57 protein-coding genes, 1 tRNA gene, 1 pseudogene and 1 riboswitch are annotated in these 55,536 nt (G+C 68.8%); of the genes and pseudogenes, 39 read left to right on the forward strand and 20 right to left on the reverse strand.

Annotation, left to right across the window (positions count from 1 at the left end; all coding sequences use genetic code 11):
- The coding region (locus tag VM306_RS17880; RefSeq protein WP_325516219.1) for a tyrosine-type recombinase/integrase at window positions 1-248 on the forward strand (248 nt) is incomplete at its 5' end.
- Window positions 249-269: 21 nt separating this feature from the next.
- On the opposite strand, the gene VM306_RS17885 is transcribed toward VM306_RS17880, so the two are convergent.
- A complete protein-coding gene (locus tag VM306_RS17885) occupies window positions 270-1,484 on the reverse strand; it encodes an acyl-CoA dehydrogenase family protein (protein WP_325516222.1) in 1,215 nt (404 codons plus the stop codon).
- Between the two features lie 21 nt (window positions 1,485-1,505).
- On the reverse strand, window positions 1,506-2,135 hold the full coding sequence (locus VM306_RS17890; protein ID WP_325516225.1) for an SCP2 sterol-binding domain-containing protein: 630 nt from the start codon (window positions 2,133-2,135) through the stop codon (window positions 1,506-1,508).
- A gap of 100 nt (window positions 2,136-2,235) precedes the next feature.
- Between VM306_RS17890 and VM306_RS17895 the strand changes: the two genes are divergently transcribed.
- Window positions 2,236-2,871 (forward strand): TetR/AcrR family transcriptional regulator, encoded by a 636-nt coding sequence (locus tag VM306_RS17895; protein WP_325516229.1) that lies wholly within the window; start codon window positions 2,236-2,238, stop codon window positions 2,869-2,871.
- Here the strand turns inward: VM306_RS17895 and VM306_RS17900 are convergent.
- Complete coding sequence (locus VM306_RS17900) at window positions 2,860-3,621, reverse strand: MaoC family dehydratase (RefSeq protein ID WP_325516351.1); 762 nt, start codon at window positions 3,619-3,621, stop codon at window positions 2,860-2,862. The genes VM306_RS17895 and VM306_RS17900 overlap by 12 nt on opposite strands.
- Window positions 3,621-4,856 carry a 3-oxoacyl-ACP reductase gene (locus VM306_RS17905; protein WP_325516231.1) on the reverse strand — a complete coding sequence of 412 codons (1,236 nt, stop codon included), beginning with the start codon at window positions 4,854-4,856 and terminating at the stop codon, window positions 3,621-3,623. Before VM306_RS17905 ends, VM306_RS17900 begins: the two co-directional genes overlap by 1 nt.
- 53 nt (window positions 4,857-4,909) lie before the next feature.
- Here VM306_RS17905 and VM306_RS17910 point away from each other — a divergent pair, with 53 nt between their 5' ends.
- From VM306_RS17910 to VM306_RS17920, 3 genes are all read left to right on the forward strand, one after another.
- A complete protein-coding gene (locus VM306_RS17910; RefSeq protein WP_325516233.1) occupies window positions 4,910-6,115 on the forward strand; it encodes an acetyl-CoA C-acetyltransferase in 1,206 nt (401 codons plus the stop codon).
- Window positions 6,116-6,250: 135 nt separating this feature from the next.
- On the forward strand, window positions 6,251-7,150 hold the full coding sequence (locus VM306_RS17915) for a serine hydrolase domain-containing protein (protein WP_325516236.1): 900 nt from the start codon (window positions 6,251-6,253) through the stop codon (window positions 7,148-7,150).
- A gap of 32 nt (window positions 7,151-7,182) precedes the next feature.
- The gene (locus VM306_RS17920; RefSeq protein ID WP_325516240.1) at window positions 7,183-7,437 is read left to right on the forward strand and encodes a hypothetical protein; all 255 of its coding nucleotides are present in this window, start codon (window positions 7,183-7,185) and stop codon (window positions 7,435-7,437) included.
- 1 nt (window position 7,438) lies between these two features.
- On the opposite strand, the gene VM306_RS17925 is transcribed toward VM306_RS17920, so the two are convergent.
- Entirely contained in the window at window positions 7,439-8,053 is a 615-nt protein-coding gene (locus tag VM306_RS17925; protein ID WP_325516242.1) for an SIMPL domain-containing protein, read from the reverse strand.
- 144 nt (window positions 8,054-8,197) lie between these two features.
- On the opposite strand from VM306_RS17925, the gene VM306_RS17930 reads away from it, so the two are divergent.
- From VM306_RS17930 to VM306_RS17950, 5 genes are all read left to right on the forward strand, one after another.
- Window positions 8,198-9,391, forward strand: a complete 1,194-nt coding sequence (locus VM306_RS17930) for an ATP-binding protein (RefSeq protein ID WP_325516244.1) — start codon at window positions 8,198-8,200, stop codon at window positions 9,389-9,391.
- Between the two features lie 158 nt (window positions 9,392-9,549).
- A complete protein-coding gene (locus VM306_RS17935) occupies window positions 9,550-9,696 on the forward strand; it encodes a hypothetical protein (RefSeq protein ID WP_167969512.1) in 147 nt (48 codons plus the stop codon).
- Window positions 9,697-9,925: 229 nt separating this feature from the next.
- A complete protein-coding gene (locus tag VM306_RS17940; protein WP_325516246.1) occupies window positions 9,926-10,780 on the forward strand; it encodes an NAD(P)-dependent oxidoreductase in 855 nt (284 codons plus the stop codon).
- Window positions 10,781-10,832: 52 nt separating this feature from the next.
- Window positions 10,833-12,197, forward strand: a complete 1,365-nt coding sequence (locus VM306_RS17945) for a S28 family serine protease (RefSeq protein WP_325516248.1) — start codon at window positions 10,833-10,835, stop codon at window positions 12,195-12,197.
- Between the two features lie 15 nt (window positions 12,198-12,212).
- Complete coding sequence (locus tag VM306_RS17950; RefSeq protein ID WP_325516250.1) at window positions 12,213-12,557, forward strand: NTP pyrophosphohydrolase; 345 nt, start codon at window positions 12,213-12,215, stop codon at window positions 12,555-12,557.
- Here VM306_RS17950 and VM306_RS17955 read toward each other — a convergent pair.
- Window positions 12,554-13,327 carry a Cof-type HAD-IIB family hydrolase gene (locus VM306_RS17955; RefSeq protein WP_325516252.1) on the reverse strand — a complete coding sequence of 258 codons (774 nt, stop codon included), beginning with the start codon at window positions 13,325-13,327 and terminating at the stop codon, window positions 12,554-12,556. The two genes, VM306_RS17950 and VM306_RS17955, sit on opposite strands and share 4 nt — an antisense overlap.
- Before the next feature lie 483 nt (window positions 13,328-13,810).
- Here VM306_RS17955 and VM306_RS17960 point away from each other — a divergent pair, with 483 nt between their 5' ends.
- Complete coding sequence (locus VM306_RS17960; RefSeq protein WP_325516255.1) at window positions 13,811-13,987, forward strand: hypothetical protein; 177 nt, start codon at window positions 13,811-13,813, stop codon at window positions 13,985-13,987.
- A 361-nt stretch (window positions 13,988-14,348) separates the two neighbouring features.
- Here the strand turns inward: VM306_RS17960 and VM306_RS17965 are convergent, their stop codons facing one another.
- The gene (locus tag VM306_RS17965) at window positions 14,349-15,038 is read right to left on the reverse strand and encodes a TetR/AcrR family transcriptional regulator (protein ID WP_325516257.1); all 690 of its coding nucleotides are present in this window, start codon (window positions 15,036-15,038) and stop codon (window positions 14,349-14,351) included.
- Window positions 15,039-15,135: 97 nt separating this feature from the next.
- On the opposite strand from VM306_RS17965, the gene VM306_RS17970 reads away from it, so the two are divergent.
- Window positions 15,136-16,053, forward strand: a complete 918-nt coding sequence (locus tag VM306_RS17970; protein WP_325516259.1) for an SDR family oxidoreductase — start codon at window positions 15,136-15,138, stop codon at window positions 16,051-16,053.
- A 27-nt stretch (window positions 16,054-16,080) separates the two neighbouring features.
- Entirely contained in the window at window positions 16,081-16,749 is a 669-nt protein-coding gene (locus tag VM306_RS17975) for a dienelactone hydrolase family protein (RefSeq protein ID WP_325516261.1), read from the forward strand.
- Here VM306_RS17975 and VM306_RS17980 read toward each other — a convergent pair.
- Window positions 16,746-17,762: an NAD(P)-binding domain-containing protein gene (locus VM306_RS17980; protein WP_325516263.1), complete on the reverse strand. Its 1,017-nt coding sequence runs from the start codon at window positions 17,760-17,762 to the stop codon at window positions 16,746-16,748. The two genes, VM306_RS17975 and VM306_RS17980, sit on opposite strands and share 4 nt — an antisense overlap.
- A 122-nt stretch (window positions 17,763-17,884) precedes the next feature.
- Here VM306_RS17980 and VM306_RS17985 point away from each other — a divergent pair, with 122 nt between their 5' ends.
- The 7 genes and pseudogenes from VM306_RS17985 to VM306_RS18015 all read left to right on the forward strand — a co-directional run.
- Entirely contained in the window at window positions 17,885-18,775 is an 891-nt protein-coding gene (locus VM306_RS17985) for a pentapeptide repeat-containing protein (RefSeq protein WP_325516266.1), read from the forward strand.
- Window positions 18,765-19,208, forward strand: a complete 444-nt coding sequence (locus tag VM306_RS17990; RefSeq protein ID WP_325516268.1) for an LppU/SCO3897 family protein — start codon at window positions 18,765-18,767, stop codon at window positions 19,206-19,208. Before VM306_RS17985 ends, VM306_RS17990 begins: the two co-directional genes overlap by 11 nt.
- Before the next feature lie 53 nt (window positions 19,209-19,261).
- Window positions 19,262-21,073, forward strand: coding sequence for an NHL domain-containing thioredoxin family protein (locus VM306_RS17995; RefSeq protein ID WP_325516270.1), 1,812 nt, complete (start codon window positions 19,262-19,264; stop codon window positions 21,071-21,073).
- Window positions 21,074-21,118: 45 nt separating this feature from the next.
- Complete coding sequence (locus tag VM306_RS18000) at window positions 21,119-21,412, forward strand: co-chaperone GroES (RefSeq protein ID WP_325516354.1); 294 nt, start codon at window positions 21,119-21,121, stop codon at window positions 21,410-21,412.
- Between the two features lie 282 nt (window positions 21,413-21,694).
- Entirely contained in the window at window positions 21,695-23,488 is a 1,794-nt protein-coding gene (locus VM306_RS18005) for a VanW family protein (protein ID WP_414672409.1), read from the forward strand.
- Between the two features lie 111 nt (window positions 23,489-23,599).
- Complete coding sequence (locus tag VM306_RS18010) at window positions 23,600-24,328, forward strand: DUF1206 domain-containing protein (RefSeq protein WP_325516356.1); 729 nt, start codon at window positions 23,600-23,602, stop codon at window positions 24,326-24,328.
- 128 nt (window positions 24,329-24,456) lie between these two features.
- Window positions 24,457-25,485: pseudogene (locus VM306_RS18015) on the forward strand (Cmx/CmrA family chloramphenicol efflux MFS transporter); the annotation flags it as partial.
- A gap of 77 nt (window positions 25,486-25,562) precedes the next feature.
- Here the strand turns inward: VM306_RS18015 and VM306_RS18020 are convergent.
- Both VM306_RS18020 and VM306_RS18025 read right to left on the reverse strand, forming a co-directional pair.
- A complete protein-coding gene (locus VM306_RS18020) occupies window positions 25,563-27,398 on the reverse strand; it encodes an acyl-CoA dehydrogenase (RefSeq protein WP_325516276.1) in 1,836 nt (611 codons plus the stop codon).
- Window positions 27,399-27,550: 152 nt separating this feature from the next.
- Entirely contained in the window at window positions 27,551-28,588 is a 1,038-nt protein-coding gene (locus tag VM306_RS18025; RefSeq protein ID WP_325516278.1) for an FAD-dependent oxidoreductase, read from the reverse strand.
- 81 nt (window positions 28,589-28,669) lie between these two features.
- Between VM306_RS18025 and VM306_RS18030 the strand changes: the two genes are divergently transcribed.
- Window positions 28,670-29,245 (forward strand): TetR/AcrR family transcriptional regulator, encoded by a 576-nt coding sequence (locus tag VM306_RS18030; protein ID WP_325516280.1) that lies wholly within the window; start codon window positions 28,670-28,672, stop codon window positions 29,243-29,245.
- Here VM306_RS18030 and VM306_RS18035 read toward each other — a convergent pair.
- Entirely contained in the window at window positions 29,207-29,845 is a 639-nt protein-coding gene (locus tag VM306_RS18035; RefSeq protein ID WP_325516282.1) for a response regulator transcription factor, read from the reverse strand. The genes VM306_RS18030 and VM306_RS18035 overlap by 39 nt on opposite strands.
- Before the next feature lie 245 nt (window positions 29,846-30,090).
- Here VM306_RS18035 and VM306_RS18040 point away from each other — a divergent pair, with 245 nt between their 5' ends.
- Window positions 30,091-31,605: a sodium:solute symporter family protein gene (locus tag VM306_RS18040; protein WP_325516284.1), complete on the forward strand. Its 1,515-nt coding sequence runs from the start codon at window positions 30,091-30,093 to the stop codon at window positions 31,603-31,605.
- On the opposite strand, the gene VM306_RS18045 is transcribed toward VM306_RS18040, so the two are convergent.
- Complete coding sequence (locus VM306_RS18045) at window positions 31,595-31,936, reverse strand: hypothetical protein (protein WP_325516286.1); 342 nt, start codon at window positions 31,934-31,936, stop codon at window positions 31,595-31,597. The two genes, VM306_RS18040 and VM306_RS18045, sit on opposite strands and share 11 nt — an antisense overlap.
- A gap of 117 nt (window positions 31,937-32,053) precedes the next feature.
- Here VM306_RS18045 and VM306_RS18050 point away from each other — a divergent pair, with 117 nt between their 5' ends.
- Window positions 32,054-32,470, forward strand: a complete 417-nt coding sequence (locus VM306_RS18050; RefSeq protein WP_325516288.1) for a hypothetical protein — start codon at window positions 32,054-32,056, stop codon at window positions 32,468-32,470.
- On the opposite strand, the gene VM306_RS18055 is transcribed toward VM306_RS18050, so the two are convergent.
- Window positions 32,467-32,898 carry a PH domain-containing protein gene (locus VM306_RS18055; RefSeq protein WP_325516290.1) on the reverse strand — a complete coding sequence of 144 codons (432 nt, stop codon included), beginning with the start codon at window positions 32,896-32,898 and terminating at the stop codon, window positions 32,467-32,469. The two genes, VM306_RS18050 and VM306_RS18055, sit on opposite strands and share 4 nt — an antisense overlap.
- Window positions 32,899-33,019: 121 nt before the next feature.
- Between VM306_RS18055 and VM306_RS18060 the strand changes: the two genes are divergently transcribed.
- The gene (locus VM306_RS18060) at window positions 33,020-34,213 is read left to right on the forward strand and encodes a helix-turn-helix transcriptional regulator (RefSeq protein WP_325516292.1); all 1,194 of its coding nucleotides are present in this window, start codon (window positions 33,020-33,022) and stop codon (window positions 34,211-34,213) included.
- A 500-nt stretch (window positions 34,214-34,713) separates the two neighbouring features.
- Here VM306_RS18060 and VM306_RS18065 read toward each other — a convergent pair.
- A tRNA-Gly gene (locus VM306_RS18065) sits at window positions 34,714-34,787 on the reverse strand.
- A 48-nt stretch (window positions 34,788-34,835) separates the two neighbouring features.
- On the opposite strand from VM306_RS18065, the gene dcd reads away from it, so the two are divergent.
- A complete protein-coding gene (gene dcd / locus VM306_RS18070; RefSeq protein ID WP_325516295.1) occupies window positions 34,836-35,417 on the forward strand; it encodes a dCTP deaminase in 582 nt (193 codons plus the stop codon).
- A 4-nt stretch (window positions 35,418-35,421) separates the two neighbouring features.
- Here dcd and VM306_RS18075 read toward each other — a convergent pair whose 3' ends face one another.
- Window positions 35,422-36,396, reverse strand: a complete 975-nt coding sequence (locus VM306_RS18075; protein WP_325516297.1) for a cation diffusion facilitator family transporter — start codon at window positions 36,394-36,396, stop codon at window positions 35,422-35,424.
- Between the two features lie 322 nt (window positions 36,397-36,718).
- Here VM306_RS18075 and VM306_RS18080 point away from each other — a divergent pair, with 322 nt between their 5' ends.
- Window positions 36,719-36,862 (forward strand): hypothetical protein, encoded by a 144-nt coding sequence (locus VM306_RS18080; protein WP_325516300.1) that lies wholly within the window; start codon window positions 36,719-36,721, stop codon window positions 36,860-36,862.
- Window positions 36,863-36,896: 34 nt separating this feature from the next.
- Window positions 36,897-37,277, forward strand: coding sequence for a phage holin family protein (locus VM306_RS18085; protein ID WP_325516303.1), 381 nt, complete (start codon window positions 36,897-36,899; stop codon window positions 37,275-37,277).
- A 62-nt stretch (window positions 37,278-37,339) separates the two neighbouring features.
- On the opposite strand, the gene VM306_RS18090 is transcribed toward VM306_RS18085, so the two are convergent.
- Window positions 37,340-39,601, reverse strand: coding sequence for a (Fe-S)-binding protein (locus VM306_RS18090; protein ID WP_325516305.1), 2,262 nt, complete (start codon window positions 39,599-39,601; stop codon window positions 37,340-37,342).
- Between the two features lie 144 nt (window positions 39,602-39,745).
- Between VM306_RS18090 and VM306_RS18095 the strand changes: the two genes are divergently transcribed.
- The 8 genes from VM306_RS18095 (at window position 39,746) to VM306_RS18130 (ending at window position 46,440) form a co-directional block, all read left to right on the forward strand.
- A complete protein-coding gene (locus VM306_RS18095) occupies window positions 39,746-40,069 on the forward strand; it encodes a multidrug efflux SMR transporter (RefSeq protein WP_325516309.1) in 324 nt (107 codons plus the stop codon).
- Between the two features lie 8 nt (window positions 40,070-40,077).
- Window positions 40,078-40,671, forward strand: a complete 594-nt coding sequence (locus tag VM306_RS18100) for a TetR family transcriptional regulator (protein WP_325516311.1) — start codon at window positions 40,078-40,080, stop codon at window positions 40,669-40,671.
- Window positions 40,672-40,675: 4 nt separating this feature from the next.
- Window positions 40,676-41,230 carry a hypothetical protein gene (locus VM306_RS18105; RefSeq protein WP_325516314.1) on the forward strand — a complete coding sequence of 185 codons (555 nt, stop codon included), beginning with the start codon at window positions 40,676-40,678 and terminating at the stop codon, window positions 41,228-41,230.
- Window positions 41,231-41,310: 80 nt separating this feature from the next.
- Window positions 41,311-42,147 carry a DUF4097 family beta strand repeat-containing protein gene (locus tag VM306_RS18110; RefSeq protein ID WP_325516318.1) on the forward strand — a complete coding sequence of 279 codons (837 nt, stop codon included), beginning with the start codon at window positions 41,311-41,313 and terminating at the stop codon, window positions 42,145-42,147.
- A gap of 180 nt (window positions 42,148-42,327) precedes the next feature.
- The gene (dnaK, locus tag VM306_RS18115; protein WP_325516320.1) at window positions 42,328-44,193 is read left to right on the forward strand and encodes a molecular chaperone DnaK; all 1,866 of its coding nucleotides are present in this window, start codon (window positions 42,328-42,330) and stop codon (window positions 44,191-44,193) included.
- Window positions 44,190-44,825, forward strand: coding sequence for a nucleotide exchange factor GrpE (gene grpE, locus VM306_RS18120; RefSeq protein WP_325516323.1), 636 nt, complete (start codon window positions 44,190-44,192; stop codon window positions 44,823-44,825). The genes dnaK and grpE overlap by 4 nt, the downstream gene beginning before the upstream one ends.
- Window positions 44,826-44,842: 17 nt before the next feature.
- Window positions 44,843-46,006: a molecular chaperone DnaJ gene (gene dnaJ, locus VM306_RS18125; protein ID WP_325516327.1), complete on the forward strand. Its 1,164-nt coding sequence runs from the start codon at window positions 44,843-44,845 to the stop codon at window positions 46,004-46,006.
- 5 nt (window positions 46,007-46,011) lie between these two features.
- Entirely contained in the window at window positions 46,012-46,440 is a 429-nt protein-coding gene (locus VM306_RS18130) for a heat shock protein transcriptional repressor HspR (RefSeq protein ID WP_325516329.1), read from the forward strand.
- Between the two features lies 1 nt (window position 46,441).
- On the opposite strand, the gene VM306_RS18135 is transcribed toward VM306_RS18130, so the two are convergent.
- Window positions 46,442-47,341, reverse strand: a complete 900-nt coding sequence (locus VM306_RS18135) for an SDR family oxidoreductase (protein ID WP_325516331.1) — start codon at window positions 47,339-47,341, stop codon at window positions 46,442-46,444.
- Window positions 47,342-47,423: 82 nt separating this feature from the next.
- Here VM306_RS18135 and VM306_RS18140 point away from each other — a divergent pair, with 82 nt between their 5' ends.
- Window positions 47,424-48,002, forward strand: coding sequence for a helix-turn-helix domain-containing protein (locus VM306_RS18140; protein ID WP_325516334.1), 579 nt, complete (start codon window positions 47,424-47,426; stop codon window positions 48,000-48,002).
- Here VM306_RS18140 and glyA read toward each other — a convergent pair.
- Window positions 47,985-49,202, reverse strand: a complete 1,218-nt coding sequence (gene glyA, locus VM306_RS18145) for a serine hydroxymethyltransferase (protein WP_325516336.1) — start codon at window positions 49,200-49,202, stop codon at window positions 47,985-47,987. The genes VM306_RS18140 and glyA overlap by 18 nt on opposite strands.
- Window positions 49,203-49,215: 13 nt before the next feature.
- Window positions 49,216-49,300: riboswitch (ZMP/ZTP riboswitch) on the reverse strand.
- Between the two features lie 3 nt (window positions 49,301-49,303).
- Window positions 49,304-50,407, reverse strand: a complete 1,104-nt coding sequence (locus VM306_RS18150; RefSeq protein WP_325516338.1) for an FAD-binding oxidoreductase — start codon at window positions 50,405-50,407, stop codon at window positions 49,304-49,306.
- A 335-nt stretch (window positions 50,408-50,742) separates the two neighbouring features.
- On the opposite strand from VM306_RS18150, the gene VM306_RS18155 reads away from it, so the two are divergent.
- Both VM306_RS18155 and VM306_RS18160 read left to right on the forward strand, forming a co-directional pair.
- A complete protein-coding gene (locus VM306_RS18155; protein ID WP_325516340.1) occupies window positions 50,743-51,363 on the forward strand; it encodes a pyridoxamine 5'-phosphate oxidase family protein in 621 nt (206 codons plus the stop codon).
- Between the two features lie 149 nt (window positions 51,364-51,512).
- Complete coding sequence (locus tag VM306_RS18160; RefSeq protein ID WP_325516342.1) at window positions 51,513-53,171, forward strand: MDR family MFS transporter; 1,659 nt, start codon at window positions 51,513-51,515, stop codon at window positions 53,169-53,171.
- On the opposite strand, the gene VM306_RS18165 is transcribed toward VM306_RS18160, so the two are convergent.
- The gene (locus VM306_RS18165; RefSeq protein WP_325516346.1) at window positions 53,069-53,458 is read right to left on the reverse strand and encodes a VOC family protein; all 390 of its coding nucleotides are present in this window, start codon (window positions 53,456-53,458) and stop codon (window positions 53,069-53,071) included. The two genes, VM306_RS18160 and VM306_RS18165, sit on opposite strands and share 103 nt — an antisense overlap.
- A 146-nt stretch (window positions 53,459-53,604) precedes the next feature.
- Between VM306_RS18165 and VM306_RS18170 the strand changes: the two genes are divergently transcribed.
- Window positions 53,605-55,536, forward strand: a 1,932-nt coding sequence (locus tag VM306_RS18170) for an ATP-dependent Clp protease ATP-binding subunit (protein WP_325516349.1), incomplete at its 3' end; no start/stop codon positions are given.

Below are 55,536 nucleotides of genomic sequence, written 5' to 3' on the forward strand. Positions count from 1 at the left end.
TCAAGCGCGCGGGGCTGACGTACACGAACCGGCAGGACGGCATGCACGCGATGAGGCACCTCTACGCCTCGATCTTGCTCGCGCGCGGAGTGTCCATTAAGGAGCTTGCGGAGTTCCTGGGTCACGAGGACCCGGGCTTCACGCTCCGGACGTATACGCACCTGATGCCGTCCAGTCACCAGAGGGCGCGGCTCGCGGTGGACGGGGTCTTCAAGCCTCGCAAGACCCCGTCCCCTCAGACGGCCTGAGGACGGCCTGGAGTGATCAACTCACTTGATCTGCATCCCGGAAATGGCCCTGGACACCACAAGTCGCTGGATCTCCGAGGTCCCCTCGAAGATGGTGAAGATCTTCGAGTCCCGGTGCATCCGCTCCACCGGGTGCTCCCGCGTGTACCCGGCCCCACCCAGGATGTGGATGGCCCGCTCGGTCGCCCACACCGACACCTCGGAAGCCTTGAGCTTCGACATCGACCCCTCACCCGCGGTGAACGGCACGTTGTTGCGGCCCATCCACGCCGCGCGCCACACCAGCAGCCGCGCCGCGTCGATTTCCATCTTCATGTTGGCCAGGTCGAACGCGATCGACTGGTTCTCGATGATCTTCCGGCCGAACGCCTCGCGGTCCTTCGCGTAGTCCAGCGCGTACTCGTAGGCGGCCCGTGCGACACCGACGGCCATGGCGCCGACGGTTGGGCGCGTGGTCTCGAACGTCGCCATGGCGGCCTGTCCGCCCGCACGTTGTCCCTCGCGTGCACGGGCCAGACGGGCCTCGACGCGCTCGCGGCCGCCCAGCACGCAACGGCCGGGCACGCGGACGTCGTCGAAGAACACGTCGGCCGTGTGGGAGGCGCGCATGCCGTGCTTCTTGATCTTGCCGGGGGACGACACGCCGGGGGTGCCGGGCGGGATGATGAAGCCGGCCTGGCCTCGGGAGCCCAGGGACGCGTCCAGCACCGCGGTCACGACGTGGACGTTCGCGATGCCGCCGTTGGTGGCCCAGGCCTTCTGGCCGTTGATCACCCACTCGTCGGTGGCCTCGTCGTACCGGGCTCGGGTGCGGTAGCCGGCGACGTCGGAGCCCGCCTGGGGTTCGGAGGCGCAGAACGCGGCCAGCTTCGGGTCCGACTCGTCGCCGAAGCACTCCGGCACCCACTCGGCCAGCTGTTCGGGCTCGCCGGACGCGAAGATGCCCGCCACGGCCAGGCCGGTGCCCATCAGGGCCAGCGCGATTCCCGCGTCACCCCAGAAGAGCTCCTCGGTGGCGATCGGCAGCGACAGGCCGATCGGGTCCGCGAACCAGGTCGCGAGGGCCTCGAAGCCGTAGAGGCCGATCTTCGCCGCCTCCTGGATCACCGGCCACGGCGTCTCCTCGCGCTCGTCCCACTCCGAGGCCGCCGGCCTGATCACGTCGCGTGCGAAGCCGTGCACCCAGTCGCGCAGGTCGGTCTGGTCTTCGTTCAGCTCGAGCGAGAAGCCACCCACAGCAAGTCTCCCAAGAAATCGTCAGGCCTTCGGGATGTTGAACAGGCTCATGAACCCGGCCGCGAACCCCAGGTCGCCCTTCACCTTCAGCTTGCCCGTCATGAACAGCACGGGCGCGGAGGCGTTGCCGGTCGCGAGCTTCAGGAAGTCGGCGGGCGTCAGCGTCACGACGGCACGGGCCTCGCGCGTCACGCCCTTGTTGATCGTGCACTCCGCGTTCTCGATGATGGCCTCGTACACGTCCTCGAGCACGTGGAAGTGCACGACGGCGCGAGTGGCGCCGGCCCGGTCCGCGCGGAAGTGGACCTCCATGCGGCGGAACACCTCGTCCAGCACGCGTTCCCGCAGTGACGCGTCGGCGACGACGGCCTCGATCTGGTCCTTCGAGGCGCGCGAGATGATGCGGGCGAAGTTGGACGGGTCCATCTTCGACAGGTCGAGGTCCGCGCCGCCGTCCGCCAGCGCGCCCAGCGCCCTCAGCAGTGCCGCGAAGTCGTCCTTGCCCAGCTTCTTCGGGTCGATGCCGCGGGCGATGACGTCGATGTCCACGCCATCGAGGGCGGGATCGTCCGGCGAGACCTGCTCCAGCGTGCTGATCAGCTCGGCCGGGCTGAGCTTGGCGATCGCCTCGGTCGTGAGGTCGAGCGTCATGGGACACCTCCTGGTACCTACTCGCGAGTAAGACTACTGATGAGTAGATATGGCGGCAAGCCGATCGGATAATCTTGCTGATCCGAACTGAGGGGTAGTGATGCGCACAGAAGGTCGAGCCAAGCGCTTGCCACGCGCGGTGCGTGAGCGGCAGATCATGGACGCCGCCATCGACGTGTTCTCACGGCTCGGCTTCCACGCGGCTTCGATGGACGAGATCTCGGACGTCGCCGGCATCTCGAAGCCGATGCTCTACGCCTACCTGGGGTCGAAGGAGGAGCTGTTCGCGACGTGCATCCGGCGTGAGGCCACGCGGATGATGGAGGCCATCGCGACGGGGGTCGAGCCCGACCAGGAACCCGACGTGCAGCTGTGGAGCGGCCTGCGGGCGTTCTTCGGGTTCGTCGGCGAGAACCGGTCGAGCTGGCAGGTGCTGCACCGGCAGGCGTCCACCCAGGGCGGGCCGTTCGCCGTCGAGTTGGCGGACATGCGCGGTCGCGCGGTGTCGCTGGTCGCGGCGCTGCTCACCCAGTCGACGAAGGCGCCCGCGACCAAGCTGGAGGCCGAGTCGCTGGCCGCCGCGCTGGTCGGGGCCGGCGAGTCGCTCGCGGAGTGGTGGCTCGACCACCCGGAGGAACCCGCCGGCGTCGTCGCCGCCCGCCTCATGAACCTCGTGTGGATGGGCTTCGGCGACCTGGTCGACGGCAACGTCTGGCATCCGCCGTCACGACGCTGACCCCAGCAGGTGGGGTCCCCTGCCCCACACGCCGAACTCCCAGCCGTCGGTGTTCTCGCGCGCCGAGAACTCGACACGGCCGGGGATGAGCAGCGGCTTCTTGAACCGGACGTCGACCGTCACGGCCTCCGGCAGCCTGCCTTCCAACGCCGCCAGGCAGCGCGCCTTCGTCCACATCCCGTGGGCGATCGCGCGCTGGAAGCCGAACAGCTTGGCGCTCAACGGGTGCAGGTGGATCGGGTTGCGGTCGCCGGACACCGCGCCGTAGCGCCGTCCGATGTCCGCGGGCACCCGCCACACCGCCGATCCGGCCGGCCGCCGCAGTTCCTCGCCGGACCCGGACGAGCCGCCCGTCCGCCGCAGGTAGGTCGAGACCCCTTCCCAGACACCGGAAACCGACGTCACGACGTCGACCTGCGTGCCCTGCGGGTGGGGACGGAGATCGCGCGCGGACACCGTGATCTCCAGCGGTTCGCCCGACGTCAGGGGCCGTGACTGCGTGATCCGGTTCGCGACGTGCACGAGACCGGGCAACGGGAACGGGAACCCGGAGCCCGTCATCAGCTTCATCTGCAACGGGAAGCCGAGCACGTGCGGGTAGGTCAACGGCAACGCGTCGCGCAGCCCGAAGCCGCACACCGAGTTGTACGCCGCGAGGTGCTCCAGCGAGACGTCGACGGTGCTCGAGACGGGATGCGCGGCAAGGACTTCCCCGCGCCGGAACGACGTGAGGGCGGCACGCAGCAGCATCACGCCCCCAGCAGCATCTGGCCGCACACCCGCACGACGTTGCCGTTCACGCCACCGGATCCCGGCGACGCGAACCACGCCACGGTCTCGGCGACGTCGGACGGCAGCCCGCCCTGCGAGAGGCTGTTCATCCGCCGCCCGACCTCGCGCGTCGCGAACGGCACGGCCGCGGTCATCTTCGTCTCGATGAAACCGGGCGCCACGGCGTTGATCGTGGCCCCGCGCGCGGCCAGGACGGGTGCCAGCGTCTGGACCATCCCGATCACGCCCGCCTTGGAGGTGGCGTAGTTGGTCTGGCCGACGTTGCCCGCGATGCCCGCGATCGACGACACCCCGATGATCCGCCCGCCGGTCCGCAGCACGTCGCCGTCGAGCAGCGCGTCGTTGATCCGCTCCTGGCAGGCGAGGTTGACCTCCAGCACCGCGTCCCACTTGTCGGCGTCCATGCGCGCCAGCGTCTTGTCCCGCGTGATGCCCGCGTTGTGCACGACGACGTCCACGCCGCCGTGCCGCTCCATCAGGTACGAGGTCAGCCGCGCCGGGTCGCCGGTGATGTCGAGCTGCAACGCCGACCCGCCGATGGCGTTCGCGACCTTCGAGAGGTCCTCGCCGGCGGCCGGGACGTCCAGGCAGACCACGTGCGCGCCGTCGCGGGCCAGGGTGGCCGCGATCGCCTCGCCGATGCCCCGCGAAGCACCAGTGACCAGCGCGACCTTGCCCTCCAGCGTGCCGGGCGAAGCACCACCGGCAACGCGGATCACCTGCCCGGACACGTACGCCGACCGGCCGGACAGCAGGAACCCCAGCGTCGACTCCGCGTCGTCCTCGGCGCCGTCGGCCACGTAGACCAGGTTGGCCGTGCCGCCCCGCCGCAGCTCCTTGCCGACGGACCGCACGAAGCCTTCGAGAGCCCGCTGCGCCACGGAGTCCGGCGACCGGCCGATCACGACCACGCGTCCGCACGCGCCGAGCTGCGTGATCGTCGGGTGGAAGAAGTCGTGCAGCTGCCGCAGGTCGCTCACCGACGCGATGTCCGACGCGTCGAACACCAGCGCGCCGTGGGGAGCGGGACCTGTCTCGAGCTGCTTCAGGAAGGGCAGCCGGGTGGCGCCACCGACGAGCACCGGCGTGGCCAGCGCGGCGTCCCGGCGCAGCGGGTGCGGGTTCGGCAGGCCGAGCCTGCGCACGAGCTGACGGCCGAGCCCCGAGGTCGCGAACTTCTGGTACCTGTCCACGTCACACAACCTACTCGCTAGTAAGTATACCCGCTAGTAGGTAGTATGGCGGCATGCGAGTAGCGATCATCGGCGGCAACCGCATCCCGTTCGCCCGCTCGAACGGCCCGTACGCCACCGCGTCGAACCAGGACATGTTCACGGCGGTGCTGGACGGCCTCGTGAGCCGCTTCGGCCTGCAGGGCGAACGCCTCGGCGAGGTGGTCGCGGGCGCCGTGCTCAAGCACTCGCGCGACTTCAACCTCGTCCGCGAGTCGGTGCTGGGCAGCAGGCTCAGCCCGGAGACGCCCGCGTACGACGTGCAGCAGGCCTGCGGAACGGGCCTGCAGGCCGTCATCGCCGTCGCCAACAAGATCGCGCTCGGCCAGATCGAGGCCGGCATCGCGGGCGGCGTCGACACCACGAGCGACGCGCCGATCGGCGTCAACGAGAACTTCCGCAAGCTCCTGCTGGAGTTCAACCGCACCCGCAAGATCAGCCTGCTCACCAGGCTCCGCCCCAGCCACGTCGTGCCGCACCTGCCGCGCAACGGCGAACCGCGCACCGGCATGTCGATGGGCGAGCACGCGGCCATCACCGCCGCCCAGTACGGCATCACGCGCGAGGACCAGGACGAACTGACGGCGCGCAGCCACCGCAACCTCGCCCGCGCCTACGACGAGGGCTTCTTCGACGACCTCGTCACGCCGTACCTCGGCCTGACCCGCGACCAGAACCTCCGCCCGGACAGCACCGCCGAGAAGCTCGCCAGGCTCAAGCCGGTCTTCGGCGACACGATGACGGCCGGCAACTCGACCCCGCTCTCCGACGGCGCCTCCGCCGTTTTGCTCGCGACCGAGGAGTGGGCCCGGGCCAGGAACCTGCCGGTGCTCGCCTACCTGACCTTCGCCGAGACCGCCGCCGTCGACTACGTGCACGGCGACGAGGGCCTGCTCATGGCGCCGGTGCACGCCGCGCCGCGCATGCTCGCCAAGGCGGGCCTGACGTTGCAGGACTTCGACTTCTACGAGGTGCACGAGGCGTTCGCGTCCCAGGTGCTCGCGACCTTGAAGGCGTGGGAGAAGGAGCTCGGCGAGCTCGACAGGTCCAAGCTGAACGTCAACGGCTCGTCGCTCGCGGCAGGCCACCCGTTCGCGGCGACCGGCGCCCGGATCGTGGCGACCCTGGCGAAGCTGCTGCACCAGAGGGGGAGCGGGCGCGGGTTCGTGTCGATCTGCGCGGCAGGTGGTCAGGGCATCACGGCGATCCTGGAGCGATGAGTTCTCCGGTTCGCTGAAGTCCGCCCGTCCAGACCCCACCAGGAGAAGGATGGCGACCATGACCTTGCGGGAAGTGCTGGAGTCCCACCGCGACGACGTGCCGACCGCGTCGCGCTGATCGCCCGCGGCGACGACGTGGAGGTCGCGGCGATCGGCGAGGACACCCGCGAGTCGGTCTCCCCGATCGCCTCGGTGACCAAGCCGATCATCGCCACCGCGGCGGTGCAGCTGGTGAGGGACGGCCGGATCGGACTCGACGACCCGATCTCGACCTGGCTGCCGGAGCTCGCGAACCCGGTGGTCGTCCGCACGCAGGACAGCGAGGTCGACGACGTCGTCCCCGCGACGAGCCCGATCACCGTCCGGCACCTGCTGGCGTCCCGTTCGGGCTGGGGCTTCACGGCGGACTTCTCCTTGCCCGCCACGCGGAAGCTTCTCGACGAGGCGCACCTGCACGGCCGCGAGGACCTGCCCACCCTCGACGAGTGGCTCAAGCACCTGGCGTTGGTGCCGTTGCTGCACGAGCCCGGCGAAGGCTGGACCTGCAACACCTCCTACGACGTGCTCGGCGTGCTGATCGAGCGCGTCACCGGCTCGCATTCCCGCTATCTCGAAGAACGCTTCTTCGCGCCACTCGGCATGAAGAACACCGGCTTTCTCAGCGCGGCCCTGCCATCCGGCGCCGGCGGACTCAAATCCACTGTGGACGATCTGCTGGCGTTCGGCCGATTCTTGTTGTCAGGTGACTTGCTTCCGGAGCTCGCGGTCGACACCACGACGGCCGCGGAACGCGAGGCGGGCCGGATCTTCCTGGAGGGACAGGGCTGGGGCTTCGGCGGCAGCGTCGACATCGCCGAGATCGACCCGTGGAACGTCCGGGGCCGCTACGGCTGGGTCGGTGGTTCCGGCACCGCATTCCACGTCGTGCCGACACAAAGCACTGTCACGATTCTGTTGACACGAACGGCAATGACGAGTCCGGCCCCCTTGCCCGTGATGCGTGATTTCTGGCGGAGCGCCGTGCACACTTCATGAACCGCCATGTGCGGACCTGGGGGGTGGGGCTCATGCGGGTGGATCCGGAACAAGACCCGGTACTGGCGCGCGCACTGGTCGGCACGCTGCGCGACGAGTGGCGGCCGGCGGCCGACGCGATGGCCTCGGCCCGACAGTGGGAACGCCGCGCGTACGTGCTGCTGACCTTGGCTTTGGACGCCGCACGCCGCCTCGACTGGCTGAGGAACTGGCTGCGTGCCCGGCCAGACGACCGCGACGCCAAGGCCGTGCAGTTCTCCATCGAGTCGTTGCGCGGCACCGGTTGAGCTAGTCGAGCAACGACCAGGCCGCCGTGCACACCGCGGACACCGTGATCTGCTGAGCCTTGAGGTTCAGCTGGTCCACCATCCCGGCAGGCCCGGCCATCTCGAACGAAGCCCCGCCGCGCATCATCTTGGGCGAGTACCCGCCCCCACCCTCGGTGTCGCCGATCCGCAGCAACGGCCCGAGCCGCCGCCCCAGAGCCGACGCGTACCCCTCGGCCCGTCGCAGTGCGTCGGCCACGGCGGCCTTCTGCGCTTCACGGACCGCGTCGCCGTCGTCGACGAGCGTCCACGACGGGCCGTTGATCCAGGACGGCTCGGCCTGGACCAGTTCTGCCAGCAGGCCGTCGAGCCCGTCCAGGTCGGACACCCAGATCACGTACTGCTGCTGCGCGCGGCTGCCGACGCGCTGGTTGTTGTCCCAGTTGTCGTGCACGGACAGCTGCCGCGAGCGCACCTCGAAGGTCTCCAGCAGCGGTTCCACGGCGGAAATGCGCTGGTTGAGCGTGCTCACCGCCTCGGAGCGATCGGCTCCGACGGCCTCGAACGTCACGTCCACCTGTGCGCGGTCTGCGGTGCGCTCGACCTCGCCCGTCCCCTTTGTCACGACTTCAGCCACGCACCCCAGCCAACCGGGCGCCCGGTCCATCCGCAAGTATCACGCAATCTAGTAAAGACACTAGAAAGCCGGATACACATGCATCCGGAGCTTCGTCTGCGCGTTTCTAAGGTCCGGCCTAGAAACGCCGATACGGTGCGAGCCATGGACCCGGTGCGCAACCCGTTCGCCCCCGGTGCAGGCCAGCGGCCTCCTGAGCTCGCCGGCCGGGACAAGGAAGTCGGAGCGTTCGAGGTCGTGCTCGAACGCGTGGCGCGGGGCCGTCCCGAGCGCAGCCTCGTGCTGACGGGGCTGCGGGGCGTCGGCAAGACGGTGCTGCTCGGCGAGCTGCGGTCCATGGCGGTCAAGCGCGGCTGGGGTGCGGGCAAGGTCGAGGCGCGGCCCGACGCCGACCTCCGCAGGCCTCTGTCCGCCGCGTTGCACCGCGCGATCCGCGACATCGCGGTCCGGCACCGCGCGCCGGACCGGGTCGAGGCGATCCTCGGCATCCTCAAGGCGTTCGCGCTCAGGGCGGCTCCGGACGGCGCCAAGCTCCGCGACCGCTGGCAGCCCGGCATCGACGTCCCGGCGGCGAGCGGCAGGGCGGACTCCGGCGACATCGAGATCGACCTGGTCGAGCTGTTCACCGACGTCGCCGAGCTCGCGCAGGACGTCGGCACGGGCGTCGCGCTGCTCATCGACGAGATGCAGGACCTCAGGCCCGACGACATCAGCGCGTTGTGCGCCGCGTGCCACGAGCTGTCGCAGCTCGGCGCGCCCCTGGTGGTCGTCGGCGCCGGCCTGCCGCACCTGCCCGCGGTCCTCAGCGCCAGCAAGTCGTACTCGGAGCGCCTCTTCCGCTACGTCCGCATCGACCGGCTCGGTCGCGAGGACGCCGACCGCGCCGTGCTCGCGCCGGTCGAACGGGAGGACGCCGGCATCACCGACGAGGCGTTGGACGCGCTGTTCGACGCCTCCGGCGGCTACCCCTACTTCATCCAGGCCTACGGCAAGGCCGCCTGGGACGCCGCTCCGGCCGACCCGATCACCGCGACGGACGTCTCCGTGGCCGCTCCCGAGGCTGACGCGGAGCTGGCGGTGGGCTTCTTCGGCTCACGATACGAGCGTGCGACGCCCGCTGAACGCGAGTATCTCCGGTCGATGGCCGAGTTGACCGACGGAAAGGATGCGGGCGTCAACACCGCCCAGGTGGCCGACCACCTCGGTCGCAAGCCGTCGTCGCTGTCGCCCGCGCGGGACTCGCTCATCAAGAAAGGCCTGGTCTACAGCGCGGAACGAGGTCAGATCGCCTTCACCGTGCCGCACTTCGGGAGGTTCCTGCTCGGCCGCGAGGAGTGACCGAGGTACCCCGGCGTTGTCCGGCCGTTCACGTTGTCAGCCGACGATTCATCGGCATGTGCGCCACCTCACCGGATAATCACGTGCTTTCGCGCGCGCGAAGGTGCATACTTGGGTTACCAACCGAACAGATCTCCGAGAGGGAAGTGCTGACCGAGATGAACTTCGCAGCGAAGCTCCGCGCCCGTCGTGCCGAGGCGCGTAACCGGAAGGCCGTGGCTCGCGCGATCGACATGGCCACCACCCCGGCCATGCGTCACGAGCTGATGGCCATCGCCCAGGCTCAGGTCACCACCCTGCGCTGACTTCACGAACCCGGCACTCGCACGGCGCCCCCGTCGCGAGTGCCTCCCCAACGCAAGCCCTTGGAGCACCTCCCGCGCTCCAAGGGCTTCGCTCTGTCAAACGTGATCCAGGCCACAGTAGGATGGCGTTGTAACAGTGCACGTCGGTCCGCCGATGTCACGATTGACCTCGCGGTGCTGTCGGACCCCCGACCTGGCAGCACCGCGAGGTTTCTTGTTTGCTGGGGACATGAAGATCGCCGTGCTCGGCACCGGCCTCATGGGTGCCCCCATCGCAGCCAACCTCGCCGCGGCAGGACACGATGTCCGGGTCTGGAACCGCACGCGCGCCAAGGCTGAACCGCTCGCCGCGAAGGGCGCCACCGTCACCGGCTCGCCGGCCGCCGCCGTCGAAGGCGTCGACGTCGTGCTGACGGTGCTCAACGACGGTGTCGCGGTCACCTCCGCCATCCAGGCAGCCGCCGATTCGCTGCCGCACGACGCCGTGTGGATCCAGGCGTCCACCGTCGGCATCGGAGCCACCGAGGACCACATCGCGCTCGCCCGGTCGCTCGGTCTGGAGTTCGTCGACGCCCCCGTGCTCGGCAGCACGAAGCCCGCGGCGGAGGGCAATCTCGTCGTGCTCGCGTCGGGCGCCGAGGAACTGCGTGGGCGCGTGCAGCCCGTGTTCGACGTGATCGGCGCCCGCACGATGTGGGTCGGTGACGCCGGTGCGTCGACGAAGCTGAAGCTCGTCGCGAACAGCTGGGTGCTCGCGCTGACCGCGGCCGTCGGCGAGGCCGTGTCGCTCGCGGAGGCGTCCGGGCTCGACCCGAAGCTGTTCCTGGAGGCCATGTCCGGCAGTGCGATCGACACCCCGTACCTGCACATGAAGGGCAACGCGATCATCGAGCGGTCGTTCGAGCCCGCCTTCACCGTGCGGAACGCGCTGAAAGACGCCCTGCTGGTCAACGAGGCCGCGGTGCGCGGTGGCGTCCAGCTCGACGTGGCCCAGGCGGCGAGCGCGCGGCTGAACCGCGCCGTGACGAAGGGCCACGGCGACGAGGACATGGCCGCGTCGTACTACGCGAGCCGCGACGAATAAGCCCGACGATTGGCCGGTCCGGCGGGGCGTGCGGGCTCACTAACGTGGGCGGGTGAACAGACTCGTACGCTCCCTGCTGGCGTTCGGCCTGGTATCGGCGCAGGTCATGGCCACGGCCTCGGCGGTCTCCGCCGCGGAGGACATCAAGGACCGCATCGCCGCCATCCCCGGTGTGCGGATCATCAGCGAGGGGACGTCCGGCACCGCCCGGACGTTCGTCCTCGGCATCCAGCAGCCCGCGGACCACCGCAGGCCGCGCGGCGTGAAGTTCGAGCAGCGCTTCTCGTTGCTGCACAAGGCGGAGTCCAAGCCGATGGTGCTGCACACCTCCGGCTACCACCTGTCCGGATCCGGCGCGTCCGAGCCCGCCCGGCTCGTCGACGGCAACCAGATCAGCGTGGAGCAGCGGTTCTTCGCGCCGTCCCGCCCGTCGCCCGCCGACTGGGACGACCTGACCATCTGGCAGGCGGCCAACGACCACCACCGGATCGTCACGGCGTTCAAGAAGATCTACGGCGCTCGCTGGCTCTCCACGGGCGCCAGCAAGGGCGGAATGACGTCGATCTACCACCGCAGGTTCTTCCCTCGCGACGTCGACGCCACCATCGCCTACGTCGCGCCCAACGACGTGGTGAACGACCGCGACACCTACGGCGAGTTCATCCGCGAGGTCGGCGACGACCCGACGTGCAACCGTCGGCTCGAGGGCGTGCAGCGGCAGATCCTGCAGAACCGCGACGAGCTGGTGCGACGCCTGGAAGCCAAGGGCTACACCTACAAGCAGTTCGGCGGCGCGCAACGGTCGTTGGAAGTCCTCGTCCTGGACACGCCGTTCACGTTCTGGCAGTACGGAACCCAGGAGCAGTGCGCTCTCGTGCCCGGTGACGGCGCGTCGGTGGACGCCCTCTGGAGCTTCATCGACGAGACCGTCGGCTGGGACTTCTACACCGACGCCGGCGTGGCGCCCTACGAGACGTACTACTACCAGGCGGGCACGCAGCTCGGCTGGCCGGCGGCCGACGAGTCCGCCGTGCGGGACCTGTTGCGCCACCCCGGTTCCAGCGTCCCGCGCACGATGGTGCCCGCGTCGATCGAGTTCCCGCGCTTCGACCGCCACGCGATGGCCGACGTGGACCGCTGGGTGCGCCACCAGGGCTCGCGCCTGCTGTTCGTGTACGGCGAGAACGACCCGTGGAGCGCGGAACCGTTCCACCTGGGCCGGGGCACGCGCGACTCGCTGTCGTTCGTCGTCCCCGACGGCAACCACGGCTCCAACATCGCCAAGTTGCCGGAGAGGGAACGGGCTGCCGCGACGGCCGCGGTGCTGCGCTGGGCGAACGTGTCCGCGCCCGTGTCGGCGCTGTCGGCCGACGAGGGCCCCGACTCGCTGGACGCGCTGCGGGCCCGCCGGGGCTGAGGCACGCTGGGAGGCGTGAAGCCGTTGCTCGTGGTCGACGCAGCCAACGTCGTGGGATCGGTGCCCGACGGGTGGTGGCGCGACAGGGCGGCAGCGGCCGAACGCCTCCGCGACGCGTTGCGCGGCCGTGACGAGGAGGTGGTGCTCGTCGTGGAAGGCAAGGCGCGCACCGTGTCCAGCGTCGACGACGTCCGTGTCGTCGCCGCGCCCGGTGAAGGCGACGACACGATCGTCGAGGTGGTGCGGACCGAGGGCGCCGGTCGAACGGTGACCGTGGTGACCGCCGACCGCGCTTTGCGGCAACGGGTGGTGGCGCTGGGCGCCGGGGTGGCAGGTCCCACCTCGGTGCCACGTCGCTAGAGCCGGAAGAGACTTTCGAGGACCTGGGCGACGCCGTCCTCGGTGTTCGGCGGCGCGTGGTTGGTGCAGGCCTGCTTCACGAGCGGGTGCGCGTTGCCCATCGCGTACGCGGTGCCGGCCCACCCGAGCACCGACAGGTCGTTCGGCATGTCACCGAACGCGATGACCTCCTCCTTGGCGATCCCCCTCGCGGTGCAGAGGGTTTCGAGGGTCACCGCCTTCGAGATGCCGGGCGGGCTGATCTCCAGGAGTCCCAGCCCACCGGAGTGCGTGACGGTCACGTGCTGCCCGACCGCCTCCCTGGCGATCTCCATCATGTGGTCGCTCTCGGCGTCCGGCGCCCACGCCAGCATCTGCACGACCTGGTGCGCCTCGTCGAAGACGTGGTCGAGCAGCTCCAGCGTCCGGTGCGGGTTGTTCGGCCCGAAGCCCCGGAAAGCGGGCTCGCACAACACTTCCAGCCCTGTCTCGACGGCCATGCCGACGTTCGGGATCACCTCCGCCAACGCCTCGCAGACCTTCCGCACGACGTCGAACGGCAACGTCCTGGCGTGGGTGACCTCCTTGGTCGTGAGGTCGTAGACGATCGCGCCGTTGGCGCAGATCGCGGTGCCGGCCAGGCCGAGATCCCGCACGAACCGCGGCGGCCTCGCCGTGACGATCACGACGTCCGCGCCGACGGCGTTCAGGGTGGCGCGGGTGCGGTCGCTGAGGACCCCGCCCGGCTGCAGCAGGGTGCCGTCGAGGTCGGTCGCGATCAACCTGATCATCGGCCGATTATCGGGTCTGGCCTTCCCGCGCGGAAACGCAGACCTTCGGCCGGAGCGGTAGCGTTCCGATTCGCGACCCGCCGGATCAGTAGCTGTGATCCTCTTTTGGGTGATTCTCAAACGAAGGCCGCACCTCCCCATGGTAGGCCTTTTGGTCTAGAGAAAAAAGTTGATCATAGACCGATCGGCCTAATTTCCAAGTGAGCGGCGAATCTGCAACCCGCTGCGTTCATGGCATTTTCGCAGGTCGGAGCACTGTGTCGACTCCGGCCATTTGGTGCTCCTTGTTGATCACACTGATCGGATCTGCGCTGGTCGGTGCGCAAGTGAAGGCTTTGAACGAGATAGAGTCGGCTCTCTCCAATGCTCCAACCGAGTTTCCGGAGAAATGATCCGGAAGCGGCTCGAGCGGTCGGTCGATTGCCGAGCCGCAACCCGTGGGTGCTCGCGCCCACTGCGAAGTGAGCAAAGGAGAACGACACGGTGGCAATCGTTCGCAGGCGCAAGTCAGCCAGTGCAAAGCTGACAGGCGTCAAGGATGAACCGTCGTGGCCGCGCAAGGCCCAGGAACTCCTCACCAAAGGCACGGTGTTCCTGGTGGCCTTGCACGTGGTGCTCGTCGAGGTTCGCACCCTCTTGAGCGCCATGGGGCTGGTCTAGCAGCTCCATGCCCTCCGGCGGGGTCTCTCTTCGGAGGGGCCCCGCCTTCCTGTGTCAATCACTGAGCGAGGCTCGTTGGCTGACGGGAGCAGCATAGCTGTCACTCGAACGGACGCACGTTGTGTCGTGGAAGGCAGGTTGAGCAGTGGGTTTTGGCACAATTTCGTCGTCTGTCCAAGCTGAAGGGTGACGCCTATTCACTGTATCGAGTGAAACGCCGAAACGAATAGATAGGCCATGTGGGTGTTCGCAGGCTGTTCTCGGTCGCTCCCTGACAGGCCGCGCAATGGGTGAAATGACACTGAGTTAACCAACTGCACCCGAATGGCAGAGCACTCTGCTCGTGTCTGGTGCAAGCCGGTTATCGGGTCTGGCCTTCCCGCGCGGAAACGTCTTTCGCCCGGGCCAGCAGACCGGAGGTGGTCACCTCGACGGTGCGGCGCACGACGTCGGTGAAGTCGACGCACATCACGGCCAGGGACGGGTCGGCGGCGTAGGCGTCGAGGACCGCCTGCGGAGGGCGGCTGGCCGGCCAGGCGGCGACCGCCATCAGCATGACGGTCTGCAGCAGCGTGCCGGCGCCCTCGTCGCCCAGTTCGGGCAGGTGCCGTCCGGTGAACCGGACGAGCGTCTCCAGGTGCTCCCGGACGGCGTGCTTGTGCCCGAGGGCGGTCTCGGCGGAGATGTTGCGCTCCAGCACGGTGGACTGCGCGCTCATCAGGTCGCACAGCACGGGACGGCGTGCCAGCGAGGTGGCCAGGAGCTCGGCCAGCCGGTCTCCGCGTTTCCCTGCGGGACCGCCGCCGGGCGCCGCGCTCTCCAGCTCGGTGATCCAGTCCGTGATCTCCGCCTTCAGCAACGCCAGCAGCACGGCCTCGCGCGACTCGAAGTAGCGCAGGACGTTGGCCTTGGCCAGGCAGACCCGGCGGCTCAGGGCGGTGAGGGTCAGCTCGGCCACCGGCATCTCGGTGAGCATCGCCGCCGCCGCGTCGAGGATCTGCCGCCGCCGCTCGTTGCGCTGCTCCTCGGTGCGCGCCCGCTGGAAACCCATGCCGGACATGTTACAGACCAGCGGTACTTTACTAAGATACCGTTGGTCCGTTATGTTGTGTGAATAAAAGACCAGCAGTACGTAATGAGGAGTTGCGATGTACGAGGTTCCTGACCAGCACGGCAAGCGCATCGTCGTCACCGGCGCGAACAGCGGCACCGGCAAGGAGGCGGCCAAGCGGCTGGCGGGCGCCGGGGCCGAGGTCGTCCTCGCGGTGCGCACCGAGGCCAAGGGCGAGCAGGCGAGAGCGGAGATCCTCGCCGCTCATCCCGGCGCGCGGGTCGAGGTCCGCGGGCTCGACCTGGCGGCCCAGGCCTCGGTGAGCGCGTTCGCAGAGGACCTGATCGCCGAGGGCAAGCCGTTGGACGTGCTGGTGAACAACGCGGGTGTGATGAACGTGCCCGTGCGGACCGAGACGGCCGACGGCTTCGAGCTCCAGCTGGCCAGCAACTTCCTCGGCCCGTTCGCCCTGACAGTCCGCCTGCTGCCGTTGCTGCTGGCCGCTCCCGCGCCGCGCGTCGTGACCATGAGCAGCGGTGCCGCGTACCGCGGGCGGATCGACTTCGACGACCTGCAGTCGCGCCGCCGGTACAGCCCGACGCTGGCCTACTCCCACTCCAAGCTCGCCGACCTGCTGATGACGGTGCACCTGGCCCGCCTGGCCGCCGAGCGGGACTGGCCGCTGCTGTCGGTCGCCGCGCACCCCGGCTACGCCCGCACGAACCTGATGACCTCCGGCCCGTACCTGAACGGCGGCCGGCCCGGCATCGTGCAGTCGTTCGGTCTCAAGGTGATCCCTTCGCAGGGGGTCGAGCAGGGCACCGAACCGCTCCTGTACGCGGCGGCCGACCCCGGCGCGGTCGCCGGCGGGTACTACGGGCCGCGCTGGGCGCTCGTCGGCCCGACCAGGCCCGCCTCGATGCCCCGGTCCGCGCGGGACGAGGTGGTGGCCGCACGTCTGTGGGCGGAGGCCGAGCGCCTCACCGGGACGTCCGTGGAGGTCGTCGGCCGGTGATCGTCACTTCTCGGGCAGGATCGACCCATGACCCATCGAGTTGACGACATGCCGTTGCCGGTCTGGCTCCCCGAGTCCGGGAGCGGCCCCGGCATCGTCCTGATCCAGGAGATCTTCGGCCTGGACGGCTACCTGCGGACAGTCGCCGAGAAGCTCGCCGCGCTCGGCTACGTCGTGGCCGTCCCCGAGCTCTTCCACCGCTTCCAGCCCGGCTGGGTCGGCGAGCACGACGAGGCCGGCATCCAGAAGTCGATGGAGGTCGTGGGCAACCTCGACTTCCCGCTCGCCGTGCAGGACGTCGTCGCGTCCGCGCGGTACCTGCGCGGGCTGCCCGAGGTCACCGGTGGCGTCGGCGTGCTCGGCTTCTGCCTCGGCGGCACCCTCGCCTACGCGGCGGCCGTCGCGTCGGACCCGGACACCGCCGTCTCCTTCTACGGCTCGGGTGTGCCGGACCAGATCGGCACGCTCGACCAGGTGTCGTGCCCGATCCTCTTCCACTTCGGCACCGAGGACTCGTTCATCACCGAGTACGGCAAGGTCGTGGACGCGGTGGAGGACCGGCCGAACGCCGAGATCCACCTGGAGCCCGCGGGGCACGCGTTCCTCAACCACCTCGGGCCCTGGTACGACCAGGCGGCCGCGGACCGCGCCTGGGACCTCACCGCGCGGTTCCTGGCCCGCACGCTCCCCGCTTAGGCGATGCACGGCACCGCGAGCTGCTGCGAGAAGAACCTCTCCAGCGGCTTGCGGTGCAACCGGTGCTCGACGGCGATCAGCTCGTTGTGCCGGTAGTGCCTGACCTGCGTGCTCGTGACGACGAAGCCGTGGCGCCGGGTCGTGGGCATCTCGTCGTAGAGCAACGCGTGCTGCCCTTGCGGCACGACGACGTCGGCCAGCCCGTCCGGGATCTCGCTCGCCCGCGCCGCGACCGCGGCGGCCAGCGCGTCCGGCCGGTTGCGCAGCCGGCGGTGCGGCCACGGGACGCCGTGGTGCTCCGCCTCCAGCGTCCTGTGCAACGCCCTGACGGTGTGCCGGATCGCCTTGATCGAGTCGCCGGTGACCACGTGCGCGGCGGGGTCGTCGAGCGCGGTGTCCCTGCGGAACCCGGTGCACGCGATGACCTTGTCGTAGCGCAGCTCCCCGGTGCCGTCGATAGAGGCGACGAACTCGGTGCCGTGCTTGACGATCCGCTGCACCGACCGTCCCACCGTGTGCGTCAGCCGAGCCGTGGCGGAGATGTTGTCGGCCGTCTCGAACGCGCTGCGCCCGCGGCCGATGATCAGCACGCGCTTGCCCGCGTACTCCGTCGGGTCGGTGCTGGCGTCGGCGTACGTCTCGGCGTGCTCGATGCCGGGAATGCTGGGCAGGTGGGGCTTCTGGCCGGTCGCGATGATGACGTGCCGCGCGCCGTGCTCGCTCACGTCGGTGACCGGCGTGTCGTAGCGGACGTTCAACGGCCGCGCGAAGTCCTCCAGGTACCGCACCAGGTCGTCGGCGCCGGGGAACGACCGCTTGCTGTACCGCGAGAACGGCGCGCCGCCGAACAACCAGTTGTCGTCCGTGGACAGCACGCGGTGCCGGGGGAACCCCCGGAAGAAGCTCGCCGGTTCCGGGCTTCGCTCCAGGACCACGTACTCGCGTCCCGCCAGGTGCAGGAAGCGTCCCATCTGCAGACCCGCGGGACCCGCACCGATCACCAGGTACTCCACCACCACGCACCTCCCGGCGTCCTCTACGCCAAAGATGGCGCAAAAGGTTCAGGCGGGCGGTTACGTTCCATCATGTGGATTCGGGGCTGCTCTGGTCAATCAAAAGGCACATAGGTCTTGTCGTGCTGATCGGCGTGACGGTCTTCGCGCTGGCCGCGGCACTCCTGTGGGCCGCGCTGGGCTTCCCCTCCGCCCCGTCGTCCCGGCTCGACATCATCAAGGTCGCCCTGACCGTGGTCGCGGGCGTGGGCGGTGTCGTCGCCCTGGTCGTGGCCTACCGCAGACAACGCGTCAGCGAGTCCGCCGAGGCACGCGAACGCGTGAAACTGCTCAACGAACGCTTCGGCGCCGCCTGCAACCAGATCGGCAACGAGGCCCCGTCCGTCCGGCTCGCCGGCGTCTACGCCCTGGCCGCGCTGGCCGACGAGTGGCCGGAGCAACGCCAGGTGTGCATCGACGTGCTGTGCTCGTACCTGCGCCTGCCGTACGAGCCGTCGCTGGACTCGGACTGGTACCACGACGCGGAGTCCGAGGTGCGCCTGACCGTCACCACCCTGATCTCCCAGCACCTGCGCGACGGCGCTCGGGTCAGCTGGCGCGGTCACGACTTCGACCTGGTCCGCGCCGTGCTGCGATCGGCGGACTTCGCCGGCGTCCACGTGCCGTCCGGAACGTTCTTCCTGAGCCTGGCGCGCTTCCCCGGCGGCTGGATCTCGTTCGACGGCATGGTGGTCGACGGCGGCGAGGTGTGGTTCGGCGGCACGACGTTCGGCGGCGCGCGCGTGACGTTCGACAAGGCCGAGTTCCGCAGTGGCCGGGTGCAGTTCGAGGGCGCGGACTTCGCCGCCGGCGAGGTGTCGTTCCGCGGGGCCCTGTTCGCCGGCGGGGAGGTCGACCTCTCGAAGGCGCAGATCACCGTGATGCCGGTGTTCGACGAGGGCGAGAAGCCCGGCCTCAAGCTGCCGTCGGCTAACGCGGTCGCAAGCGCACCGATAGCTGGGCATGAGCGATGAGCTGACCTCAGCGCGTTGGTACATCGCCGGAGTCGTGGGTGTCGCGGTGGTGCTCGGTCCTGTGCTGGTGATCGCGATGAGCGGTTCCGGCGCCGGCGACACGCCAGGACCGGCACCGTCGACGGCCGTCGCGGAAACGCCCGTCACCACGGTGTCGGCGAACCCGCTCGACGGGATCCCGGTGGGCGACTGCCTGCGGAACAGCGGCACGGACACCGGTCCGGCGATGGTTCCGGGGAGTTGTGGCCACGGCTCTTTCGTGGTTCTGGCGAAGAATGCCGGAACTGTCGACACGAACGTCTGTTCCGCCGTTGGCGGGCACACGCACAACTACACGGTCGAGAAATACGAGCTGACGATGAAGGACGGCAACGAGATCCGCCGCACGTTGAGCGTCAGGGACTCGTACGTGTTCTGCCTCGAGCAGCAGTAGTCCACATCCTGGACACCGGAACAGCCGGACTGTCCACAGTGTTGGATACCGGCGTGACGACTGTGAAGCGCCGTGCCCGTGTCCGAGCCCCTGAGCTGGTAGGACGCGGCTGGCTCAACACGGGTGACGCCGAGGTCACCCTCAAGGAACTGCGCGGCAAGATCGTGCTGCTCGACTTCTGGACGTTCTGCTGCATCAACTGCCTGCACGTCCTCGACGAGCTGCGCCCGCTCGAGAAGGAGTTCGAGGACGTCCTGGTCACGATCGGCGTGCACTCGCCGAAGTTCGTGCACGAGGCCGACCCGGACGCGCTGAAGGCCGCCGTCGAGCGCTACGAGGTGCACCACCCCGTTCTCGACGACCCGGAGCTCACGACCTGGCAGAACTACGCCGTCAAGGCGTGGCCGACGCTCGTGCTGGTCGACCCCGAGGGCTACGTCGTGCACGTCGCCGCCGGTGAGGGCCACGTCGAGGCGCTCAGGACCGTCATCGGCGAACTGGTCGCGGAGCACGACGAGAAGGGCACGCTGCACCGCGGCTCCGGTCCGTACGTCGCCCCCGAACCGAAGAACACCACGCTGCGGTTCCCCGCCAAGGCGATCGTCACGCCGAGCGGCACGATCCTGGTCAGCGACTCCGCCCACCACAGCCTCGTCGAGCTCGAGGCGGACGGCGAGACCGTCATCCGCCGCATCGGCACCGGCGAACGCGGCAGGCAGGACGGCCTGAACCCCACGTTCTCCGAGCCCGCGGGGCTCACGCTGGTCCCCGGCACCCACGGCTACGACGTGGTCGTCGCGGACACCGTCAACCACCTCCTGCGCGGTCTCGACCTCCGCACGGGCGAGGTCACGACGCTGGCCGGCACCGGCGAGCAGTGGCGCGACGGCGAGACCGACGGGCCCGCCGACAAGATCGAGCTCACCAGCCCGTGGGACGTCGCCTGGTGGAACGGCGGCGTCGCCATCGCCATGGCCGGCAACCACACGCTGGGCTTCTTCGACCCCGCGGACAACACCGTCCGCCGCCTCGCGGGCACCACCGTCGAAGGCATCAACGACGGACCGGCGGAGGGGGCCTTCTTCGCCCAGACCTCGGGGCTCGCCGCGGACGGCGACCGGCTGTGGATGGTCGACTCCGAGACCAGCGCGCTGCGCTACCTGGAGAACGGCGAGGTCACGACCGTCATCGGCAAGGGCCTGTTCGCGTTCGGCCACAAGGACGGCGACGCGGACGAGGCGCTCCTGCAGCACCCGCTGGGCGTCACGGTCCTCGACGACCACTCCGTCGCCATCAGCGACACCTACAACAACGCCGTCCGGCGCTACGACCCCGACACGAACACCCTGAGCACCATCGCCACGGACGTCGCAGAGCCGTCCGACGCGCTCGTCGTCGACAACGAGCTCGTCGTGGTCGCGTCGGCCGCCCACCGGCTCGAACGGTTCTCCGCCGCCGCCACCAGGATCGACGGCGAGGCTCACCAGGTGAAGCGGCCGTCCACCGACATCGCGCCGGGAGCGTTCGAGCTCGCCGTCGTCTTCACCCCGCCGACCGGGACGAAGCTGGACGAGAGGTACGGCCCGTCGACCCGTCTGGAGATCACCAGCTCGCCGCCGGAGCTGATCCTCGAGGGCGCGGGCGTCGGAACCGAACTGGTACGGGCGTTGCGGATCAACGATTCTGTCACGAACGGCGTTCTGCACGTAGTAGCGCAGGCCGCCAGTTGCAGTGACGATCCTGCCGACGAACACCCGGTCTGCCGTCTGACCAGGCAGGACTGGGGCGTACCCGTTCGAGTGGTTGACGATGCACCTACCCGTCTGCCCCTGTTGATGGGCGGCATGGACGAGGGCCATCGGTAAGGCACGTAGACTCTGCTGGTGCCTGATGTCAAGCTCGAGATCCAGATGCTGCACGACCGCGTCATGGTGCGCATCTCGCCGGAGGACGGCGAGCGGCGTTCCAGCGGAGGCATCGTGATCCCCGCGACGGCCCAGATGGCGAAGCGGTTGGCGTGGGGCGATGTGTTCGGAGTCGGTACCAGCGTGCGCCACGTGAAGGTCGGCGACCGGGTGATGTTCAACCCGGAGGATCAGCTCGAGGTCGAGGTGCACGGCACCACGTACCTCGTGATGAAGGAGCGCGACCTGCACGCGGTTGCGACGGAGCTCACCGAGCACGGTACTGGGCTGTACCTATGAGCCGCCGGTTCGTGATCCGCGCCTGATAGCTACACCACATACGCCGCCTCAGGAGACAGGGCAACGGGGAGAGCTGTGCCGTACGACGCTGACAAGACGAGAGCGATGCCACCGGTAGGTCCTGGTCGCACGAACTCCGAGCAGACCGTCAAGATCAACCCGGTCCAGGCGGACGCCTCCACCGCGGCCTGGCCGTCCGAGGAGCCCGACACCAACGAGCCGACCGTCTCGGCGGCCGTACCCGGTGTGGGCTTCCCCGCCGGTGAGGACGCCACCGAGTACATGCGGCCGGTGGCCCCGCCAGAGCCCCGGCCGGAGGACTCCGGCGTCTACGGGCCCGTGATGATCGAGCCGGGCGAGGACGAGGCCCAGCCGAAGAACGCGCGCAAGAAGGCGTTGATCGTGGCCGCGGCCGTGGTCGGCGCGTTCGGCCTGCTCTGGGGCCTCGACATCCTCGTCTCCAGCGGCAACGTCCCGCGCGGCGTGACCGTCGCGGGCGTCGACGTCGGCGGCATGAGCCACTCCGACGCCGAGAAGAAGCTGCGCGACGAGATCGGCCCGCGCCTGAGCAAGCCGGTCGCGCTGAAGGCGGGCGACGTCACGGCTGAGCTCGACCCGCAGGCAGCGGGTCTGGAGCTCGACTGGGACGGCACGATCGACCGTGCCGGCAGCCAGCCGCTCAGCCCCATCACGCGCGTCACGTCGTTCTTCACCAGCCGCGAGGTCGGCGTCGCGACGAAGGCCGACGACGCGAAGGTCTCCGGCGCGCTCGAGGCCCTGCGTCCCAAGCTCGACCACGAGCCCATCGAGGGCACCATCAGGTTCGAGGGCGCGAACCCCGTCGCCGTCGACCCGCACGACGGCCAGAAGCTCAAGGCCGAGGAGGCCGCGGGCGCGGTCGTCTCGAACTGGGCCGCCGGCAACCCCGTCGACGTCCCGATGGACTTCACCCCGGTGAAGACCACGAAGGAGGGCGTCGAGAAGGCGCTCAACGAGGTGGTCAAGACGGCGGTGTCCGGCCCGGTCAAGATCAAGGGCGAGGGCAAGGACGCGAACCTCACCCCGGAGCAGATCGGCGCCACGCTGGCGTTCGCCCCCGGTGACGGCGGCGCGCTCACCGTCGCGGTGAACAAGGACAAGCTCGTCGAGGTGGCCGCTCCGCAGCTCAAGGAGACGGTCAAGGAGGGCAAGGACGCCCAGATCGTCTTCGAGGGCGGCAGGCCGATCGTCAAGGAGTCGGTGGACGGCCTCGACCTCGACTGGGACAAGAACCTCCAGCCGTACTTCGACACGCTGAAGAAGACCGACGCGCGCGAGGTCAAGTTCGAGTACAAGCACACGCCCGCCAAGGTCACGACCGAGCAGGCGAACAAGATGGGCATCAAGGAGGTCATCGGCGAGTTCCAGACCGGTGGCTTCGCCGCCGCGTCGGGCGTCAACATCCGCGTCGTGGCCGAGGAGGTCAACGGCGCGATCGTGAAGCCCAAGGAGACGTTCAGCCTCAACAAGCACACCGGCCCCCGCGGTACCGCCCAGGGCTACGTCGAGGCGGGCATCATCGAGAACGGCATCCCCGGCATGGCCGTCGGCGGTGGCATCTCCCAGTTCGCGACCACCCTCTACAACGCGTCGTACTACGCGGGCATGAAGGACGCGGGCCACAAGGAGCACAGCTACTGGATCACGAGGTACCCGAAGGGCCGCGAGGCCACCGTGTTCATGGACAACGCGGGCAACAGCCTGATCGACATCGCGTTCACGAACCCGGACGACACGGGCGTCGCCATCCAGACGATCTGGACGCCGTCCTCGATCAAGATCGTGCTCTGGGGCACCAAGAACTACGACGTCGCCGGCTCCACCAGTGGTGACTTCAACCCCACCCAGCCGCAGGAGAAGAAGATCAGCAAGGCCGGGTGCACGCCGAGCAACGGCGCCCCCGGCTTCTCGGTGACGGACACCCGCACGATCAAGGACCGCCGCACCGGCCAGTCGCGCAGCGAGTCGCGCACGGTCCGCTACGACCCGCAGTTCAAGATCATCTGCGAGCCGGCGCCACCGCCCGCCGGCGGCTGACCGGGGAATCTTGATTCACGGTGGCCACGCGCGGGTATTCACCCGTTCGTGGCCACTGTTGCGCATGAGGCGCGAAGACACCCCGTCGTCCAGACGCTCGGGCGGGTGGGGATGGTTGTGTACGGGGCGGTCCACGTGCTCATCGCGTGGCTGGCGCTCCAGGTCGCGTTCGGCGGAGACGCCAAGCGGACGGATTCGAAAGGCGCGCTGAGCGAGCTCGCGGAGAACGGCGCCTGGCTGTTGTGGACCGTGGGCATCGGGCTCACCTTCTTCGCGATCTGGCAGCTGATCCTCGCCTTCGTCGGCTACACCTACATCGGCAAGAAGCGCAAACGCATCTCGAAGCGCATCGGCTCCGCGGCTCGCGCCATCACGGCCGGCGGTATCGCGTTCGCTGCCTTCAAGTACGCCACCAGCGGCAGCAGCGGCAGCCAGACGGACCAGAACCAGGAACTGACGGCGCAGGTGCTCTCCTGGCCGGGCGGCCAGTTCATCGTCGGCGCCGTCGCGATCGGTGTGCTCATCACCGCGGGCGTCATCGCCTACAAGGGCTTCAAGAAGTCCTTCGAGAAGGACCTCGACATGGGCCGCGCGCCGTCGTGGATCGAGCCCGTCGGCCGGATCGGCTGGATCGGCAAGGGCTTCGCGTACGGCGTGATCGGCGTCCTCATCGGACTGGCGGCGATCACCGCGGACCCCAAGCAGGCCGGCGGCATGGACAAGGCGCTGCACACGCTGGTGGCACAGCCCTACGGCGTGTTCCTGCTCAGCGCGGTCGCGATCGGCATCGCGGCGTTCGGCGTCTACTGCTTCGTCGCGGCGCGCGCTCTGAAGGAGTGAAGAACGGTGGTGCGTGACGCGATGCGTCCGCGCTAGCGTGGCAGTCGTGGTGAGTCCGGAGGCGAACAGGTTCGGGGCTGCGGTCTGACCGTCAGCCCCTGACACCTCTTCGCCTCCGGAGTCGTTCCGTGCCCTTCTCGCTGTACCTGCTCGCCCTGGCCGTGTTCGCCATGGGCACCTCGGAGTTCATGCTCGCCGGTCTGCTGCCGGCCATCTCGACCGATCTCGGTGTGCCCGTGGGCACCGCCGGTCTGCTCACCTCGGCGTTCGCCGCCGGCATGGTCGTCGGCGCGCCGTCGATGGCGGTGGTGGCACGCAACTGGTCACCGCGCCTCAGCCTGTCCGGGTTCGTCGCCGTGTTCCTGGCCGCGCACGTTGCCGGTGCCCTGACCTCGAACTTCACCGTGTTGCTGGCGTCCCGGGTGGTCGCCGCGCTCGCGAACGCCGGCTTCCTCGCCGTGGCGCTGACAACGGCTTCTGCTCTGGTACCACCGCAACGACGTGGACGTGCGCTCGCGGTGTTGTTGTCCGGCACGACGGTGGCGACGATCGCCGGTGTGCCGGGAGGATCGTTGCTCGGTACCGCTTTCGGTTGGCGCGCAACGTTCCTCGCGGTCGCCGCGCTCTGCGTTCCGGCGGCGTTCGGTGTGCTGAAAGGGATTCCGGCACGCCAGGACCGCATCGACCCGCCCGCGCTGCGGCCGGAGCTCGCCGAGCTCGCCAAGCCGAAGCTGGCCCTGGTCATCGTGCTCGCCGTGCTCGTGAACGCGGTGACGTTCGGCCACTTCACGTTCCTCGCCCCGGTCGTCACGGACGTCGCCGGGCTGAGCCAGTGGTGGGTGCCCGTCGCGCTCGTGCTGTTCGGCGTCGGCTCATTCGTCGGCGTCATGGCCGGTGGCAGGCTGGCCGACTCCTCGCCGCGGCCCGTCGTGGTCCTCGGTGGACCGGTGGTGCTCATCGGCTGGTGGAGTCTCGACCTGCTCGGCACGAACCCGGTCGCGTTGCTGCTGCTGGTTTTCGTGCTGGGCGCACTGTCGTTCGCGGTGGGCAGCACGGTGATCGCGCGCGTCCTGCACCACGCGGCGGGCGCACCGACGATGGCCGGTTCCTACGCGACGGCCGCGCTCAACGTCGGTGCCGTCATCGGACCGATCGTGTTTTCGCTCTGACAAGTGAAAACGGGCCCTCGCACCCCAGGCAGGGGGTGTGAGGGCCCGTCGTCCGTCGAGGCGCTTCAGAAAACGCTTTCGTCGATGTCCATGAGCGAGTTGTCCGTGGATTCGGCGATCTTGCGGCGGGAGGTGAGCTCCGGCAGCACGTTCTTCGCGAAGAACGACGCGACGGCGACCTTGCCCTCGTAGAACGCCTTGTCCTTGGCCGACACCGTGCCGCCGAGCTTCTGCAGCGCGACCTCGGCCTGGCGCAGCAGCAGCCAGCCGACGAGCACGTCACCCGCGGTCATCAGCAGGCGGACCGAGTTCTGGCCGACCTTGTAGAGGTTGCGGACGTCCTCCTGCGACGAGGTCAGGAAGCCGACGAGCGAGCCGAGCATGCCCTGCAGGTCCTCGAGACCCTGCTTGAGCAGCGCGCGCTCCTCCTTCAGGCGACCGTTGCCGCCTTCGTTGTCGAGGAAGGACTGGATCTCGCCGTTGATGAAGGCGAGCGCCTGGCCCTTGTCGCGGATGATCTTGCGGAAGAAGAAGTCCAGCGACTGGATGGCCGTGGTGCCCTCGTACAGCGAGTCGATCTTCGAGTCGCGAATGTACTGCTCGATCGGGTACTCCTGCAGGAAGCCCGAACCACCCAGCGTCTGCAGCGACTGCGCCAGCTGCTCGTACGCGCGCTCGGAGCCGACGCCCTTGACGATCGGCAGCAGCAGGTCGTTGACCTGCGCCGCCAGCTTCGCGTCGTCACCGCCGAGCATCACCTTGTCCTGCTGCGTCGCGGCGTACAGGTACACGGCGCGCAGGCCCTCGGCGTACGCCTTCTGCAGCATCAGGCTGCGGCGGACGTCCGGGTGGTTGGTGATGGTGACGCGAGGCGCGGTCTTGTCCGTCATGCGCGTCAGGTCGGCGCTCTGCACGCGCTCCTTGGCGTAGGACAGCGCGTTCAGGTAACCGGTCGACAGCGTCGCGATGGCCTTGGTGCCGACCATCATGCGGGCGTACTCGATGACGTCGAACATCTGCGCGATGCCGTCGTGCACCTCGCCCAGCAGCCAGCCCTTGGCCGGGACGCCGTGCTGGCCGAACGTCAGCTCGCACGTGGTGGACGCCTTGAGGCCCATCTTGTGCTCGACGTTGGTCACGAAGGCGCCGTTGCGCTCGCCCAGTTCGCCGGTCTCCGGGTCGAAGTGGAACTTGGGCACCAGGAAGAGCGACAGGCCCTTGGTACCGGGCTTCGCCTCGATGCCTTCGCCCTCGGGACGCGCGAGCACCATGTGCATGATGTTCTCGGTCAGGTCCTGGTCGGCGGACGTGATGAAGCGCTTCACGCCGTCGATGTGCCAGGAACCGTCTTCCTGCTTGAACGCCTTGGTGCGGCCTGCGCCGACGTCGGATCCGGCGTCCGGCTCCGTCAGCACCATCGTGGCGCCCCAGCCGCGGTCGATCATCAGCTGCGCCCACTGCTTGTCGCGCTCGGTGCCGTTGTTGTAGACGACCGTCGCGAAGCTCGGACCCGCCAGGTACATGTAGACGGCCGGGTTCGACCCGAGCAGCAGCTCGGACGCGGCCCACGTGACCGACGGCGGGGTGCCGAAGCCGCCCAGCTCGTTCGGCAGGAACAGGCGGTACCACTCGCCGTTCCACACCGCCTGGTACGACTTCTTCAGCGACTCGGGCAGGGTTGCCGAGTGCGTCGCCGGGTCGAACACCGGCGGGTTGCGGTCGGCGTCGACGAAGGAGTCCCCGAGGACCCCCTCCGCGAGGTTCTTCACCTCGGCCAGCACGCTGCGCGCAGTGTCCTCGTCGGACTGCTCGAACGGCCCCTTGCCGAGGTGGTCCTGCACGTTGAAGACCTCGAACAGGTTGAACTCGAGATCCCGGACGTTGCTCTTGTAGTGGCCCATCTCGTCAGCTCACTCCTCAGGGTCGGGGCGGGCGTCGCCTACTGACCGGTAACAACAGAGTATTACTCGACGGTAACCCCGGCAAGGCCGACCACCCACTGGTGGCGAACGAGACAGTCCTCCACGTCACCTGAATCGGGCATGAGAGCCGGTCAGACGCGTATCGGGCGCTCGGGCACCATGTCGAGCAATCCGGGGTTCGTGCGCTCCTGCATGTCGACCGCACGCGGCAGCATGACCGATTCGTAGGCCCGGACACCCTCTCGGACGCCGTGGGCGGCGATCGCGAGCGCGAGTTCGGCGGCGTCCTGCATCGCGAGGTTCGCCCCGACGCCCAGCGGCGGCATCAGGTGGGCCGCGTCGCCGAGCAGCGTCACGCCGGGCGTGTGCTCCCACGTGTGGGGCACGGGCAGCGCGTACAGCGGACGGTGGATCAGCTCGCCGGCGAGGAACGCCCGCAGGTCGGGGTGCCAGTCCGCGTAGAGGTCGAGCAGCTCGGCGTTGGAGGGCCTCCAATCCTCACGCGCGCGTAAACACGCGTACGCGCGGATGTGGTCGCCGCTGTTGCGCTGAGCCCACAGCATCAGGCCCTCGTGGTCGGCGACCATCGTGCCCTGGCCGGTGAGGTCGAGCAGGCGTTCGTCGTTGTCGTGGCGGGTCTCGACGAACGTCACGCCGGTGTAGCGCGGCACGGCCGGAGACACGGCCCGGCGCGCGCGTGACCAGGCGCCGTCCGCGCCGACGACCAGGTCGAACGTGGCCGTCTGGCCGTCCAGGAACGTGACCTCGCCTCCCGGCGCGGCGGTCGCGACGCCCCGGCCCCACGCGACGGTTCCGGGGGCGAGCGAGCCGAGCAGCAGGTCGCGGAGCTGGCCGCGGTCGATCTCGGGGCGGAAGTCGCCCTCCGGCAATTCGTGCTCGAGCAGCGCGGCGGTCGCGTGGTCGACCTTGCGCTGCTCCTGCCCCTCGAAGCGGGCCAGCGCGCGCCACTCGTCGTAGAGCCCGGCGGCGCGAACGGCCTCCTGGCCGCTGCCGGCGTGCAGGTCGATGGTGCCGCCCTGCTGGCGGGCGTCCGGCGCGCTCTCGCGCTCGAGGACGGTCACGTTCTCGAAGCCGTGCAGCTGGAGGACGCGAGCACAGGTGAGGCCGCCGATGCCGGCCCCTGCGATGGCGATGCGTGGTGAGGTCATGTCCCCATGAAAGCGTATCGACTTGAAAAGTGCAACCACTACACTTTTGAACCTGCTCAACCCTTGGGGTATGATCGGCGGGTGACCGAGCCGGGCCGCCGTGAGCGGAAGAAGCTGCAGACACGTCAGTCGATCTCCGACGCGGCGACGCGGCTGTTCCTGGAGCGCGGGTTCGACGAGGTGGGCGTGAAGGAGATCGCCGACACCGCGGACGTGTCGGTGACGACGTTGTTCAAGCACTTCCCGAGCAAGGAGGCGCTGCTCTTCGACGAGGACGAGGAGCAGGAGTCGGAGCTGGTCTCGGTCGTGCGCAATCGGGCGGGCCGGTCGATCCCGATGGCGTTGCGCGACCACTTCGTGCGGGCTGCCGAGGGCCACGCCGACCACCCGCAGTTCGAGATCTTCCAGCGGCTGGTGCTCCGGACGCCCGCGTTGCGCGACTACGGGCACCGGATGTGGACGCGGCACCAGGACGCGCTGGCGCGGGCCATCGCGGAGGAGATCGGCGCGCCGGCGGACGACGTCCGGTGCGCGGCGCTGGCCAGGTTCGCGCTCGAGGCCAGGGACGTGATCTTCGACCGCGCCGACCGCGAGCGGGCGGCCGACGAGGTCTTCGGGTTACTCGAGCACGGGTGGGCAGCCGAGCAGCAGTCCTGACCGGTAGGCCAACGACACCGCGTGCGTCCGGTCGCGCGCGTCGAGCTTGCGCAGGATGCCCTTCACGTGGGTCCGCACGGTCTCCACGGACACGACGAGCTCAGTCGCGACGTGCTGGTTCTCCAGGCCCTCCGCGATGAGCGCGAGCACCTGGTACTCGCGCCGGGTCAGCGTCGGCCGGTCCTTCGCCCGCAGCTCCGGGTGGACGAAGGCGCGCGAGCGGCAGGTCTCGGTGATCACCCGCGCGACGTCCCCCGGCTGGGCGCTGCGCGGGACGACGCCGCGGACACCGGCGTCCAACGCGGTCGTCACGTAGTTGCCGCGGGTGTGTGCGTCGCGCACCAGCCCGATGATCACCAGCGCGGGGTCGCGTTCGACGAGCAGCCGTGCCAGGTGGCCGGCCGGGTCGAGCACGGAGTCGACGAGCAGGACGTCGGGGCGCAGCCGGCCGTGCAGGCGAACGGCGGAGTGCGGGTCGCCCGTCGAGCCCAGCCAGCGCAGTCCGGGAGTGCGTCTGACCAGAGCAGCCAGGCCTTCGCGGTACAGCGGCACGGGGTCGATCAGCGCGACGCCGGGAGCAGGCCGGCCTGACGGGAGCATCGGCACCTCCGTTCGTGCTTCCAGACGAGTGACGTCGTTCCCTCGGACGCGTGACGCGGAATAAGCGGTTCATGTGGATGAACAAGGGTCACGAATGTGATTCAAGAGTGGCGAAGGTCTTCCGCCCCACCGCAACAGTCTCGTAAGACCTACGTCACATATCCCGTGCGGATGTGCCAGGTTCCGCCGCCCGAGGCCTGGTGCTTTCGCGGGCACACGTGTGTGCACACGCCGCAGGAGGTCACATGGGCACCCTCGACTGGGTAGTCGTCGTCGGCTACTTCTTCGTGATGGTCGCGATCGGGCTCTGGTCACGGGGGCGGGTCCAGAACATCGCCGACTTCTTCACCGCGGGCGGCAAGATGCCCTGGTGGTTGTCCGGCATCTCCCACCACATGTCGGGCTACAGCGCGGTCATGTTCGTCGCGTTCGCGTCCGAGGCCTACCGGCTCGGCCTGACGGTCTACGTGTGGTGGTCGCTGACCATCGGCATCGGTGTCGGCATCGGTGCGTTCCTGTTCGCGCCGCGGTGGAACCGGCTGCGCTCCAAGCACGACGTCAAGTCACCGCTTGAATACCTCGCCAAGCGCTACAACGTGCCCACCCAGCAGGTCATGGCCTACGCGGGCGCGCTGCTCAAGGTCGTCGACATCGCCGCGAAGTGGGCGGCCGTCTCGATCCTGCTGCGCGGCTTCGCGGGCGTCCCGATCACGTGGGGCATCATCATCATCGGCGTGGTCACGATGATCTACTCGGTGCTCGGCGGCCTCTGGGCCGACGCGCTCACCGACTTCGGCCAGTTCGTCATCCAGGCGGCAGCCGGCTTCGCGATGTTCTTCGCCGTCGCCGGGCGCCTCGGCTGGGGCTTCCCCGCGACGATCTGGGACAAGCTGCCGGAGAGCCACAGCGACCCGCTCGCCGGCCCGTACACCTCGACGTTCCTGATGGCGCTCTTCCTGATCAAGACGCTCGAGTACAACGGCGGCATGTGGAACCTGGCGCAGCGCTACATGGCCGCGCCGTCCGGCTTCGCGGCCAAGCGCTCCGCGCTGCTGTCGTCCGCGCTGTGGCTCGTGTGGCCGCTCGTGCTGTTCTTCCCGATGTGGGCCGCGCCGCTGATCGTGCCGGGCCTCGAAGGCGCTCAGGCGGAGAACGCCTACATCGAGATGGGCAAGCAGATGCTCCCCGCGGGCATGATCGGCCTGGTCCTGGCGGGCTTCTTCTCGCACACGATGGCGATGGTCTCGTCCGACGCCAACGTCATCGCGGCCGTGATCAACCGCGACATGCTGCCCCACCTGTGGAAGAAGGTGAAGACGTTCTCCGCGGACAACCAGCTGCTGCTGGCCCGCATCACGACCTTCACGTTCATCGGCGTCAGCATGATCATCGCCATCGCCTCCGGAGGCCAGGGCTTCGTGCTGAAGGTGGTGGTCGACCTGGTCGCCGCCACGATGGGCCCGATCGCGATCCCGCTGATGCTCGGCCTGCTGCCGTGGTTCCGCAAGATCGGCTCCACCGCGGCCATCGCCTCGGTGGTCGGCGGCCTGGGCATGTGGGCGTTCCTCTACATCGAGCAGATGAACAAGGCGGCCTGGGTCACCAAGGGCGTGCTCGTGTCGTGGCCGCTGCTGCTGTCGCTGGTCCTCTACCTGGCCATCGGCCTCACGAAGAAGGAGCCGTCGACCGAGCGCGACATCCTGCTCGACTCGCTGAACAGCGACACGCCCGACGAGAAGGCCGAACCGGTCAGGGCCTGACCACGGCACGTTCCTTCTGCATGATCCTCGCGGCGGCGCACCCGAACAGGGTCGCCGCCGCGAGCCACACGTAGGGCATCGGCGTACCGGTGTAGCTCTGCGCACTGGTGGCCAGCACAACCGTGGCACCCGCCACGAGCCCGGTCGTGTGCGTGACGGGCATAGGACTCTTGAGAACGGTGACGACGGCAACGGGCACGAGCAAGAACCCGTAGGCCAGCACCCGCGTGAGCAGGTTGGCGCTTTCGGCGATCTCGTACCGGAGCGCGGGCACGGCAAGCAGCGTGAGGAACACACCCAACGCGAGCCCGATAGCGAGACTCAGCAGCACGGTAAGCCCTTGCCTCGTACGCGTCATGCGCTACAAGACGCGCGTGTGGCGCAATGGTTGCCGTGTCGTGCGTCATCGTCACGAGACTCTTCGTTGTTGTCCATGGACAGTGGAAGCATGGGTAAGTGGTGTCCGGCAGATGATGCCGAGCTGGCCACGGGCTGGCGGCTCTGGCTGGAGCTGAGCGACCGCGTGTGGCCGGACCCGTCGTGGGACGGCACACCGGCCGACGCCATCCGCCAGGTCCGCTCCTTGCTCGCGGTCTGCGAGGAGATCCGCCTCTCCTACCTGGCCGAGACTTTGCGCCCCTCCGTGGCTCTGCTGCAGCTTTTGCAGTCGATGTCGTTCGTCGCCTCGTTCGCCGTCGACCTGTGGCACGACGACACGCACCCGTTGGACGTGGAACGCGCCGAACTGCTGCACGGCGACCTCGCCTCGTTCGCCGACCACGTCGCCGGTGTGCGAGCGGCCCTGGCCCGAGGCGGCGGCTGGGCGGACCTGGACCGCCGCCCGTGGGGCCTGCCCGTCGACTAGCCGGTCTGTTGTTCCTGATCCGCAAGGCGTGTGGTGACAGCCTGAACCAGCGCCTTCGCGTTCGGCTCGTCACCGAAGGCCCACCCGCGCATCGCGTCGCACGGCACAACCCGGCCGTCGGCCATCAGGAACGACACGCGCTGGATGTGGCTCGCCTCGTGGTCGATGCCCCTGATCTCGTTCCACGGCAGGAACCGGTCACGCCACGAGTTGCGCACGAGCACCCCGTCCGGCCTCAGGACCACCGCCAGCCGCCAGGTCTGGAGCACCGCCATCACCAGCAGACCGATGAGCAACCCGATGAGAACGTTCTGCACAGGCCCGTCGACGAGCTCCTCGATCTGGAACACCAGGACGAGGTACGCGATCACCGAGATGATCAGAACGGCGACGCGGGTCGATGGCCTGCGGAAAGTGGTGGTCCCCATCCGCCGAAACTAGCCCGGTGCGGACCTGGGTGGTCCGGCTATTCTGAAATGAACTTGATCCGTGGGGAGCTTCGACCAACGGTCACTTGGCCGGGGACATCCGGGCGAACGAGGTGCTGTCGTGACCGACGAACCCTCCGCGAGCGACATCGGCCATCGGCTGCGGCAGATCCGCCACGCGCGGGGCAGGTCACTGGCGGTGGTCGCCGGCCTTGCGGGCATCTCGACGTCGTACCTGTCGCGACTGGAGTCCGGTGCACGGGCGTTGGACCGCCGATCGCTCATCCTGGACCTGGCGAATGCGCTCGACGTGGCCCCGAGCGAGATCACCGGTGCCGGAGTGGTGTCGCCCGGCCGACTCGAAGAAGATCGTTCGCTGAACGCGGTCAGGCTGGCGCTTCTCGCGGTGGGCATGAACGACGCGCGAGGTGAGCTCGTGCCGGTCGAGGTGTTGGCGAGCCGGACGGCCGCGTTGCTCGAAGCACAACGGGAGTGCAGGTCCACAGAGGTCGGCGCGGAGCTTCCGGCCTTGATCCGTGACCTGCACACGACGTTGGAAGCCGGACGTGACGTCGAACCGTTGTTGCGTCTGCTTGCGTTGACGCACGTCCAAGGCACTCAGGCGTGGCTGACGGACGTCGGCGCCAACATGGATCTTGCGTGGCAGGCGGTCACGCTCGCGCGGCAGGCAGCGGCACGAACCGACGACCCGCTTTCCCACGCGGTGAACGCATTCGGCACGGCTTTCGGGTTGATGGGTGCGGGCGCGTTCGACCTCGCATCGCAGGCGCTGTCAGTTCCGGCTCTCGGTACGAAGACCAAGGAAGCCATGGAGGCGGCAGGAATGCTCGCCCTGACTTCTTCCCTCGCCGCAGCTGCAAGCGGAAACGAGGCCGAACGAGAAGCATCGCTCGAGCACGCGGCGGATCTTGCCGCGCACACGGGTGAGGGGAACACCTTGTGGTTCGGGTTCGGTCCCAGCAACGTCGGCGTCTGGCGAATGTCTGTCGCGCTCGAAGCCGGTGACCATGCTGAAGCCGCGCGGATCGCGACCACCGTGACGCCTGAAGCTCTGCCGTCGGCGACCAGACGCTCGCCGTACTGGCGTGAGTACGGACGCGCACTGGCGCATCTACCGCGGCGGTACGAGGAGGCGGTGGTGATGTTGCGGCGAGCTGAGCAGATATCGCCCGCACGTGTTCAACGGCACCCGTTCATGCGCTCGACAATCGCGGAGCTGCTGACGAAGGCGAAGCGGGGCAGCGTAAGACGAGAGCTGCGAGGTATGGCCTACCGCGCCGGTCTGCCCGTGTAGCTCGACCAGGTGACATTGCCACGTAGGCAAAAGACCAGGCCAAGGCATTCCTAGCGTTCGTCGCATGATTTCTGTGAGCTCGATCGTCGCGCCACATGTCACCGCGTGGAGCACTGAGCAGGATCTGCTGTGCCAGGTCTGTGGCGAGCCGGCAGACCAGTCCGATGGAGGTGCGCTGTGGCTGTTGCGGGACTGTCGTGACGACTGGCCTCGCTGGCCAGAAGGCATGGGTCGACCGAGCCGCCTTGCGGTGCTGTCGCGATTCGCGCTCGTGAGTTCCCCATCGCGGGTGTCCGAGGTGTGCTCTATCGGCGCGGTCTGCTCGTACCCACCGCAGTCGGTGCGGTGAACGTGGCCTACGACGACCCGGCGCTGCGGTGGGTGCTGGCCTCAAGCCTGATCCGTGAACTGCGGGGGTGCACGATTGTGTCGATGGACGACATCGCGGCGTGAACGACGTCAAAGACGAGAGCCCAGGTCGTGTGACCTGGGCTCTCGGGTGGAGCGGGTGACGGGAATCGAACCCGCCTCTACAGCTTGGGAAGCTGTCGTTCTACCAATGAACTACACCCGCGAAGCAGTGCGTCGCCGATCATACACAAGCCTGGGCTAGCCTGTCCGGGTGCTGCTGAGTGACCAGGATCTGCGCAAGGAGGTCGAGTCCGGCCGGCTCGTCCTCGACCCCTTCGACGTCGAGATGCTCCAACCGAGCAGCATCGACGTGCGGCTGGACCGGTTCTTCCGGGTCTTCAACAACACGCGCTACACGCACATTGACCCGGCGCAGCAGCAGGACGACCTCACGAGCATGGTCGAGGCTGCCGAGGGTGAGCCGTTCGTGTTGCACCCCGGCGAGTTCGTGCTCGGGTCCACCTACGAGTTGGTGACGTTGCCGGACGACCTGGCCGGGCGGCTGGAGGGCAAGTCCAGCCTCGGCAGGCTCGGGTTGCTCACGCACTCCACGGCCGGGTTCATCGACCCCGGCTTCTCCGGCCACATCACGCTGGAGCTGTCCAACGTCGCGAACCTGCCGATCACGCTCCACCCCGGCATGAAGATCGGGCAGCTGTGCCTGTTCAAGCTGTCGAGCCCGGCGGAGCACCCGTACGGGTCCGCGCAGGCCGGCAGCCGGTACCAGGGGCAGCGCGGGCCCACGCCGAGCAGGGCCTACCTCAACTTCCACCGCACCGACACGCGTCGCTAGAAGCCTAGAAGCCGTAGCGCTCCAACACCCGGCGGCGCAGTTCGGGGTCGGTCCTAGGGACGGGTTCCAAAAAGATCTCGTCCAGGTCGGTGAACGAGGAGTGCAGCTCCGCGGAGATGCGCACGCAGGCGTGCTCCAGTTCGGAGGCGGTCAGGGCGTCGTCGAAGTCGAGCCGTGCGCACAGCAGCACTCGGTCGGTGCCGATCAGCATCGTCAGCACGTCCACCACGGCGTCGACCTCGGGCTCGTCGGCCAGGCGCTTCCAGATCGCCTTCACCACCGCCGGGTCTGCCTGGCGGCCGATCAGCAGGCCGCGGTTGGTGCGGGCGAGGACGTACGCGACCAGCGCCAGCAGCACGCCGATCGCCAGTGACGCGAGGCCGTCCCACAGCGACGAGCCGGTGAGCTGGTGCAGGCCCAGGCCCGCGAAGGCGAGGACCAGGCCCACCAGGGCCGCGGAGTCCTCCAGGAAGACCGTCTTCACGGTCGGGTCGTCGGACACGCGCAGGAAGTCCCAGAACCCGTGGCTGTGCTTGGCGGCCTCGGAACGCACCTGCCGGAACGCCTGCGTCCACGACACGGACTCCAGCACGAAGGCCAGTGCGAGCACGATGTAGCCGACCAGCGGGCGGGTCTGCTCCTCCGGCTCGCCGAAGACCGTGCGGAAACCCTCGTAGAACGCGAACATCGCGCCCGACGCGAAGATCGAGACGGCCGCCAGCAGCGACCAGAAGTAGCGCTCCTTGCCGTAGCCGAACGGGTGGCGGCGGTCGGCGGGGCGGTCGGAGCGGCGCAGGGCCGTCAGCAGGAGCGCCTCGGTGAACGTGTCGGCCACCGAGTGGGCGGCTTCGGAGAGGATCGCCGCCGATCCGGTCAAAACGCCCGCGATGGCCTTCATGATCGCGATGGCCAGGTTGACCAGCAGCGCGAGAACGACGGTCAGGGTGCTTTCACCGGATCCCGACGGCTTTTCGCTCATGGTCATCAGCCTAGGCCGGGAGGCTGCTGGCAACCGTCCACTACTGCATTCGAGTGACATTCGGGGGGTGGGGGCAACATCCGCGACCGCTGGGGTGTCTTAAGTCTGGGATCCGCACCGGGGGGACGCTGATCACCAGGGGGTAAGACGGAACGGCCCGCGTCCGGGAGAGACGCGGGCCGTTCCGCGTTTTCAGATGTGCTTGCGTGATCGGCATGACGCAACGCTGGTCTCCTGCCGCGACGGGCAGCGGCAAACCGGCGAGGAGCTGTCGCCGGGCACCACCGCGCCGTCGTAGAGCACGACGACGACGGCCGCACCGATGACCACCGCGACGGACCAGCAGCCGGTGGCCAAGGCGGGGAACAGCTCGGGTCTGGCGTCGACCGGTGCGTCGCCGCTGGGCTTCCTCGGCCTTGGCGCGCTGCTGCTCGCGGCGTTCTCCGCGGCACGCCGCCGGTCCTGACCACATAGGACCCGCCACGGCTAGTCTGCGCGGCATGGGCATCTTGGTGCATGTGCTGCTGACTGCCGTGGCGGTCTGGGTGTCGACCGCCCTCCCCGGCATCGACCTGGGCGAGGGCACCACCGGCTCGAGAATCCTCACGCTGATCGGCGTCGCGGTGATCTTCGGTCTGGTGAACGCGGTCGTGAAGCCGCTCGTGAAGTTCTTCGGCTGCCTGTTCTACCTGGTCACGCTCGGTCTGATCGGGCTCGTGGTGAACGCGCTGCTGTTCATGTTCACCGGGTGGATCGCCGAGCAGCTCGACCTGCCGTTCCGCGTCGACGGCTTCTGGCCCGCCTTCTGGGGCGCGATCATCGTCGCCCTGGCCGGCTGGTTGCTGAACGTGGTCTACGACAAGGTCACCGACGAAGACTGACCTGCCAACGAGACAGGCCCTCGGTCCACATCGGACCGAGGGCCTGTCTCATGCCGTAGGACTCAGGCCTTCGCCTTGTCCTCGTCCGGCAGCGGCGTGCCGGTCGGGACCTCGTCGGTCGGCGTGTCCTGCTTCTCCGTGCCGCGCCGCACGGACTCCAGCAGCATCTGCGCCACGTCCACGACCTCGACGTGTGCTCCCGCCTGGCCGTCGGACTGACGCGCGGTCACGCCGTCGGTCAGCATCACGCGGCAGAACGGGCAGCCGGTCGCGATCTTCGACGGCGCGGTCCCGAGGGCCTCGTCCACGCGGTCGAGGTTGATGCGCTTGCCGATCCGCTCTTCCATCCACATGCGCGCACCACCGGCGCCACAGCACATCGAGCGCTCTTCGTGGCGCGGCATCTCGCGCAGCTTCGCGCCGGACGCCCCGATCAGCTCACGCGGCGCCTCGTAGACCTTGTTGTGGCGGCCCAGGTAGCACGGGTCGTGGTACGTGACGTCCTCGGTGACCGGCGCGACCGGCACCAGGCGGCGTTCGCGCACCAGCTTGTTCAGCAGCTGCGTGTGGTGCACGACCTCGTACGTGCCGCCGACCTGCGGGTACTCGTTGGCCAGCGTGTTGAAGCAGTGCGCGCACGTCACGACGATCTTGCGCTGGCCAGCGGGCCGGTCCTCGAACACCGAGTTGAGGACCTCGACGTTCTGCTGCGCGAGCATCTGGAACAGGAACTCGTTGCCGGCGCGGCGGGCCGGGTCACCGGTGCAGGTCTCCTCCGGGCCGAGCACCGCGTACTTGACGTCCGCGGTGTGCAGCAGCTCGGCGACGGCACGCGTGGTCTTCTTCGCGCGGTCCTCGAACGCGCCGGCGCAGCCGACCCAGAACAGGTACTCGGCGTCGCCCAGCTCGCCGTCGAACACCGGCACCTCGAAGTCGAGGCCCTCGGTCCAGCTCAAGCGGTCCTTGGCGTTCTGGCCCCAGGGGTTGCCCTTGTTCTCCAGGTTCTTGAACATGCCGCCGAGCTCGGTCGGGAAGTTCGACTCGATCAGCACCTGGTAGCGGCGCATGTCGACGATGTGGTCGACGTGCTCGATGTCGACGGGGCACTGCTCGACGCAGGCGCCGCAGGTCGTGCAGGACCACAGCACCTCGGGGTCGATGACACCGAGCTCGTCGGGGCCGCCGACCAGCGGGCGCTCCGACTCGGCCATCGCCAGCACGTCGATCGACTCGAGGCGCTTCTTGTAGTCCTCGTACTTGTCCTCGACCAGGCCGACCTCGTCGCCGGCCATGTCGCGCGAGCCGCCGGCCAGCAGGTACGGCGCCTTGGCGAACGCGTGGTCGCGCAGCTGCGTGATGACCATCTTGGGTGACAGCGGCTTGCCGGTGTTCCAGGCGGGGCACTGCGACTGGCAGCGGCCGCACTCGGTGCACGTGGAGAAGTCGAGCCAGCCCTTCCAGCTGAAGTCCTCGGCCTTGCCGACGCCGAACACGTCGGAGTCGGGGTCGGCTTCCTCGAGGTCGAGGACCTTGCCGCCGGACATCATCGGCTTGAGCGCGCCCAGGGCGACGCCGCCGTCGTCCTCGCGCTTGAAGTAGATGTTGAAGAACGCCGAGAACCGGTGCCAGGCGACGCCCATCGTGAGGTTCCGGCCGACGACGACCAGCCAGATCATGCCGCTCAGCAGCTTGACCAGCGCCATCACCGACACCCAGATGGGCGCGGAGGGCAGGATCTGCGCGAGCGGCTGCGTCACGAACGACGTCCACAGCGGCGCGGACTCGAGACCGCTCGACTGCTTGAACGCCTTGACCATCAGGATGCCGATGCCCTCGATGATCACGACCGCCTCGACGAAGTAGGCGGAGGAGAAGCTGGAGCCGGCGAAGCGGGAGACCCGGTCGGCGCGGCGCGGGTGGTTGAGCTGGCGGATGATCGCGAGCGCCACGCCACCGGCGACGGTGCCGAGGCCCAGCAGCTCGATCAGCAGCAGCCAGATCGACCACGTGCCGATGACCGGCCAGTGGAAGTGCGGGTCGAACACCTCGCCGTAGGCCTCGAACAGCACCGCGGAGCCGATGAGGAAGCCCCACATCACCATCCAGTGCCACGGGGCGACCGAACGGAACTTGGCCATCCTGGTGTGCGCGACGAACTCGACGACCATGGTCTTCAGGCGGGGCCAGAACGGTCCCGTGCGGGTCCCGTCCGGCTGGCCGAGCCGGATGATCTTGATCATCTTCCAGATGCCGGCGACGAACACGCCCCAGGCGACGACGCTCACCGCTACGGCGACGAGTCCGAGAACCAGCTGGAGGGTCATGGCGGGAGTCTAAGACAGGTTACTGCTGAGTAACCACTTGGACGTGGCCGGTGTCTCCTCGCGTACCGGTCAAGTACCCCGATGGTGATCGAAAACTTATGGAACTATCGTTCAGGTAGTTGGCTCGAACCTGTGGAGGCCGCCGTGTTGTACGTGTACCTCGCCGCGGCGATCGCGGCGGAGATCGCCGCTACCGTGTCGCTCAAGTTGTCCGAGGGATTCACCAGACTGTGGCCGTCGGTCGTGGTCGTGGTCGGTTACGCCATCGCCTTCACGGCACTTTCGCGCGCGTTGAAGTCGGGTGTGCCCGTGGGCGTCGCCTATGCCGTGTGGTCGGCTGTCGGCGTCGCAGCCGTGGCGATCATCGGCTGGAAGTTCCTCGGCGAGACCCTCAACCCCACGATGGTCGTCGGCCTGGCCTTGATCATCGGAGGCGTGGTGACGCTCGAGCTCGGGAGGACGCACTGACCGCGGTAATGGAGCCCCAGAAGGTCGACGGTCAGAAGGTCGACGGCCGCAAGGCGCGGGGTGAGAAGAAGCGCCGGGCGATCATCGAGGCCACCCTGCGCGTGATCGAACGCGACGGCATCGCCGGCGTGACGCACCGCAGCGTGGCCCGTGAGGCGGGCGTACCGACGACGGCGCCGACCTACTACTACGCGACCCTCGACGACCTGTTGATCGCCACGCTGCTGTGGTCGGCGGAAGTGCTGTGCGACGACATGCTCCAGATCGTCGCGAGCGGGGGCAGCGCGCGTGAGATCGCCGAGGTCATCGCGAAGGCGGTCGACGAGAACCGCGGCCGCACGCTCGCCGAGTACGAGCTGTACCTGCTGGCGGGCAGGCGCCCCGAGCTGAAGGCCGCCGCGCGCCGGTGGCTCGACCTGGCGGTGGAGGCGGTGCGTCCGGCCGACCCCGTCGCGTTCCGGGCGTTCCTCGCGGCGATCGACGGGCTGCTGATCCAGGGCCTGATCGCCGACGTTGCTCCGAACGAGGACGAGCTGGAGCCAATCGTGTCCTTCTTGATCCGTGGCCGCGACGACGTCACGGCCGCCTCGCGGGAAGAATGAGGTCATGAAGTTCGCGCGAGAGGTGTCCGGCATCAGCCACGGGGTGAGCCTGGGGCTCCTCGCCGCGCTCTACGTGCGCGACTCGCTGGCGCTGTCCGTCGACGTCGAGCCGCACGTCCCCGGCTTGGAGCCGTCGCTGCCCGTGCGGGTTCCCGCGGGTGTCGACCGCGCCGCCGTGACCGCCGAGTGGCCGGGCTGGTGGTCCGACGCGCTGGAGGCGTGCACGCACGGCCTCGTGTCCGCCACGCCGGAGGATGCCACGGCGTTGCTGACCCGTCCTGCCTGCCGTGCCGCGGTCCTGGCCCTGAAGCCGGGCATCGACGAGCTGCACCGGGTGCAGCGCCCGGCCGCGTTGCCGATCGCCGACGTGCTGAGCGGCGTCGAGTCGCGCATCGGCCGGTGGGCGCAGAGGGTGGAGCTGCACATCGTCGAGGTGCCGGTCGAGGGCCTGCTGTGGGAGCGCTTCGCTCCCGCGCACGTGCTGGCGTCGACGCGGTTCCTGAACGACCCGGCGCGCGCGGCGCCGGCGTTGCGCGCGTTGCTCGAAGACCTGGTCTGAGCGGGGTAGGGACAACCCCACCCCGCCTTCGGGGGCTGACTGCCGTGTAGCTGAGCGCCGCCACCTCTAGTTTTGTGCTCATGATGAGGACGGCGCTGGTGGCGTTGCTTGCGGGGGCGGTGCTCACAGGGCTGACCGGCTGTGGCATTCGCATCATGAAGTACGAGTTCTCCGACGACCACGCCGTCGCGGAGAAGATCGAGGAAGTCCGCGTGCGCAACGGTTCCGGCGACGTGTCGGTCCGGTACCAGAGCGGCCTGACCGAGACGAAGATCCACCGCAGGGTCCAGCACGCGAAGGACCGCAGGCCCGAGGGGGCGACGCACCGCGTCGAGGGCAACGCGCTGGTGCTCGACGAGTGCGGCGACCACTGCGACGTCGACTACGTGGTGCTGGTCCCGGACGACAAGATCACGGTGAAGGGCGACACGGGGTCGGGGGACGCCAGCGTCGAGGGGCTGGCCTCGGTCGACTACACGACCGGGTCGGGCAGCGTCATGGTCAGGGACGTCAAGGGGGACGTCCGGGTCAACGTGGGATCGGGCGAGCTGCGGGCCTCCAGGGTCGGCGGCAGCCTCACCGCGGAGGCCGGCTCCGGGGAGGTCCTGCTGGACGCGATCAAGGGCAAGATGATGGTCGTCGCCCACTCCGGCAACATCGTCGGCACCGGGATCGACAACGACATCACGGCTGTCGCGTCCTCGGGCAACATCTCGCTGACCCTCATCTCAGAGCGGTCGATCCGTGCCGACGTCGGGTCCGGCGACATCACGCTGCGTATCCCGGGAGGCCCGTTCAGGCTCACCGGTCACTCGGAGAGCGGCGACCGCAGCATCACCGTGCCGACCGATCCGTCCGGGAAGAACGAGCTCAAGCTGACCACCGGCTCGGGGGACGTCCGGGTCGTCGGCATCTGAGCCGGGGAGAATGTGTCGAGGGCCACTCCACTGGAGTGGCCCTCGATGCGTTGTGAGGGAACAAGCAGACTTTCCCGGCCGTTAGGACAGTCAGAAAGCTTGAGTCGGATAGGCTCAAGGTTGAGCAGGTGGCAAACTTGAGCCAGCAACGCTCAACAAGTACTAGCGGGAGGAACTCCAATGGCGCGTGCAGTCGGCATCGACTTGGGGACGACCAACTCGGTCGTCGCCGTTCTCGAGGGCGGTGAGCCGACGGTCATCGCCAACTCGGAGGGCTCGAGGACGACCCCGTCCATCGTCGCGTTCGCCAAGAACGGCGAGGTCCTCGTGGGTCAGCCCGCGAAGAACCAGGCCGTCACCAACGTCGATCGCACCATCCGTTCGGTCAAGCGCCACGTCGGCACCAACTGGAAGACCGACGAGATCGACGGCAAGCAGTACACCTCGCAGGAGATCAGCGCGCGCGTGCTGATGAAGCTCAAGCGCGACGCCGAGGCGTACCTGGGTGAGGAGATCACCGACGCCGTCATCACCGTCCCGGCCTACTTCGAGGACGCGCAGCGCCAGGCCACCAAGGAGGCCGGCCAGATCGCGGGCCTCAACGTGCTCCGCATCGTCAACGAGCCGACCTCCGCCGCTCTGGCGTACGGCCTCGACAAGGGCGAGAAGGAGCAGACCATCCTGGTCTTCGACCTCGGTGGCGGCACGTTCGACGTCTCGCTGCTCGAGCTCGGCGACGGCGTGGTCGAGGTCCGCGCGACCTCCGGTGACAACCACCTCGGTGGCGACGACTGGGACCAGCGCATCGTCAACTGGCTGGTCGACCGGTTCAAGCAGGCCAACGGCATCGACCTGACCAAGGACAAGATGGCCCTGCAGCGGATCCGCGAGGCCGCCGAGAAGGCCAAGATCGAGCTGTCGAGCTCCAGCAACGCCTCGATCAACCTGCCGTACATCACGGTCGACTCGGACAAGAACCCGCTGTTCCTCGACGAGACGCTGTCGCGCGCCGAGTTCCAGCGGATCACGAACGACCTGCTCGAGCGCACCCGCGCGCCGTTCAACAACGTGATCAAGGACGCCAACATCTCCGTCGGCGACATCGACCACGTCGTGCTCGTCGGTGGCTCGACCCGCATGCCCGCCGTCGCGGAGCTCGTCAAGGAGCTGACCGGCGGCCGCGAGCCCAACAAGGGCGTGAACCCGGACGAGGTCGTCGCCGTCGGCGCCGCCCTGCAGGCCGGTGTCCTCAAGGGCGAGGTCAAGGACGTTCTGCTGCTCGACGTCACCCCGCTGTCCCTCGGCATCGAGACCAAGGGCGGCATCATGACCAAGCTGATCGAGCGCAACACCACGATCCCGACCAAGCGGTCCGAGACCTTCACGACCGCGGACGACAACCAGCCGTCCGTGCAGATCCAGGTCTTCCAGGGCGAGCGCGAGATCGCGGCGCACAACAAGAAGCTCGGCATGTTCGAGCTGACCGGCCTGCCGCCCGCCCCGCGTGGCGTGCCGCAGATCGAGGTCACCTTCGACATCGACGCGAACGGCATCGTCCACGTGTCGGCGAAGGACCTGGGCACCGGCAAGGAGCAGTCGATGACGATCACCGGTGGCTCCGCGCTGCCGAAGGACGACATCGACCGCATGGTCAAGGACGCCGAGGCCCACGCGGAGGAGGACAAGCGCCGCCGCGAGGAGGCCGAGGTCCGCAACCAGGCCGAGACGCTGGTCTACCAGACGGAGAAGGTCGTCAAGGAGAACGACGACAAGCTCCCGGCCGAGGTCAAGGAGAAGGTCAACGCCGCCATCGCGGAGGCGACCGAGGCCCTCAAGGGCACCGACATCAACGCCATCAAGACGGCCGTCGAGAAGCTCGCGACCGAGTCCCAGGCCATCGGCCAGGCGATCTACGCCAACGCGCCGGGTGCCGCCGGTGCCGAGGCCCCCGGTGCGGACGCTCCGGGTGCCGCCGGCGCGGGTGCCAAGGCCGGCCAGGACGACGTCGTCGACGCCGAGATCGTGGACGAGGACGAGAAGAAGTGACCGAACCGAGGCATGCCGCCCCTGACGAGGAGCAGCCTCAGGTCGTCGTGGACGACCGGCGCCGGATCGACCCCGAGATGGGGGAGGTCCGGCCGCCGGCCCACGCCGCCGACGAGGAAGGCGCCGCTCCGGTTTCCGAAGAGCCCGTGGTCGCCGAGGTCGTCGACGAGGTGGCCGCCGAGCTGAAGACCCAGCTCGACGAACGCACCGCCGACCTGCAGCGGCTCACCGCCGAGTACGCGAACTACCGCAAGCGGGTGGAACGCGACCGCGAAGCGGTGATCAACAACGCGAAGGCGTCCGTGGCCTCCGAGCTGCTCTCGGTGCTGGACGACGTCGAGCGGGCCGCCGCGCACGGCGACCTGACCGGCGCGTTCAAGGCCGTGGCGGACAAGCTCGTGTCCACGCTGGCGAAGACCGGCCTGGAGCCGTTCGCGCACGAGGGCGAGGCGTTCGACCCGTCGGTGCACGAGGCCGTGCAGCACAGCACGTCCCCGGACGTCGACGGACCGACGGTCACCGCCGTCCTGCGCCGCGGCTACACCTTCGGCGACAAGCTCGTCCGCCCCGCGCTCGTCGCGGTGACGGACCACGAGCCGGCACCCAGTGCCGCGCCGACTGAAGAGAACTAGGGAGGAGGAGACGTTCGGTGAGTGCCAGGGACTGGATCGAGAAGGACTTCTACCGTGAGCTGGGCGTCTCCTCCGAGGCGTCGGCCGACGAGATCAAGAAGTCGTACCGCAAGCTCGCCCGCGAGCTGCACCCCGACGCGAACCCCGGCGACGCCAAGGCCGAGGCCCGCTTCAAGGCGGTCTCCGAGGCCTACGGCGTGCTGTCGGACCCGGCCAAGCGCAAGCAGTACGACGAGGCCCGCCGCCTGTTCGCGGGCGGCGGTGGCTTCCCGGGCTCCGGCGGCTTCGGCTCCGGCGGCTTCGACGTCAACGACCTGTTCGGCCGTGCCGCGCAGGGCACCGGTGGCGGCGGCCTGGGCGACCTGCTCGGCGGCCTGTTCAACCGGCGTGGCGGCGGGGCGGCCGGTTCGCCCACGCGTCCGCGTCGTGGTGAGGACGTCGAGACCGACGTCCGCATCGACTTCACCGAGGCCGTGAAGGGTGCGACGGTGCCGCTGCGCCTGTCGTCCCCCGCGGCCTGCACGACGTGCGGCGGCTCCGGCGCCAAGCCGGGCACCACGCCGCACACCTGCGCGACGTGTTCGGGCTCCGGCCTGGTCACCCGCTCGCAGGGCGCGTTCGCGTTCAGCGAGCCGTGCCGCGACTGCCGCGGCACCGGGCGGATCATCGACGACCCGTGCCCCGAGTGCGGCGGCGACGGCGTGAGCACCCGCACCCGCACGTTGACCGTGAGGATCCCGTCGGGCGTCGCCGACGGCCAGCGGATCCGCCTCGCGGGACAGGGCGAACCGGGTCGCAACGGCGGCCCGAGCGGCGACCTGTTCGTGCGCGTGCACGTCAACCCGCACAGCCTGTTCGGCCGTCAGGGCAACGACCTGACGCTGAAGGTGCCGATGACGTTCTCGGAGCTCGCTCTGGGCACGACGTTGACCGTGCCGACCCTGGACGGCAAGGTGACTTTGAAGGTGCCCGCCGGCACGTCCTCTGGACGGGTCATGCGGGCACGGGGCAAGGGGATCACGAAGCGCGACGGCACTTCGGGCGATCTCCTGATCACCCTGGAGGTCGCGGTGCCGAACGCCCTCTCGTCCGAGGCCCGCGAGGCCCTCGAGGAGTACGCCGCGGTGACTGTCGATCACGATCCGCGCGGTGACCTGAACGCGCTGCTTGAAGGGCGGTGAGTCCGGTGGGTTTTCCGTTCCCTCCCGGGACCGATGAGGACACGCCGTTCTTCGTGATCTCCGTGGCTGCCCAGCTCTCGGGGCTCCACGCGCAGACCTTGCGGTCGTACGACCGGATGGGGCTGGTCTCGCCCGGTCGTACTTCCGGTGGTGGGCGGCGGTACTCGATGCGCGACATCGAGCTGCTGCGCGAGGTGCAGCGGTTGTCCCAGGACGAAGGGGTGAACCTCGCCGGGATCAAGCGGATCATCGACCTGGAGAACCAGGTCGACGCCCTGCGCGCGCGGGTCACCGAGCTGAACCAGGAACTGGCGCAGGCGATGGCAGCGGCTGAGGGCGCTGCCGCCGCCGTGCACGCCTCCTACCGGCGGGACCTCGTCCCGATCCGGCAGGAGACCGCGCTCGTCGTGTGGAAACCCAAACCGCGCAAGTAGCTCAGCGCTGCTCGAAGTAGAACCCGGTCTCCAGGTCCTCCAGGAGGCCGGGTTCCTTCGGTTCCCAGCCCAGCAGTTCGCGGGTCTTCGTGCTCGACGTCGGTGCGTCTCGTCCCACCATGAACGCCAGCGGGCCGAAGTGGTCCTGCGCCCGTTCCGCCGGGATGCTCTCCACCGGCACGTTCAGCTTCCTGCCGATCACCTCGGCGATCTCCCTCATGGTCACGGCCTCCTCCGCCACGGCGTGCAGGATCGCGCCGGTGGGGGCCTTTTCCACTGCCAGCCTGTACAGCCTTGCCGCGTCCAGGGTGTGGCCTGCTGACCAGCGGTTCTTGCCGTCGCCGGGGTAGCAGGACACGCCGGTTGCCCTGGCGGTCCTGACCAGGATCGGGATGAAGCCCGCCGTGTCCAGGGCGCTGTGGACGGTGGGCGGGAGGACGACCACCGAGCCGCGGACGTCCGTCGCGTCGATGATCGCGTTGCGGGCGGCGCCTCGGGGGCTTTCGCTCGGGACGCGTTCGTCTTCGGTGGCCGTGTGGCCCAGGCCGGAGTAGGACAGCGTGCCACTGGTGCCGATCAGGGCCTTGCCGGTGCCGGACAGCTCGTCGAGGAACGCCTGGACGACCGCGAGGTCGGCGTCGGCGGCGCCCTGGTAGTCGCCCGCGTACATCTCGTCGTGCTTGAACGCCAGGTGGATCACCGCGTCCGACTCGGCCGCGCCCTTGCGCAACCCGTCGAGGTCGTCGAGGTCGCCCAGCTGGGCGACGGCTCCCTGCGCCTCGATCCTGGCGGCGGACGCCTCGGAACGGGCGAGGCCCACGACCTGGTGGCCCGCCCTCAGCAGTTCCGGGACCAGCGCCGAACCGACGTGGCCGCTGGCACCCGTGACGAAGACCTTCATGACACTCCTCAAGTGATGGGACTTGGTCTCATCAACCGTAGCAGAGTGATGAGACCAAGTCGCATCACTTAGGATGGGCGGCATGGGTCGATGGGAGCCGGACGCACGGGAGCGGTTGGTGCTCGCCGCGCTCGACCTGTTCAGCGAGCAGGGGTACGAGAACACCGCCGTCGCGCAGATCGCCGAACGCGCCGGGCTCACCAAGAGCACGTTCTTCCGGCATTTCCGGGACAAGCGCGAGGTGCTGTTCGGCGGTCAGGAGGTGCTCGCCGAGATGCTCAAGGCCGGGATCGCCGGTGCGCCCGAGTCGGCGGGGGCCGTCGAAGCGGTCGAGGCGGCGCTCGTCGCCGTGTCGGCCGGGCTTACCGAAGAGCGGCGGGCGCACGGGCCGCGGCGGCGAGAGGTGATCGCCGGCAACGTCGAGCTGCGCGAGCGGGAGGCGTTGAAGATGGTCGGGTTCGCCGCCACGATGGCGGACTCGTTGAGGCAGCGCGGCGTGCCCGAGTTGGAGGCCGGCGTGGCCGCTGAGCTCGGGTTGCTGGCGTTCTGGCGCGGCTACGACCGCTGGCTGGAGACCGGCGGGGACTTCGCTGAAGTCGCCCGCCGGACGTTCGCCGAGGTTCGTGCCGCGACGACTGCCGTGCTAGAGGGCGGCGAGTAGCTCCTCGACCTCGGCCGCGATGCGGTCGAGTGCCTGGTCGTCGTCGTGGGCGGCGATCGCGCGGTCGATCCAGTCCGCGATCAGCGGCATCTGCTCGGGCTCCAGGCCTCGGGTGGTGACGCCCGCGGTGCCGAGGCGGATACCGGACGGGTCGAACGGCTTGCGGGTGTCGAACGGGACCGCGTTGTAGTTCAGCTCGATGCCCGCGCGGTCGAGTGCCCTGGCTGCCGGCTTGCCGCCGATCAGCTTCGACGTCAGGTCGATCAGGACCAGGTGGTTGTCCGTGCCGCCGGACACCAGGTCGAAGCCGCGCTCCAGCAGCGCCTCGGCCAACGTCCGTGCGTTCTTCACGACCGTGTGCGCGTACTCGCGGAACTCCGGCTGCGAGGCCTCGTGCAGTGCCACGGCGATCGCGGCGGTCGTGTGGTCGTGCGGGCCGCCCTGCAGGCCGGGGAACACGGCGCGGTCGATCGCCTTCGCGTGCTCGGCGTCGCACAGGATCATGGCGCCGCGCGGGCCGCGCAACGTCTTGTGCGTGGTCGTGGTGATCACCGGCGCGTGCCCGACCGGCGACGGGTGCGCGCCGCCCGCGACCAGTCCCGCGATGTGCGCGATGTCGGCGACCAGGACCGCGCCGATCTCGTTCGCGATCTCCGCGAACGCCGGGAAGTCGATGGTGCGCGGGATCGCCGTGCCGCCGCAGAAGACCACCTTCGGCCGCTCGGCGAGCGCCAGCGCCCTGACCTCGTCCATGTCGACGACGCCGGTGTCCTTGCGGACCTCGTACTGCACCGCGCGGAACCACTTGCCGGTCGCCGAGACGCTCCAGCCGTGGGTGAGGTGGCCGCCCATCGGCAGCGACATGCCCATCACGGTGTCGCCGGGCGACAGGAACGCCAGGTACACGGCGAGGTTCGCCGGCGCGCCGGACAGCGGCTGCACGTTGGCGTGCTCCACGCCGAACAGCGACTTCGCCCGGTCGATGGCGAGCTGCTCGACCTGGTCGATGATCTGCTGACCCTCGTAGTACCGCTTTCCGGGGTAGCCCTCGGAGTACTTGTTGGTCAGCACGGAACCCGTCGCCTCGAGCACGGCCCGTGACACGTCGTTCTCGGACGCGATCATGCGCAGCTTGCGCGCCTGGCGGTCGGCTTCCGCGTTGATCAGGGCGAACACGGCGGGATCGGTTTCAGCGAGCACAGCGCGACTCCACGCCGGGCACCCAGGCGTTCGGTGCGCACGGCAGTCGCTTCCCGGTGGTCACTTCCACCCTCGGCACGCCAGTCGCGGACGTGCCGAGCTTAGTCCAGCGTGAACGGGTCGTACTTGATCCGGTCGAGCGGGGTTCCGGCGACCAGCATGCGGGACACCGTCGACCTGATCATGGCGGGGCTGCCGCAGACCAGGACGTCGCGGTCCTCCCACGCGCCGTACCGCGTGACGACGTCGGCCAGGCTGCCCTGCTCGACGCCGCGGACCCCGGGATCCGACTCGAGCACCGGCACGACCGTGAGCCACGGGTTCGTGGTCGCGATGCGCTGCAGGTTGTCGAGGTCGTAGAGGTCCTCGCGGGTGCGGCCACCGTAGAAGAGGTGCACGCGGGGGTTGTCGCCCCACTGCGACATCTCGTCGATGATCGCGTGCATCGGCGCCACGCCCGTGCCGCCGGCGACCATCAGGACGTCCGACCCGGACGTGCGGTCGACCGTGAGGCGGCCCATCGGCGGGCCGATGCGCCAGGTGTCGCCGGCCTGCGTGTGGCCGACCACCGAGCGGGACACCCAGCCGCCGTCGACGGACCGGATGTGGAACTCGATGACGCCGTCCTGGCGCGGGGCGTTCGCCGGCGAGTAGTACCGCCACAGGCGCTTGCGCTGCGGCGTCTCCACGCTGACGTACTGACCGGCCTTGTAGTTGACCGGGTGGTCCGGCTGCAGGCGCACGACGGCCAAGTCCCACGAGACGCGCTGGTGCTCCAGCACCGTCGCGTGCCAGTAGGCGGGCCCGTTGTCGGCGTCGGCGGCCTCCTGCATGGCCCTGGCCATGAGGGTGTAGGCCTCGGCCCACGCCATCTCGACCTTGGGCGTCCATGCTGTCCCGGCGAACTTCTTCACCGCGGACAGCAGTGCGGTCCCGACCGCCTCGTAGTGGACGTTGATGACACCGAACTTGCGGTGGTCACGGCCCAGCTGGCGGAGGAACGGGATGAGGTCGTCCGGGCGGTCGACCATCTGCACCACGTGCACGAGGGCGCGCAGCAGTCGGCTGCGTTGCACCTCCATGTTCGCGGGGAACATCTCGCGTGTGGCGGGCGAGAGCGAGAAGAGCATCCCGTAGAAGAACTTCGCCACTTCTTCGGAATGCGGCTCCACCACCGCGAAGCTCTCCCGGATCATCCGCACCATCGCGGTGACGCCAGGTGGAGGTTCTCGGTGTGGCGGGGTAGGGATGGGGCTCAGCACAGCGTTCGCAGTCATGGTCCGCGCGCAGTCTCCACGTTCTCATTGGCGTCAGCAAGGCGTTGCCGTCAGCAAGGCGCCGTCGTCCTCGTCAAGCATCCTTCCCCCGACAGGGTGGACAGTAACCCCTGTTCTAGCCCTTTGACTCCTTGATGCCACCTTCGAGCGATGTGCGATTACTCTACGCAACTAGTTGTTACCGCAACAGTGTGATTATGAGGATCCGTCTGTACCGGGTTGCGCGCTTGCGTGCTTGGGTGGGCCGCGTGTCCCTGCCTGAGTTGACTGAAACCACCTCACCCGACCGTGTCGAGCTCCCCGGTTCGCGCGGGGAGCACTTCCTCCAATGTGCCCTGGAGACGTCCGATCGCGCCAGGCGCTTCTACTCGGACCAGGTCCTCGACCACCTCAACCCGGCGATGGCCGAGTTCGTCGGGCGGATGGAGATGGCGTTCATCTCCACCTCGGACGCGGACGGCGCTTGCGACTCGTCACTGCGTTGCGGCTCGGCCGGCTTCCTGCGCGTTCTCGACTCCCGGACCGTCGTCTACCCCGAGTACCGGGGGAACGGGGTGATGGCTTCCCTCGGGAACATCATGGAGAACCCGCACATCGGGATGTTGATGGTGGACTTCGCCGATGACCTGATCGGGCTGCACGTGAACGGGCGGGCCCGGGTCGCTCCGCTGGAGGAGTTCGCCGAGCTCGCCGGGGAGGATCGCCGGATCGAGCAGTGGGTGGTGGTGACTGTCGAGGAGGCCTACGTCCACTGCCGGAAGCACATCCCGCGGATGGTTCCCGTGGAGCGGATCCGGCATTGGGGGACTGATGACGTGAAGCGGAAGGGCGGGGACTTCTTCGGGGTGAAGGCGGACAAGGCCGCCTCGGCTGACGTGGGGTGATTCCGGGGGCCTTGGGTCCTGCGTTAGCGGGGCTTGAGGCTGCCGGGCGACCCTGTTCGCGGTGTGACGTGACAGTCACCGATTTAGTTGGCCTAGCTAACTATCTCCAGATATAGTTGTATGACATCAACTAATTACTGGAGGCGTGCTTGAACCGGCCCTCGTCGCATCGGGAGATCCTCGAAGCGCTGTCCGGCATCTGGGTGGCGTTGCTCGTCGCGATCCTCAGTTCCACCATCGTCTCGAACGCTCTCCCGACGATCCTGGCCGAGCTCAAGGGCACGCAGGCCCAGTACACGTGGGTCATCACCGCGATGTTGCTGGCCTCCACCGCCAGCACTCCGGTGTGGGGCAAGCTCGCGGACCTGTTCGACAAGAAGATGTTGTTGCAGGTCGCGATCGTCTTGTTCGTGATCGGCTCGGTTCTGGCCGGGTTGAGTCAGAACATGGAGCAGTTGATCGGGTTCCGGGTCGTCCAGGGGCTCGGTATGGGTGGCGTTCAGGCGCTCGGCCAGGTCGTGGTCGGGGCGCTGTTGAGTCCTCGTGAGCGTGGGCGGTACAGCGGGTACACCGGCATGGTCATCTCTGCCGGCACCGTGGGTGGGCCGTTGGTCGGTGGGTTCCTCGTCGACTGGCCAGGGTGGCGGTGGTGCTTCTTCGTCTGCGTGCCGTTGGCGTTGGTCGCGCTGGCCGTGTTGCACAAGACGCTGCACCTGCCGACTGCGAAGCAGCACGTGAAGATCGACTACCTCGGTGCCACGTTGATCACCGGCGGCGTCAGCCTCGTGTTGATGTGGGTGTCGTTCGCCGGCAAGGACTTCGCCTGGTTCTCCGGGGAGAGCGCCTTGTTCGCGGGTGGGGCGTTGCTCGCGATCGGGGGTGCCTACTTCGTTGAGCGGCGGGCTTCCGCGCCGGTCATCCCGCTGCACCTGTTCAAGAACCGGACCGTGGTGCTGGCGATGCTCGGGGGTGTCGCGGTGGGGACCGCGATGTTCGGGGCCTCGGTGTTCATGGGGCAGTACTTCCAGATCGCGCGGGGGTTCTCGCCCACCAAGGCCGGGTTGCTGACGGTGCCGCTGGTGCTCGGGCTCAGCATCTCGTCGACGGTCAGCGGGCAGTTGATCGCCAAGAGCGGCAAGTGGAAGAGCTACCTGGTCTGGGGCTCGTTCTCGCTGGTCGCGGGGCTCGCGTTGCTCGGGACGATCGACCACGCCACCAATCTGGTGCTGATGGGGGCCTACCTGGCGCTGGTCGGTGTCGGGGTGGGGCTGACCATGCAGAACCTCGTGCTGGCCGTGCAGAACGGCGTGGGGATGGCCGATCTCGGCGCCGCCAGTTCCACCGCCACGTTCCTGCGGTCGCTGGGCGGGACGGCCGGCGTCTCGGTGCTCGGGGCCGTGCTGGCCGCCCACGTGAGCACCACGACGCTCGACCGCGGTTCCCTCTCCCCCGTCGTGCGGGACTCCTACGGCGATGCGATGGGGCAGTTGTTCCTGATCGCCGCCGGGCTCGCGGTGTTCACGGTGATCGCCGTGCTGCTGATCAAGGAGCAGCCGCTGCGGGACTTCGTGGACGTCACCCCAACGGGTTCTGGTGCACAGACGGTCGCCACTGAACCTGATTCACCTGTGGATACTGACCAGCGGATTGTGGACAACCCGGCTCCCGCTGTGGACAAGCGGTTGGTGCTTTCGAGTGACGGTGGTCAGGAGGTCGCGGCGCGTTCGGCTGCGCTGCGTTCCACGCAGAACTCGTTGCCCTCGGGGTCGCGCATCGTGACCCAGCCGGTGCCGTCCGCCCTGCGCTGATCGTCGAAGACCGTCGCGCCGATGGCGAGGAGGCGTTCGACCTCCTCGTCACGGGTGCCGTCCGACGGCTGCAGGTCGAGGTGCAGGCGGTTCTTCAGCTCCTTGTCCTTGTCCTCCGGCACGGTGATGAACAGGTAGCGGATGCCGTTCGGCAGCTCGATCAGGCACTCGGGGTCGCCGGGGTTGTCGTCGGGGTGCAGCGGGTGGCCGAGGACCTTGCTCCACCACGTGGCGATCTCGTAGGAGTCGCGCGCGTCGACGGTGATGTTGTGGATGATGGACGTCATGGGCTGATCTTCGCCCAACCCGTCTCGGCCGACGTGCGGTTTTCGGGACGTCCGTCACGTTCTCGTAGTTGAGCGGAACAGGCTCAACTTTTCTGCCGTTGTACGGGATGATGGTCCATGCTGGAGGCTGACCACGAGGTGGAGGAATGGACGCTTTCAACCCGACGACGAAGACGCAGCAGGCGGTTTCCGCCGCGGTCCAGGCCGCGACGATCAACGGGAACCCGGACGTGGGGTCCGTGCACCTGCTCAGTGCACTGCTGGCGCAGACGGACGGGTTGACCTCGCCGTTGCTCGAGGCGGTGGGCGCCGACCCGACGCTCGTGCGCAAGGAGCTGGAGCTGCTCTCCCGGTCGTTGCCCAGCGCCTCCGGCACCACGGTCTCCGCGCCGCAGCTCTCGCGCGACGCCGCTCGGGTGCTCGGCAAGGCGCAGGAGCTCGCCACCGAGATGGGCGACGAGTACGTGTCCACCGAGCACCTGCTCGTCGGTCTGGCGCAGCACGGCGGCCAGGTGGCCGACCTGCTGCGGCGGCACGGTGCGACGCCTGACGCACTGAAGGAGGCCTTCGGCCGTGTTCGTGGATCGGCTCGTGTGACGTCCCCGGACCCCGAGGGCACCTACAAGGCGCTGGAGAAGTACGGCGTCGACCTGACCGAGCGCGCGCGCAAGGGCGAGCTCGACCCGGTGATCGGCCGTGACGCCGAGATCCGCCGGGTCGTGCAGGTGCTGTCGCGCCGCACCAAGAACAACCCCGTGCTGATCGGCGAGCCCGGTGTCGGCAAGACGGCGATCGTCGAGGGCCTGGCGCAGCGCGTCGTGGCCGGTGACGTGCCGGAGTCGCTGCGCGGCAAGAAGGTCGTCGCGCTGGACCTCGGCTCGATGGTCGCGGGCGCCAAGTACCGCGGTGAGTTCGAGGAGCGGCTCAAGGCCGTCCTGAAGGAGATCACCGACTCGGCCGGCCAGGTCATCACGTTCATCGACGAGCTGCACACGATCGTCGGCGCCGGCGCGACCGGTGAGTCGGCCATGGACGCCGGCAACATGATCAAGCCGATGCTCGCCCGCGGTGAGCTGCGCATGGTCGGCGCCACGACCCTGGACGAGTACCGCGAGCACATCGAGAAGGACGCCGCCCTGGAGCGCCGCTTCCAGCAGGTGCTGGTCGGCGAGCCGTCGGTGGAGGACACCGTCGGCATCCTGCGCGGGCTCAAGGAGCGCTACGAGGTGCACCACGGCGTGCGCATCACCGACGCCGCCCTCGTCGCCGCCTCGACCCTGTCCGACCGCTACATCACCGCGCGCTTCCTGCCGGACAAGGCGATCGACCTCGTCGACGAGGCCGCGTCCCGGCTGCGCATGGAGATCGACTCCCGGCCCGTCGAGATCGACACCGTCGAACGCGCCGTCCGCCGTCTCGAGATCGAGGAGATGGCGCTGGCCAAGGAGTCCGACCCGGCGTCGGTGGAACGGCTGCGCGCCCTGCGCGCCGAGCTGGCCGAGAAGCGCGAGGAGCTGGCGGGGCTGACCGCCCGCTGGCAGAACGAGAAGGGCTCCATCGACCGCGTGCGGGGTCTGAAGGAGCAGCTGGAGTCGTTGCGCGGCGAGTCCGAACGGGCTGAGCGCGACGGCGACCTCGGTCGTGCCGCCGAGCTGCGCTACGGCCGGATCCCCGCGCTGGAGAAGGAGCTCTCCGTCGCCGCCGAGTCCACCCAGGACGCCGCGATGCTGAAGGAGGAGGTCGGCCCCGACGACGTTGCGGACGTGGTGTCGGCGTGGACCGGCATCCCGGCAGGACGTCTGCTGGAGGGCGAGACCGCCAAGCTCCTGCGGATGGAGGACGAGCTCACCCGCCGGGTGGTCGGCCAGGCCGAGGCGGTGCGCGTCGTGTCGGACGCGGTGCGCAGGACGCGCGCCGGTGTCGCCGACCCGGACCGCCCGACGGGCTCGTTCCTGTTCCTCGGCCCCACCGGCGTCGGCAAGACGGAGCTGGCCAAGGCGCTGGCGGCGTTCCTGTTCGACGACGAGCGGGCGATGATCCGCATCGACATGAGCGAGTACTCCGAGAAGCACTCGGTG

Origin of the sequence: Lentzea sp. (genome assembly GCF_035525475.1) — a bacterium.
In the GTDB taxonomy this organism is placed as follows: Bacteria; Actinomycetota; Actinomycetes; order Mycobacteriales; family Pseudonocardiaceae; genus Lentzea.

Bases quoted from the DNA above. Each gene is read 5' to 3' on its own strand.
- VM306_RS17890 (WP_325516225.1), bottom strand. From the start codon at position 2,135: ATGACGCTCGACCTCACGACCGAGGCGATCGCCAAGCTCAGCCCGGCC.
- VM306_RS17895 (WP_325516229.1), top strand. From the start codon at position 2,236: ATGCGCACAGAAGGTCGAGCCAAGCGCTTGCCACGCGCGGTGCGTGAG.
- VM306_RS17900 (WP_325516351.1), bottom strand. From the start codon at position 3,621: ATGCTGCTGCGTGCCGCCCTCACGTCGTTCCGGCGCGGGGAAGTCCTT.
- VM306_RS17910 (WP_325516233.1), top strand. From the start codon at position 4,910: ATGCGAGTAGCGATCATCGGCGGCAACCGCATCCCGTTCGCCCGCTCG.
- VM306_RS17920 (WP_325516240.1), top strand. From the start codon at position 7,183: ATGCGGGTGGATCCGGAACAAGACCCGGTACTGGCGCGCGCACTGGTC.
- VM306_RS17930 (WP_325516244.1), top strand. From the start codon at position 8,198: ATGGACCCGGTGCGCAACCCGTTCGCCCCCGGTGCAGGCCAGCGGCCT.
- VM306_RS17935 (WP_167969512.1), top strand. From the start codon at position 9,550: ATGAACTTCGCAGCGAAGCTCCGCGCCCGTCGTGCCGAGGCGCGTAAC.
- VM306_RS17940 (WP_325516246.1), top strand. From the start codon at position 9,926: ATGAAGATCGCCGTGCTCGGCACCGGCCTCATGGGTGCCCCCATCGCA.
- VM306_RS17955 (WP_325516252.1), bottom strand. From the start codon at position 13,327: ATGATCAGGTTGATCGCGACCGACCTCGACGGCACCCTGCTGCAGCCG.
- VM306_RS17965 (WP_325516257.1), bottom strand. From the start codon at position 15,038: ATGGGTTTCCAGCGGGCGCGCACCGAGGAGCAGCGCAACGAGCGGCGG.
- VM306_RS17970 (WP_325516259.1), top strand. From the start codon at position 15,136: ATGTACGAGGTTCCTGACCAGCACGGCAAGCGCATCGTCGTCACCGGC.
- VM306_RS17975 (WP_325516261.1), top strand. From the start codon at position 16,081: ATGACCCATCGAGTTGACGACATGCCGTTGCCGGTCTGGCTCCCCGAG.
- VM306_RS17990 (WP_325516268.1), top strand. From the start codon at position 18,765: ATGAGCGATGAGCTGACCTCAGCGCGTTGGTACATCGCCGGAGTCGTG.
- VM306_RS18000 (WP_325516354.1), top strand. From the start codon at position 21,119: ATGCTGCACGACCGCGTCATGGTGCGCATCTCGCCGGAGGACGGCGAG.
- VM306_RS18005 (WP_414672409.1), top strand. From the start codon at position 21,695: ATGCGGCCGGTGGCCCCGCCAGAGCCCCGGCCGGAGGACTCCGGCGTC.
- VM306_RS18010 (WP_325516356.1), top strand. From the start codon at position 23,600: ATGGTTGTGTACGGGGCGGTCCACGTGCTCATCGCGTGGCTGGCGCTC.
- VM306_RS18020 (WP_325516276.1), bottom strand. From the start codon at position 27,398: ATGGGCCACTACAAGAGCAACGTCCGGGATCTCGAGTTCAACCTGTTC.
- VM306_RS18025 (WP_325516278.1), bottom strand. From the start codon at position 28,588: ATGACCTCACCACGCATCGCCATCGCAGGGGCCGGCATCGGCGGCCTC.
- VM306_RS18035 (WP_325516282.1), bottom strand. From the start codon at position 29,845: ATGCTCCCGTCAGGCCGGCCTGCTCCCGGCGTCGCGCTGATCGACCCC.
- VM306_RS18040 (WP_325516284.1), top strand. From the start codon at position 30,091: ATGGGCACCCTCGACTGGGTAGTCGTCGTCGGCTACTTCTTCGTGATG.
- VM306_RS18050 (WP_325516288.1), top strand. From the start codon at position 32,054: ATGGGTAAGTGGTGTCCGGCAGATGATGCCGAGCTGGCCACGGGCTGG.
- VM306_RS18055 (WP_325516290.1), bottom strand. From the start codon at position 32,898: ATGGGGACCACCACTTTCCGCAGGCCATCGACCCGCGTCGCCGTTCTG.
- VM306_RS18075 (WP_325516297.1), bottom strand. From the start codon at position 36,396: ATGAGCGAAAAGCCGTCGGGATCCGGTGAAAGCACCCTGACCGTCGTT.
- VM306_RS18080 (WP_325516300.1), top strand. From the start codon at position 36,719: ATGACCACCGCGACGGACCAGCAGCCGGTGGCCAAGGCGGGGAACAGC.
- VM306_RS18085 (WP_325516303.1), top strand. From the start codon at position 36,897: ATGGGCATCTTGGTGCATGTGCTGCTGACTGCCGTGGCGGTCTGGGTG.
- VM306_RS18090 (WP_325516305.1), bottom strand. From the start codon at position 39,601: ATGACCCTCCAGCTGGTTCTCGGACTCGTCGCCGTAGCGGTGAGCGTC.
- VM306_RS18100 (WP_325516311.1), top strand. From the start codon at position 40,078: ATGGAGCCCCAGAAGGTCGACGGTCAGAAGGTCGACGGCCGCAAGGCG.
- VM306_RS18105 (WP_325516314.1), top strand. From the start codon at position 40,676: ATGAAGTTCGCGCGAGAGGTGTCCGGCATCAGCCACGGGGTGAGCCTG.
- VM306_RS18110 (WP_325516318.1), top strand. From the start codon at position 41,311: ATGATGAGGACGGCGCTGGTGGCGTTGCTTGCGGGGGCGGTGCTCACA.
- dnaK (WP_325516320.1), top strand. From the start codon at position 42,328: ATGGCGCGTGCAGTCGGCATCGACTTGGGGACGACCAACTCGGTCGTC.
- VM306_RS18135 (WP_325516331.1), bottom strand. From the start codon at position 47,341: ATGAAGGTCTTCGTCACGGGTGCCAGCGGCCACGTCGGTTCGGCGCTG.
- VM306_RS18140 (WP_325516334.1), top strand. From the start codon at position 47,424: ATGGGTCGATGGGAGCCGGACGCACGGGAGCGGTTGGTGCTCGCCGCG.
- VM306_RS18150 (WP_325516338.1), bottom strand. From the start codon at position 50,407: ATGGTGCGGATGATCCGGGAGAGCTTCGCGGTGGTGGAGCCGCATTCC.
- VM306_RS18165 (WP_325516346.1), bottom strand. From the start codon at position 53,458: ATGACGTCCATCATCCACAACATCACCGTCGACGCGCGCGACTCCTAC.